The 57,671-nt window shown below is 42.4% G+C and carries 56 protein-coding genes, 1 tRNA gene and 1 riboswitch (1 of these 58 running past the window's edge); of the genes, 22 read left to right on the top strand and 35 right to left on the bottom strand.

Features of this window, described 5'->3' with window-relative positions; all coding sequences use genetic code 11:
- The 4 genes from GBN19_RS04060 to GBN19_RS04045 form a co-directional block, all read right to left on the bottom strand.
- On the bottom strand, positions 1 to 783 hold the 5' portion of the coding sequence (locus tag GBN19_RS04060; protein WP_045794425.1) for a branched-chain amino acid transaminase. The gene continues 144 nt to the left of window position 1, outside the view; only the first 783 of its 927 coding nucleotides appear in the window; the start codon lies at positions 781 to 783; the stop codon falls past the left edge of the window.
- 26 nt (positions 784 to 809) lie between these two features.
- Complete coding sequence (gene glnE, locus GBN19_RS04055) at positions 810 to 3,554, bottom strand: bifunctional [glutamate--ammonia ligase]-adenylyl-L-tyrosine phosphorylase/[glutamate--ammonia-ligase] adenylyltransferase (protein ID WP_151777265.1); 2,745 nt, start codon at positions 3,552 to 3,554, stop codon at positions 810 to 812.
- A gap of 75 nt (positions 3,555 to 3,629) precedes the next feature.
- Positions 3,630 to 4,901: a sensor histidine kinase gene (locus tag GBN19_RS04050; RefSeq protein ID WP_151777264.1), complete on the bottom strand. Its 1,272-nt coding sequence runs from the start codon at positions 4,899 to 4,901 to the stop codon at positions 3,630 to 3,632.
- Between the two features lie 259 nt (positions 4,902 to 5,160).
- Positions 5,161 to 6,078: a LysR family transcriptional regulator gene (locus tag GBN19_RS04045; RefSeq protein ID WP_228271208.1), complete on the bottom strand. Its 918-nt coding sequence runs from the start codon at positions 6,076 to 6,078 to the stop codon at positions 5,161 to 5,163.
- 116 nt (positions 6,079 to 6,194) lie between these two features.
- On the opposite strand from GBN19_RS04045, the gene GBN19_RS04040 reads away from it, so the two are divergent.
- Complete coding sequence (locus GBN19_RS04040; RefSeq protein ID WP_151777263.1) at positions 6,195 to 7,475, top strand: gallate dioxygenase; 1,281 nt, start codon at positions 6,195 to 6,197, stop codon at positions 7,473 to 7,475.
- Positions 7,476 to 7,629: 154 nt separating this feature from the next.
- Here the strand turns inward: GBN19_RS04040 and GBN19_RS04035 are convergent.
- Positions 7,630 to 7,716, bottom strand: a tRNA-Leu gene (locus tag GBN19_RS04035).
- Between the two features lie 182 nt (positions 7,717 to 7,898).
- On the opposite strand from GBN19_RS04035, the gene queA reads away from it, so the two are divergent.
- From queA to secF, 7 genes are all read left to right on the top strand, one after another.
- On the top strand, positions 7,899 to 8,930 hold the full coding sequence (queA, locus tag GBN19_RS04030) for a tRNA preQ1(34) S-adenosylmethionine ribosyltransferase-isomerase QueA (protein ID WP_151777262.1): 1,032 nt from the start codon (positions 7,899 to 7,901) through the stop codon (positions 8,928 to 8,930).
- A gap of 101 nt (positions 8,931 to 9,031) precedes the next feature.
- On the top strand, positions 9,032 to 10,057 hold the full coding sequence (locus GBN19_RS04025; protein ID WP_151777261.1) for a hypothetical protein: 1,026 nt from the start codon (positions 9,032 to 9,034) through the stop codon (positions 10,055 to 10,057).
- A gap of 20 nt (positions 10,058 to 10,077) precedes the next feature.
- Complete coding sequence (locus tag GBN19_RS04020; RefSeq protein ID WP_151777260.1) at positions 10,078 to 10,647, top strand: LemA family protein; 570 nt, start codon at positions 10,078 to 10,080, stop codon at positions 10,645 to 10,647.
- Between the two features lie 168 nt (positions 10,648 to 10,815).
- Positions 10,816 to 11,946, top strand: a complete 1,131-nt coding sequence (gene tgt / locus GBN19_RS04015) for a tRNA guanosine(34) transglycosylase Tgt (RefSeq protein ID WP_151777259.1) — start codon at positions 10,816 to 10,818, stop codon at positions 11,944 to 11,946.
- Between the two features lie 82 nt (positions 11,947 to 12,028).
- The gene (gene yajC / locus GBN19_RS04010; RefSeq protein ID WP_151708565.1) at positions 12,029 to 12,358 is read left to right on the top strand and encodes a preprotein translocase subunit YajC; all 330 of its coding nucleotides are present in this window, start codon (positions 12,029 to 12,031) and stop codon (positions 12,356 to 12,358) included.
- 54 nt (positions 12,359 to 12,412) lie between these two features.
- Positions 12,413 to 14,314, top strand: a complete 1,902-nt coding sequence (gene secD, locus GBN19_RS04005; RefSeq protein ID WP_151777258.1) for a protein translocase subunit SecD — start codon at positions 12,413 to 12,415, stop codon at positions 14,312 to 14,314.
- An 8-nt stretch (positions 14,315 to 14,322) separates the two neighbouring features.
- Complete coding sequence (gene secF / locus GBN19_RS04000) at positions 14,323 to 15,288, top strand: protein translocase subunit SecF (protein ID WP_151708563.1); 966 nt, start codon at positions 14,323 to 14,325, stop codon at positions 15,286 to 15,288.
- A 51-nt stretch (positions 15,289 to 15,339) separates the two neighbouring features.
- Here the strand turns inward: secF and GBN19_RS03995 are convergent, their stop codons facing one another.
- The 13 genes from GBN19_RS03995 to GBN19_RS03935 all read right to left on the bottom strand — a co-directional run bounded on the left by GBN19_RS03995 (position 15,340) and on the right by GBN19_RS03935 (position 27,587).
- Positions 15,340 to 15,972 (bottom strand): 4'-phosphopantetheinyl transferase family protein, encoded by a 633-nt coding sequence (locus GBN19_RS03995; protein WP_151777257.1) that lies wholly within the window; start codon positions 15,970 to 15,972, stop codon positions 15,340 to 15,342.
- Positions 15,973 to 16,201: 229 nt separating this feature from the next.
- Positions 16,202 to 17,611 (bottom strand): ribosome biogenesis GTPase Der, encoded by a 1,410-nt coding sequence (gene der / locus GBN19_RS03990; RefSeq protein ID WP_151708561.1) that lies wholly within the window; start codon positions 17,609 to 17,611, stop codon positions 16,202 to 16,204.
- 3 nt (positions 17,612 to 17,614) lie between these two features.
- Positions 17,615 to 18,766, bottom strand: a complete 1,152-nt coding sequence (gene bamB, locus GBN19_RS03985) for an outer membrane protein assembly factor BamB (RefSeq protein WP_151708560.1) — start codon at positions 18,764 to 18,766, stop codon at positions 17,615 to 17,617.
- Positions 18,767 to 19,468 (bottom strand): YfgM family protein, encoded by a 702-nt coding sequence (locus GBN19_RS03980; RefSeq protein ID WP_151708559.1) that lies wholly within the window; start codon positions 19,466 to 19,468, stop codon positions 18,767 to 18,769. It abuts the gene before it with no gap.
- A 30-nt stretch (positions 19,469 to 19,498) separates the two neighbouring features.
- Positions 19,499 to 20,791 carry a histidine--tRNA ligase gene (hisS, locus tag GBN19_RS03975; protein ID WP_151777256.1) on the bottom strand — a complete coding sequence of 431 codons (1,293 nt, stop codon included), beginning with the start codon at positions 20,789 to 20,791 and terminating at the stop codon, positions 19,499 to 19,501.
- Entirely contained in the window at positions 20,788 to 21,903 is a 1,116-nt protein-coding gene (ispG, locus tag GBN19_RS03970) for a flavodoxin-dependent (E)-4-hydroxy-3-methylbut-2-enyl-diphosphate synthase (protein WP_151708557.1), read from the bottom strand. Before ispG ends, hisS begins: the two co-directional genes overlap by 4 nt.
- Before the next feature lie 21 nt (positions 21,904 to 21,924).
- A complete protein-coding gene (locus GBN19_RS03965; RefSeq protein WP_151708556.1) occupies positions 21,925 to 22,710 on the bottom strand; it encodes a helix-turn-helix domain-containing protein in 786 nt (261 codons plus the stop codon).
- The gene (pilW, locus tag GBN19_RS03960) at positions 22,701 to 23,564 is read right to left on the bottom strand and encodes a type IV pilus biogenesis/stability protein PilW (RefSeq protein ID WP_375707849.1); all 864 of its coding nucleotides are present in this window, start codon (positions 23,562 to 23,564) and stop codon (positions 22,701 to 22,703) included. Before pilW ends, GBN19_RS03965 begins: the two co-directional genes overlap by 10 nt.
- 21 nt (positions 23,565 to 23,585) lie before the next feature.
- On the bottom strand, positions 23,586 to 24,821 hold the full coding sequence (gene rlmN, locus GBN19_RS03955) for a 23S rRNA (adenine(2503)-C(2))-methyltransferase RlmN (RefSeq protein ID WP_151777255.1): 1,236 nt from the start codon (positions 24,819 to 24,821) through the stop codon (positions 23,586 to 23,588).
- Between the two features lie 120 nt (positions 24,822 to 24,941).
- Positions 24,942 to 25,373: a nucleoside-diphosphate kinase gene (gene ndk, locus GBN19_RS03950; protein WP_004902254.1), complete on the bottom strand. Its 432-nt coding sequence runs from the start codon at positions 25,371 to 25,373 to the stop codon at positions 24,942 to 24,944.
- A 108-nt stretch (positions 25,374 to 25,481) separates the two neighbouring features.
- On the bottom strand, positions 25,482 to 25,682 hold the full coding sequence (gene iscX, locus GBN19_RS03945) for a Fe-S cluster assembly protein IscX (RefSeq protein WP_111895116.1): 201 nt from the start codon (positions 25,680 to 25,682) through the stop codon (positions 25,482 to 25,484).
- Between the two features lie 54 nt (positions 25,683 to 25,736).
- The gene (locus GBN19_RS03940) at positions 25,737 to 26,291 is read right to left on the bottom strand and encodes a phosphatase PAP2 family protein (protein WP_151708554.1); all 555 of its coding nucleotides are present in this window, start codon (positions 26,289 to 26,291) and stop codon (positions 25,737 to 25,739) included.
- Positions 26,292 to 26,327: 36 nt separating this feature from the next.
- Complete coding sequence (locus tag GBN19_RS03935) at positions 26,328 to 27,587, bottom strand: glycosyltransferase family 4 protein (RefSeq protein WP_375707848.1); 1,260 nt, start codon at positions 27,585 to 27,587, stop codon at positions 26,328 to 26,330.
- A gap of 420 nt (positions 27,588 to 28,007) precedes the next feature.
- Here GBN19_RS03935 and GBN19_RS03930 point away from each other — a divergent pair, with 420 nt between their 5' ends.
- On the top strand, positions 28,008 to 28,901 hold the full coding sequence (locus tag GBN19_RS03930) for an amino acid ABC transporter substrate-binding protein (protein ID WP_151777253.1): 894 nt from the start codon (positions 28,008 to 28,010) through the stop codon (positions 28,899 to 28,901).
- Positions 28,902 to 29,169: 268 nt separating this feature from the next.
- Here GBN19_RS03930 and ilvC read toward each other — a convergent pair whose 3' ends face one another.
- Genes ilvC through GBN19_RS03915 form a run of 3 tightly spaced genes read right to left on the bottom strand, consistent with a single transcriptional unit; the run spans position 29,170 to position 32,425 of the window.
- Positions 29,170 to 30,186 carry a ketol-acid reductoisomerase gene (gene ilvC, locus GBN19_RS03925; RefSeq protein WP_151708551.1) on the bottom strand — a complete coding sequence of 339 codons (1,017 nt, stop codon included), beginning with the start codon at positions 30,184 to 30,186 and terminating at the stop codon, positions 29,170 to 29,172.
- A 23-nt stretch (positions 30,187 to 30,209) separates the two neighbouring features.
- Entirely contained in the window at positions 30,210 to 30,701 is a 492-nt protein-coding gene (gene ilvN / locus GBN19_RS03920; protein WP_111895108.1) for an acetolactate synthase small subunit, read from the bottom strand.
- Positions 30,698 to 32,425 carry an acetolactate synthase 3 large subunit gene (locus GBN19_RS03915; RefSeq protein ID WP_151708549.1) on the bottom strand — a complete coding sequence of 576 codons (1,728 nt, stop codon included), beginning with the start codon at positions 32,423 to 32,425 and terminating at the stop codon, positions 30,698 to 30,700. The genes ilvN and GBN19_RS03915 overlap by 4 nt, the downstream gene beginning before the upstream one ends.
- Positions 32,426 to 32,903: 478 nt before the next feature.
- On the opposite strand from GBN19_RS03915, the gene GBN19_RS15730 reads away from it, so the two are divergent.
- The 4 genes from GBN19_RS15730 to holA all read left to right on the top strand — a co-directional run bounded on the left by GBN19_RS15730 (position 32,904) and on the right by holA (position 37,637).
- Positions 32,904 to 33,278, top strand: a complete 375-nt coding sequence (locus tag GBN19_RS15730; RefSeq protein ID WP_171494432.1) for a DUF4124 domain-containing protein — start codon at positions 32,904 to 32,906, stop codon at positions 33,276 to 33,278.
- 142 nt (positions 33,279 to 33,420) lie between these two features.
- Positions 33,421 to 36,045, top strand: a complete 2,625-nt coding sequence (gene leuS / locus GBN19_RS03905; protein WP_151777252.1) for a leucine--tRNA ligase — start codon at positions 33,421 to 33,423, stop codon at positions 36,043 to 36,045.
- A 17-nt stretch (positions 36,046 to 36,062) separates the two neighbouring features.
- Positions 36,063 to 36,638: an LPS-assembly lipoprotein LptE gene (locus GBN19_RS03900; protein ID WP_151777251.1), complete on the top strand. Its 576-nt coding sequence runs from the start codon at positions 36,063 to 36,065 to the stop codon at positions 36,636 to 36,638.
- Between the two features lie 12 nt (positions 36,639 to 36,650).
- Positions 36,651 to 37,637: a DNA polymerase III subunit delta gene (gene holA / locus GBN19_RS03895; RefSeq protein ID WP_151777250.1), complete on the top strand. Its 987-nt coding sequence runs from the start codon at positions 36,651 to 36,653 to the stop codon at positions 37,635 to 37,637.
- A gap of 67 nt (positions 37,638 to 37,704) precedes the next feature.
- Here holA and GBN19_RS03890 read toward each other — a convergent pair whose 3' ends face one another.
- The 4 genes from GBN19_RS03890 to orn form a co-directional block, all read right to left on the bottom strand.
- Positions 37,705 to 38,505, bottom strand: a complete 801-nt coding sequence (locus tag GBN19_RS03890; protein ID WP_111895104.1) for an enoyl-ACP reductase FabI — start codon at positions 38,503 to 38,505, stop codon at positions 37,705 to 37,707.
- Between the two features lie 144 nt (positions 38,506 to 38,649).
- Positions 38,650 to 39,378, bottom strand: coding sequence for a Bax inhibitor-1/YccA family protein (locus GBN19_RS03885; RefSeq protein ID WP_151777249.1), 729 nt, complete (start codon positions 39,376 to 39,378; stop codon positions 38,650 to 38,652).
- 217 nt (positions 39,379 to 39,595) lie between these two features.
- Positions 39,596 to 41,011: an NAD(P)/FAD-dependent oxidoreductase gene (locus GBN19_RS03880; protein WP_151708543.1), complete on the bottom strand. Its 1,416-nt coding sequence runs from the start codon at positions 41,009 to 41,011 to the stop codon at positions 39,596 to 39,598.
- 405 nt (positions 41,012 to 41,416) lie between these two features.
- Positions 41,417 to 41,971, bottom strand: coding sequence for an oligoribonuclease (orn, locus tag GBN19_RS03875; RefSeq protein ID WP_151708542.1), 555 nt, complete (start codon positions 41,969 to 41,971; stop codon positions 41,417 to 41,419).
- Positions 41,972 to 42,091: 120 nt separating this feature from the next.
- Between orn and rsgA the strand changes: the two genes are divergently transcribed.
- The 7 genes from rsgA (at position 42,092) to GBN19_RS03840 (ending at position 47,898) form a co-directional block, all read left to right on the top strand.
- A complete protein-coding gene (gene rsgA / locus GBN19_RS03870) occupies positions 42,092 to 43,150 on the top strand; it encodes a ribosome small subunit-dependent GTPase A (protein WP_151777248.1) in 1,059 nt (352 codons plus the stop codon).
- 92 nt (positions 43,151 to 43,242) lie between these two features.
- The gene (locus GBN19_RS03865) at positions 43,243 to 43,653 is read left to right on the top strand and encodes a rhodanese-like domain-containing protein (RefSeq protein ID WP_151708540.1); all 411 of its coding nucleotides are present in this window, start codon (positions 43,243 to 43,245) and stop codon (positions 43,651 to 43,653) included.
- Between the two features lie 13 nt (positions 43,654 to 43,666).
- Complete coding sequence (gene grxC / locus GBN19_RS03860) at positions 43,667 to 43,924, top strand: glutaredoxin 3 (RefSeq protein ID WP_151708539.1); 258 nt, start codon at positions 43,667 to 43,669, stop codon at positions 43,922 to 43,924.
- 29 nt (positions 43,925 to 43,953) lie between these two features.
- Entirely contained in the window at positions 43,954 to 44,406 is a 453-nt protein-coding gene (gene secB, locus GBN19_RS03855) for a protein-export chaperone SecB (protein WP_151777247.1), read from the top strand.
- Positions 44,407 to 44,636: 230 nt separating this feature from the next.
- The gene (locus GBN19_RS03850) at positions 44,637 to 46,010 is read left to right on the top strand and encodes a sensor domain-containing diguanylate cyclase (RefSeq protein ID WP_151777246.1); all 1,374 of its coding nucleotides are present in this window, start codon (positions 44,637 to 44,639) and stop codon (positions 46,008 to 46,010) included.
- Between the two features lie 79 nt (positions 46,011 to 46,089).
- Positions 46,090 to 47,427: an ABC1 kinase family protein gene (locus tag GBN19_RS03845; RefSeq protein WP_151777245.1), complete on the top strand. Its 1,338-nt coding sequence runs from the start codon at positions 46,090 to 46,092 to the stop codon at positions 47,425 to 47,427.
- Between the two features lie 138 nt (positions 47,428 to 47,565).
- The gene (locus GBN19_RS03840) at positions 47,566 to 47,898 is read left to right on the top strand and encodes a HopJ type III effector protein (protein WP_151708535.1); all 333 of its coding nucleotides are present in this window, start codon (positions 47,566 to 47,568) and stop codon (positions 47,896 to 47,898) included.
- A gap of 45 nt (positions 47,899 to 47,943) precedes the next feature.
- Here the strand turns inward: GBN19_RS03840 and GBN19_RS03835 are convergent, their stop codons facing one another.
- The 5 genes from GBN19_RS03835 to GBN19_RS03815 form a co-directional block, all read right to left on the bottom strand.
- Positions 47,944 to 48,264: a DUF190 domain-containing protein gene (locus tag GBN19_RS03835; protein WP_151777244.1), complete on the bottom strand. Its 321-nt coding sequence runs from the start codon at positions 48,262 to 48,264 to the stop codon at positions 47,944 to 47,946.
- A gap of 13 nt (positions 48,265 to 48,277) precedes the next feature.
- The gene (gene crcB / locus GBN19_RS03830) at positions 48,278 to 48,661 is read right to left on the bottom strand and encodes a fluoride efflux transporter CrcB (protein WP_151777243.1); all 384 of its coding nucleotides are present in this window, start codon (positions 48,659 to 48,661) and stop codon (positions 48,278 to 48,280) included.
- A 118-nt stretch (positions 48,662 to 48,779) separates the two neighbouring features.
- Positions 48,780 to 48,846: riboswitch (Fluoride riboswitch) on the bottom strand.
- Positions 48,847 to 48,896: 50 nt separating this feature from the next.
- Positions 48,897 to 49,304 carry a GFA family protein gene (locus tag GBN19_RS03825; protein ID WP_151777242.1) on the bottom strand — a complete coding sequence of 136 codons (408 nt, stop codon included), beginning with the start codon at positions 49,302 to 49,304 and terminating at the stop codon, positions 48,897 to 48,899.
- 57 nt (positions 49,305 to 49,361) lie between these two features.
- Entirely contained in the window at positions 49,362 to 50,558 is a 1,197-nt protein-coding gene (locus GBN19_RS03820; RefSeq protein ID WP_151777241.1) for a TIGR03862 family flavoprotein, read from the bottom strand.
- Positions 50,548 to 51,186, bottom strand: a complete 639-nt coding sequence (locus GBN19_RS03815) for a DUF938 domain-containing protein (protein WP_171492542.1) — start codon at positions 51,184 to 51,186, stop codon at positions 50,548 to 50,550. Before GBN19_RS03815 ends, GBN19_RS03820 begins: the two co-directional genes overlap by 11 nt.
- An 82-nt stretch (positions 51,187 to 51,268) precedes the next feature.
- Between GBN19_RS03815 and GBN19_RS03810 the strand changes: the two genes are divergently transcribed.
- Positions 51,269 to 51,454: a DNA gyrase inhibitor YacG gene (locus tag GBN19_RS03810; RefSeq protein WP_151708529.1), complete on the top strand. Its 186-nt coding sequence runs from the start codon at positions 51,269 to 51,271 to the stop codon at positions 51,452 to 51,454.
- Positions 51,455 to 51,460: 6 nt separating this feature from the next.
- Here GBN19_RS03810 and GBN19_RS03805 read toward each other — a convergent pair whose 3' ends face one another.
- The 5 genes from GBN19_RS03805 to GBN19_RS03785 form a co-directional block, all read right to left on the bottom strand.
- Positions 51,461 to 52,105 carry an MBL fold metallo-hydrolase gene (locus tag GBN19_RS03805; RefSeq protein WP_151708528.1) on the bottom strand — a complete coding sequence of 215 codons (645 nt, stop codon included), beginning with the start codon at positions 52,103 to 52,105 and terminating at the stop codon, positions 51,461 to 51,463.
- Positions 52,106 to 52,117: 12 nt separating this feature from the next.
- On the bottom strand, positions 52,118 to 53,131 hold the full coding sequence (gene hemH, locus GBN19_RS03800) for a ferrochelatase (RefSeq protein ID WP_151777240.1): 1,014 nt from the start codon (positions 53,129 to 53,131) through the stop codon (positions 52,118 to 52,120).
- A gap of 41 nt (positions 53,132 to 53,172) precedes the next feature.
- A complete protein-coding gene (locus GBN19_RS03795) occupies positions 53,173 to 54,177 on the bottom strand; it encodes a DUF4062 domain-containing protein (protein WP_151777239.1) in 1,005 nt (334 codons plus the stop codon).
- Between the two features lie 81 nt (positions 54,178 to 54,258).
- The gene (murI, locus tag GBN19_RS03790; RefSeq protein WP_151777238.1) at positions 54,259 to 55,125 is read right to left on the bottom strand and encodes a glutamate racemase; all 867 of its coding nucleotides are present in this window, start codon (positions 55,123 to 55,125) and stop codon (positions 54,259 to 54,261) included.
- A gap of 46 nt (positions 55,126 to 55,171) precedes the next feature.
- The gene (locus tag GBN19_RS03785) at positions 55,172 to 55,783 is read right to left on the bottom strand and encodes a DUF1285 domain-containing protein (protein ID WP_151777237.1); all 612 of its coding nucleotides are present in this window, start codon (positions 55,781 to 55,783) and stop codon (positions 55,172 to 55,174) included.
- A gap of 167 nt (positions 55,784 to 55,950) precedes the next feature.
- On the opposite strand from GBN19_RS03785, the gene GBN19_RS03780 reads away from it, so the two are divergent.
- A complete protein-coding gene (locus tag GBN19_RS03780) occupies positions 55,951 to 57,663 on the top strand; it encodes an electron transfer flavoprotein-ubiquinone oxidoreductase (protein WP_151777236.1) in 1,713 nt (570 codons plus the stop codon).
- The last annotated feature ends 8 nt before the right edge of the window (positions 57,664 to 57,671 follow it).

Here is a 57,671-nt window from a genome sequence, read left to right as displayed (position 1 = left end):
TTCCGCAGCAGTACCTGTAAAGAATGCTTCATCAGCGATGTAGAATTCGTCACGCGTAATACGGCGTTCAATCACCTCAATGCCCAAATCTTTAGCAATAGTAATAATGGTTTGACGGGTAATACCATCAAGCGCACCACCAGCGATATCAGGTGTATGCAATTGACCATCTTTCACCAAGAACACGTTTTCGCCAGAACCTTGGCAAACGTAACCTTGAGGATCCATCAACATGGCTTCGTCGTAGCCTGAATGTGCCACTTCCTGATGCGCAAGAATCGATAACGTATAGTTACCCGATGCCTTTGCTTTACACATGGTCACGTTTGGATGGTGGTGTGTAAATGAAGAAGTCTTCACGCGAATACCTTTCGCCATTGCTTCTTCACCCAAATATGCACCCCAGCCCCATGCTGCAACTGCGGCATGAATGGTATTGTCAGTTGCTGCAATACCGAGTTTTTCTGAACCAATCCAAATAAGCGGACGTAAATAGCAAGAAGCCAGTTTATTTTCACGTACCACGTCGATTTGTGCTTGCTCTAACGTTGCTTGATCAAATGGGACTTTCATTTGATAAATTTTTGCAGAGTTAAGCAAACGTTTGGTGTGTTCTTTTAAACGGAAAATCGCAGTTCCTTTTGGTGTTTCATAGGCACGGACACCTTCAAACACGCCCATACTGTAGTGTAATGTATGGGTTAAGACGTGAATTTTTGCATCACGCCAATCTACTAATTTTCCATCTTGCCAAATAAAACCATCACGATCAGCCAAATTCACGGCACACACTCCAAATTTTCACATCATTATTCACTGTCCAAGGCTTGTGCGCTTGGATCAATTAATCTCTGCCATAACTTGCAAACGATCTCGCGGGTGTCGCGCCATTGTGCAGCTTGAACTTGCATGTTTTTGTTTGCAAGTGCTAGACGGTGGCTCTCGGCTCGTTCACTGAGATAAGCTTGAATCAAAGCCTGCGCATCTTGGCTGGGTAAGCAATCTAATCGCGCAGCATCTTCAAGGATTCGAACATTGTCAGAGAAATGGGCGAGATCGGGCTTCGTCCCACTCCATGCCAACACCATATACTGTGCCATAAATTCAATGTCAACGATACCACCTGCATCCTGTTTTAAATGAAAAATCCCATCTTTTTTTTGCTCTTTACTTGAGCCGAGATGGTCTTTCATTTTTTGACGCATTTTCAATACTTCAGCCTGTACGTCACTTTCATTGCGCTTTTGCGTGAGAATTTGGCAGCGGATTTGCTCAAATTGCTGTCTTAAGCTCAAATCTCCCGCAATTGAGCGCGCACGAACCAGTGCCTGATGCTCCCAAAGCCATGCACTTTTCATTTGATATTGCTCATAAGCTTTCAGGCTGGTGACCAGCACCCCCGCCTCACCCGAAGGGCGCAATCGGGTATCAATTTCATAGGCACGACCATCGAGGGTTTGTGTGGTCATCAGTGACATAAATTTCTGCGCAACCCTTAAAGCAAACTCAAAACCACTAATCGATTTACGCCCATCGGTATCAGCTTGCTCATCGAGGTAATGAATAAACACGAGATCCAGATCTGAGCCATAGCCCAACTCGATCCCACCGAGCTTGCCATAACCAATCACAATAAAACCTTTCTGATCGATGGAGCAACGCTGCCCTTCTTGAGTCACAGGATAACCATGCTTTTGTGCCACCATTTCATAAGCCAAATGCAAAGTTGCTTCCACACAAACTTCTGCGATATCGGTCAACGCATCAGAGACTTTCATTAATGGACTTTCAGCTAAAACATCACTGGCTGCAACCGCAAGCACATGGCTTTTCTTGAACAGGCGCAAAACACGCATCAAGTCCTCGACCTGATCCAGCTCAATGCGTAATAACTGATAACGCATGGAAGCTTCTAGGTCGGCACGGCGTGGCAACTCAAAGTCCATCGACAGAAATTCATCGAGCAGTACAGGATAATGTGTCAGTTCTTCACAAATCCACGGACTGACCTCGGCCATTTTCACCAAGCGCTGTAATGCGCCTTTATTTTCGATCAGCATCACCAAATACACGGTACGGCGCATCACCGATTCAATCAGTGGCATCAGACGCAGCAATGCCACTTGTGGCTGCTCAGCTTGTAAAATCGCTGCAATCAGCGGTGGCCAAAAGGCTTTTAAACGTTCAAGGGCTTTGGCTGGAATTTTTTTAATCGCATGCCCATGCCAAAATTCATGAATCAGTTTTTGCGCATCATCATCTAGTACAGCAAATAACTGCTGTTCAAGCTGAGCACTGTCATTGTCTTGCTGATCAAACTCATTTTCCTGAATGACATTTTTAAACTGCAAACTGACCTTGTCACGCTTCTGATCCAGTACCGTTAAAAACTCATCCCATGAGCTAAAACCTAAAGTTTCCACCATACGCTGACGCAGTGCAGGTTCAACGGGCAATGCTTGGGTTTGCTGATCATTCAAGGCCTGAATCGCATGCTCAACACGACGCAAGAACAGATAAGCATCTTCCAGATCGTGCACAGCCTGTGGTTCAAGCAAACCCGCTACGCCAATATGCGCGAGACTGGTCAAACAGGTTCGATCTTGCAACTCCAGTTTTGAACCACCGTGAATGAGCTGAAAGACCTGTACGATAAATTCAATTTCCCGAATACCGCCTGCACCAAGCTTAATGTCATCGTGAATATTTCGACGTGCAACTTCACGCTCAATCATCTGCTTCATTTCGCGCATGGCTTCAAAGGCGCTATAGTCCACATAACGACGGAATACAAATGGACGGGTCATCGCCATCAGGCTATCGCCTTTTTCTCCCGTAATCACTCGCGCCTTAATCCACGCATAGCGTTCCCACTCCCGCCCGTGCTGAATCAGGTATTTTTCTAAGGCGACATGACTAATCGCGAGTGCCGAACCATCTCCCCACGGACGCAGACGCATATCAACTCGGAACACAAAACCTTCTGCAGTCATGTGATCTAGCAAATAAATCAGCTTTTGCCCCCATAAAATACAGAACTGCTGTACTTCGATACACTTGCGACCATTGGTTTCACCCTGTTCATCAAAGGCAAAAATCAGATCAATATCGCTCGATAGATTAAGTTCTTGTGCACCGAGTTTCCCCATGCCAATTACAATCAGGTCTTGTAACTGACCATCGTAACCGATTGGCTCCCCATATTTGGCCAACAATGCAGGCAGAGCAAAGGCTTTGGCAGCACAAATACAGGCATCAGCAAAATCGGAAAGTTCACGAGTGAGTTGTGGTACGGTGGTCTGTTGGTTAGCGTCCTGCCAAATCCAGCGAAACATCAGGCGGGCACGTAAAATTCTTAACTGACGCATCCACTGAATTTCATCCTCGATACCTGCAAGCGTTTGCTCAACATAAGCAAAAATTTCTGCAGTCGATAGAGTCTGATGAAAAGGATGATGTTGATCATCTTGCTGTAATTGGTCAGCATACTGCGCCAAAACTTGTTCTGCGTATTGACTAGCGTGAAGTGTTTTTTGTAATTGATCGTGATTCATGATCAGCTTGTTTCCCGTATAGCTAAGCGTAGTTATAGCAGGAGAAACAAGCTTTTGGAAAATAAAAGTTGGCTTTTAATGAGCAGCAAGCTGATCTTGCAATTGAGGTAAAGCGCTATGCTCATCTTGGGCTTTTGGTAAAGTCACTGTGAAGGTTGTACCCTGACCTTCCTTAGACCTTACCCGAATTTCACCGTGATTCATATCGACGAAGCGCTTGCAAAGTACCAAACCAAGTCCTGTGCCGCGCTCACCCGCGGTGCCTTTCAACGATGTTTTAATACGTGGCTCAAACACATGATGCACTTGCTGTTCAGTCATGCCTAAACCTGTATCGGTCACGGAGAGTTCAACATGTTGCTCGTAGACTTGTGCACTCATGATCACTTGCCCTGTACCATCTACAGGGGTGAATTTGAGTGCATTTGAAGTCAGGTTTTGTAGCACCGAAGTCAACATATTAATATCAGCAAAAATACGAATATCTTCAGTAACTTGATCAATCAACTCAATATTTTTTTTGAGTGCCAAACTCCGCAAAACATCCATTACAATACGTGTAGATTGTTTTAAATTATAATTAATGGGGTGATAAACAAAACGTCCACCTTCTGCCATCGCCCAATCCAACAAATTTTCTAATAAATTATAAGTCGACTTGGCGGTATCGTTGAGATAACTGGCAATATTTTGAATACTGGCATGATCAAGCGTGTCCAACTCTTCTGCCAAAACATCGGTAAAACCCAATAGACCATGAAATGGTGCGCGCAAATCATGGGCGATAATCTGAAAAAATTTGGTACGGCTAAAATTCAAAGCAACTAACTGCTCATAAGCATCTTTTAACTCTGTGTGCTCAAATTGCAGCTCGATATAACCCAACATCCCGTCCAACAACACCTCAATTTGGGCAATGTCATCAGGGTCAAACTCGCGCACGTGCTGATCAAAAAATATCAACTGACCAATACTTTTTTCATTAACCACTAAATTAAGCGCCAACAAGCGTTTATGATCAAAAGAATGACTATGTAAGTACCCTGAAAATAACGGATAGTTCGGATGACTTGGAGAAATGGCGCAACGTTCAGGCGTATAACAGCTCTGCAACTTGACTGCCAAATGATGATTGGCAGGATAAGCCTGAAATCCTTGCGGAGTCACAAACCAAACATAAGGTTCATGATGAAAAGCCCATACTGCACTCTCGACATTCAGGATTCGACGTACCATTTTCAGAAAAATATCAATCTGATTGCGTGGGCTAGACACCCCAAGCAATAGCGATAGCCTACAATCACTCATTTGATCGACTTGATTGAGTTCTAACAATTCTGACTGCATGCTTTCCCCATAAATTAGCGCTGTATTGGCATTGTTTTCATGTATTGATCTGACTGAAAACCGCGTACAACAAGTTAACAAAATAGCACACTAATGCTAAATTTTTTAAACAAAGTTAAAATCATCTAATTTTTTTTGTAACTGAGAAACCTTAGATATAAGCCAATAAATCAAAACAATTTTTTTAGAAATTTTTAAAAATTATTAGTACAAATATTCAGCATTTTAACCTCATCGAACAGCCGAAAACAAACCCATTTTAAGCTTGATACACCAATGTGTAATCACGACAAATATGACTTAAAAAATCTAAAAAAACCCGAACCCGAGGCGAAAGTAAACGTCGACTTGGATAAACCGCTGTCAGTTGTGAACTGGCCAATTCCAATCGAATATGAGGAAAAACCTGTTGTAAAAGTCCTTCAGATAAAGGCTTAACACAATAATGTTGTGGAAGCATCGAGATTCCCCCACCCGACAATACAACATGACGAACCACGAGAGGATTATTCACCTGAATCACACCTTGGCTTAAATCCAAAGTATCTAACTGCTCACCTATACAGATCGGTAAACGGCGCTGAGCATAACGTGTTTCACAGATTCGAATAGACTGACGCAAGTCATGCACACTACTCCCTAAAGTATGCTCAGCCAACCATTCAGGGCTGGCTACCCAGATCAATTGCCCACGTATCAAAGGTAAAGACACTAACTCACTATCTTCTAACTCACCCACCAACACAGCAATATCGACCTGATCCCGAATCAGTGCCGCACCCTGACTGGTCACTACAATTTCTAAATCAATCTCAGGATGCTGCTGCTGAAAACTCAATAGCGACGGTGCAACAAATTCTTGGCTAAAAGCAGGCGGCAGTGCCACTCGCAAACGTCCTTTTGCTACTGAACCCAAATCAGCCATAACACTATCGGTAGCCAAAGCCTGCTCCATAATACGCTGAGCCTGCTGATAAAAAACTTCACCTTCCGCAGTAATCCGCAGACTCCGCGATGACCGATCTATTAAACGCAAGCCTAAGTGCTGTTCTAAACGAGTCAACGTGGTGCTGACCGTTGATTTAGGCATTCCTAAAGTGTGTGCTGCCGCTGAAATACCACCACGCTCAACGATTGCCAAAAATACAGGAAGATCATCTAAATTCCATTTCATCATTTGATTGTTCATTTTTTTGAACGATGAATTTGATTTTAGCCAATTGTTCGCTCAGCAACAATCATTAGAATGGTGAAAAATAGGATCAGAAACAACTCGCTGAAAAGGAATACTTCATGGCACGTATTATTGGTGGCATTGGCGCTTCGCATTCTCCAACCATTGGTTTTGCCAAGGACACAGGCAAACATCAAGATCCTGCATGGAAGCCTATCTTTGAAGGTTTTGATCAAATTCGTCACTGGGTTAAAGAAAAGAAAATTGACGTGTTATTTACGATCTATAACGATCATGTCACTTCGTTCTTTTTTGACCATTATTCATCCTTTACCCTAGGAATTGACGATATCTATGTGGCAGCCGATGAAGGCGGTGGCCCTCGTGACGTTGCGCCTGCACATGGACATCTGGGTTTATCTCAGCACATTGCCAAAGCCTTTGTTGCAGATGAGTTCGATCTATCATTCTTCCAAGGCAAACCTGTCGATCATGGTTTCTTATCACCACTTTCTATGCTCGGTGATGAAGATGGCCCTTGGGCGGGTCAAGTTGTTCCATTACAAGTCGGTGTTTTACAGTTCCCAATTCCAAGTGCTAAACGCATGTGGAAAATGGGGAAAACCTTACGTAAAGCCATTGAAAGCTACCCTGAAGATTTGAATGTTGCGATTATGGCAACAGGTGGACTTTCACATCAGGTACATGGTGAACGTGCGGGTTTCCTGAACGAAGAATGGGATGCAGAATTCCTTGAGTTACTCGAAAAACAGCCTGAAACTTTAGCCAATATGCGTATTGCAGAATTTGCTGAAAAAGGCGGTTTTGAAGGCGCTGAGGTGGTGATGTGGCTGATTATGCGGGGTGCATTATCAGATCAGGTTAAACTGATTCACAAACAAAACTATGCGCCGTCAGTCACCAATATTGCCACACTGGTCTTTGAAGATCTTGGCGATGCACCAAATCCTGAAGACATTGAAGCGTATCGTGAGCATTTGGATTATGAACTCCAAGGTGTTGAGAAACTTGAGGGCACTTACCCATTCACCCATGCAGTCAGCCATGCCAATTTCCGTATTAACTCATTCCTGCGTGATTTAGTTATTCCACAGCACCGTATGCGTTTTGTGAAAGACTTTGAAGCACTTGCCAATGAGCGTGGTCTGACTGAAGAAGAGAAAAACCTGATTCGTGAACGTAAATGGATTGAGATGGTTCGTCGAGGCGTGAGTTTCTTCGTACTGGAGAAAATGGCTGCTGTATTAGGTGTACCAAACCCACAAGTCTATGCAGCATTCCGTGGTGAAACTCTTGAGCAATTCTTGGCAACCCGTAAAGTGCCAATTACGTACTCAGTTGCAGGGGGGAATCAAGCAAAGTCGATGGATAAAACCTAAATTACAACACTTAAAAAAATAAGCTTATTTGCAGTTGATCAGCCTTCATGCGACCGTCCAGCCATGAAGGCTGTTTTTATGAGTCAAAAAAACTTAGGCAATAAAAAACCGAAGCATTTGGCTTCGGTTTTTTAAAATCTTGGTACCAGATTTATGGTCCCGAGGGTCGGACTCGAACCGACACGTTCTCTCGAACAGTGGATTTTGAATCCACCGCGTCTACCAATTTCACCACCTCGGGATTAAGTATGGCTGGTTTGTGCTGTGTATATTATCGTATTTTAAAAATGTGTCAACGCCCTTTTAACACTATCGCTCACTTTTAAAGCAACAAATTGATATTTTGTTGTTTTTTTCAGCAAAACTCACTAAAAAAAAGGAAAAAGTCTATAATATTGCCAATATATTTTGCAGATTTTAACTATGCAACTCTCTGACTTTAACTTTGAACTCCCAGATCATTTGATCGCACGCTACCCTCTTCAATCACGTAGCTCATCACGCTTATTGCATTTAAATGCCGATGGACAATATCAGGATCATGTGTTTACCGATATTTTAGAATTGTTCAATTCAGGCGATTTAATGATTTTAAATGACACCAAAGTCATGAAAGCTCGCTTAAAAGGCAAACGTGCCACAGGCGGTGCGGTTGAAGTACTGGTTGAGCGTATGCAGGATCAATTTATTGCTCACTGCCATATTAAAGCCAGCAACTCACCTAAAGCAGGTGCTGAACTGTTTATTGGGGCGGATGAGGTCAAAGTGACTGTTCAAGGACGTCACGAAAATTTATTTATTGTGGAATTTTCTCAACCAATCTTAACGGTACTGGATCGCTATGGTCAGCTTCCAATTCCGCCGTACTTTAACCGTGAAGCTGAAGCGATTGACACCGAACGCTATCAAACTGTGTTTCATGATCCTGAAAAACTGGCGAGCGTGGCTGCACCAACGGCAAGCCTGCACTTTGACCAACAGCTTTTGGCTGAGCTTGAAAAAAAAGGCATTCAAAAAAGCTTTGTGACTTTACATGTCGGCGCAGGCACGTTCTTACCTGTGCGTACCGATGATATTGAAAATCACATCATGCACAGTGAATGGTGTGATGTTCCACAGCATACAGTTGATCTGATTCGTGAAACACAAGCACGTGGCAATAAAGTCATCGCCGTTGGGACAACAGCGACTCGCGCACTGGAAAGCGCAGCTCAAGCCAATGGTGGAAAAATTGGGGCATGGACAGGTGATACACAAATCTTTATTTACCCAGGTTATGAGTTCTGCGTGGTGGATCGTTTAATTACCAATTTCCATTTACCTGAATCGACCTTGTTGATGCTGGTTTCGGCTTTATCGAACCGTGACAATATTTTAAATGCCTACAATCATGCGGTAAAACAGCAGTACCGTTTCTTTAGTTATGGCGATGCGATGCTGATTGACCGAGCATAAAAAATAAAAAATCGGAAGGCTACCTCGAGTAGCCTTTTTTATAGATTACAAAAACATAAATAGTGGTTAAAATGGTCAAACTGGATTAGAGCTTAACCACAATGCCGACCGATACCCTACAGCAAATTTTGCACATTCAGCGCAAGAAAAATCAGCAAGTCATGCGCAATGTAGCACGGCTATGGGATATTGGACGTCAGGCTCAAAGCGCAGATGAACTACTTGATGCACTACACCCTTGGGGAAAAGACCGCGATTTACGCTTTTATAATGTTCTGCCCAAGTTTTTAATCATCATCGGCGTTGCGACTTTAGTCATTGGTGGCTTGCTACATCAGTATTTTCCATTTTTCTTTACACTGATGATCAGTGCAGCCATCGTTTTTTGGGCATATCTCATTTATGAAAGCCAAGACCCGATTGATGAAGTGATTCAATATCTTCGAGAACGTATGCTGACCCTGCGCTATGATCTGAATTTTCAAAAACTTCCTGCCAGCTTCCCTGACCCAACTCGAACATTTTCCGTCATATCACAGCTTAAAATTTTGTTCCCTTTATTTTACAAAGGAACCAAAGAAAACCGCATTGATTATTTTGCATCGACCTTATGGCAACATGAGGGAAAAAGCTACCCTGTGATCATTTTTCAATATGATTATGTGATTGAAATTGCAACCAGCAATCAAAGAGAAACGCGTAATGTGATTCGTAAAATCAATAAACAGCTTTGGGGGGCTTTTATTTTCGATGCGGTTGCAACAGGCTTGGCGATCAGTAACACAGGCAATGACTTTTTCCCGCCTTATGTCCAAAAATGGGAAACCAGTGATATTCAAACCAATCAGCAGTTAGATATTTATGGTTGTGACGCACACGAAATTGTTAAACACGTTACGCCAAGTTTTACCCTCAAATTGTCCCATTTTTTTGAGAAATTCAAAGGCGATCTGATCTTTCATCCACATGAAAATATTGTATGTTATTTAGGTGAACATGATCTGTTTCGTTTGCAAAGTAAGCATACGGATATTCAGGAAATTTCTCATTTACGCGGGCATTTAAGAACGCTGAATATGTTGGAATATGATTTATTTAAAGAACGTATCTCACCGTTATTATCATAATTTTTTATAGGATATTGACTATGTCTGGCTTTATTATTTTTTTTGGGTTGTTTTTTATTTTAATCATTTGGGGCATCCTGATTCGTAACAATATCGTACGCTATCTGAATGCAACTCAACGTGCATGGGCTGAAGTTGCCAACTTTGAACTACAAAAAGTGAAAACGCTAGACCATCTAGAACAAACCTTAGCGCAATATACTGAGTTTGAAAAAGGAACTTTAGAAAAAGTCACAGAACTACGTCAACAGATTATGAATCTTAATCTGCATCAGACAGACACTTCACATTTACAGCATATTGAGCAACTCAATCAGGAACTCATGCGCAATTTAAATATCGTGGTAGAAAATTATCCTGAGCTAAAAGCAGATACGCTATATAGCCAAATGATGCAGGAAATTCAGGAGCAAAATGAAAATATCAGCGCCGCAATCAGCATTTTTAACCGCAATGTTGAAGCCTTCAATAATCAGATTGAAGTTTTTCCGAACAATATGATCAATACCATTACTTTAGCGAAAAAGCCAATTCGCCCATTCCGCGACCCCATCATGAGTCAAAATTATCGCTATCGTCCTAACTTTTAACGGACATCGTTTTGTCATCAATCGCTGATATTTTCTGAGAAATTGAATACTTACAAAACAACGCAATAAACAGTAGCACAGAAACACAGAATCAAGGAAAATATCGCTCTTTTACACCGAGCTTTAAAATATCAGCGAACTGTTTTTTCGCCTTGATTTGGATGTCGTATGAAGTTTGAAAAATTAGCCCAGTCGGGGCGTGCCCGTCGTGGTCGTTTAACCTTAGAGCACGGGGTTGTTGAAACACCTGTGTTTATGCCTGTCGGAACGTATGGCACGGTCAAAGGCATGTTGCCACGAGACATTGAAGAAATTCAAGCCCAAATCATTTTAGGCAATACCTTCCATTTATATTTGCGCCCAGGTTTAGATGTCATTAAAGCACATGGTGGCTTGCACGACTTTATAAAATGGAATAAACCGATTCTGACCGATTCAGGCGGTTTTCAGGTCTTTAGTCTAGGCGCTATGCGTAAGATTAAGGAAGAAGGTGTCACCTTCCGCTCTCCAATCGACGGTTCAAAAGTATTTCTGTCGCCTGAAATTTCGATGGAAATTCAGCACACCTTGAACTCAGATATTGTGATGATTTTTGACGAATGTACGCCTTATCCTGCAACACATGATGAGGCTCAAAAATCACTCCAATTATCATTGCGCTGGGCAAAACGTTGTAAAACCCATCACCATGATGAACTCAAAAATAAAAATGCCTTGTTTGGTATTATTCAGGGCGGCATGTACGAAGACCTGCGTGATGAGTCTTTAAATGGTTTGCTCGAAGTGGGTTTTGATGGCTATGCGATTGGTGGCTTGTCTGTGGGTGAACCAAAAGAAGAAATGATCAAGGTGCTAGATTATCTGCCCAACAAAATGCCAGCAGATAAACCACGTTACTTAATGGGTGTCGGTAAACCTGAAGATATCGTTGAAGCGGTGCGCCGTGGTGTCGATATGTTCGACTGCGTCATGCCAACCCGCAATGCACGTAATGGACATTATTTTGTCACCGATGGCTTGGTGCGTATTCGTAACAGTAAATACCGTCATGACCAAAGTCCGCTTGACCCGCATTGTGACTGTTACACCTGTAAAAACTTTACCCGTGCATACCTGTTCCATCTAGAAAAATGCGGAGAAATGCTTGCCTCAATGTTAGGCACGATTCATAACCTCCGTTATTACCAACGCCTGACTCAAGCCATGCGTGATGCGCTTGATGCAGGTACTTTTGATGCCTTTGTCGAAGACTTCTATCAGCGTCGTGGTTTAGAGGTTCCAACTTGCCCTGCCGACTGATTCGCAATATTTGCGCTAGAGGGCAAGACAAGGTAAATTGCTCAATTAAGTCAGTAAATATCATTGTTATTAGGAAACACAAATGAGCCTATTTATTTCTACAGCTTATGCCGCAGACGGTGCAGCACAACAACCAAGTATGATTGCCAATGTCGGTATGATTGTCGTATTTATTGCGATTTTCTACTTCTTGATCTGGCGTCCTCAATCTAAACGTGCCAAAGAACACCGTACTTTGATTGAAAGCCTAGGCGTAGGTAGTGAGGTTGTGTTTGCTGGCGGTTTAATGGGACGTATCACCAAGATGGAAGGTGATTATGCAGTCATTGAACTAAGCCGTGGCAATGAAGTCAAAATTCAACGTGCAAGTGTAATCTCGGTACTACCAGAAGGCACTTTAAATAGTCTTTAATTTCCTCCTTAAGTCGTGCACACGCACGACTTTCTCATTTTAAGAAGATAGCAAATGCGTTACCCTGCATGGAAATATTTGCTGATAATCGTGGTTTTAATTATCAGTACATTATACGCACTGCCAAGCTTATACCCAGATGAACCAGCGGTTCAGATTTCAGGGGCGAAGGCTGGTACCAATATCGACCAGTCGATTTTGCAAAAAGCAGAGCAAATTTTACAAAGCCAACATATTGCCACTCATGACAACAGCTTTACCAATAATGCTGCCTTGCTTCGTGTTGCCAATTCTGATGCTCAATTAAAAGCCAAAGATGCCTTACGTCAGGCTTTGGGCGATCAATATGTTGTTGCTCTGAACCTTGCACCTACCACCCCTGAATGGCTACAAAAAATTGGTGCAAAACCAATGAAGCTGGGTCTAGACTTGCGTGGCGGTGTTCACTTCTTGCTTGAAGTGGATATGGACAAAGCTTTGTCACAACGTATGGAAACCTCAGCGACTGACTTACGTCGTCAACTACGTGATAACAAATTGAATTTTAACAATCTCGCTGTCAATAACAACGTGATTACCATTCAGTTTGCCAATAACGATGACCGTGATGCAGCAATGGGCTTCTTACGTCGTAGCAATACTGACTATACTCAGCAAGCGCTTGCGACGACATCAGGTCCAACCCTGAATCTGACCTATAGCGATGCGAAAAAGCAAGAAATTCAGTCTTATGCCATCAACCAAAACTTAACGACATTACGTAATCGTATCAATGAGTTGGGTGTGGCTGAAGCCGTCGTACAAAGCCAAGGTAGCAACCGTATTGTGGTTGAATTGCCAGGTGTACAAGATACTGCCGAAGCAAAACGTGTTTTGGGTCGTACTGCTAACTTAGAATTCCGTTTGGTCTCTGACCAAAATGATCAATATATTGACCCATATACAGGTAAATATAATGGTCAACCATTGCCTGCGGGTACAGAGCTATTTGCTTATGAGTCTCTAGACAGTGGTCGCCAATTATTACTTGATCGTAATCGCATCCTGACAGGTGAGCGTGTTCAAAATGCATCTTCAGGTTTAAGCCAAGATTCTGGCGGTGCTGAGGTGAACATTACCCTCGACAGCGCAGGTGGTAAATTAATGTCGGATGCAACCCGCAGTGCTGTGGGTAAACGTATGGCGGTATTGTTTATTGAAAATAAACAAAAAATCACTTACGTTAAAGATCCGAAAACAGGTGCGCAAACGGAAGTTCGTACCCCTTATACTGAATCTGTCGTCATCAATGCGGCAACCATTCAACAGGTATTGGGTTCACAATTCCGTATTACAGGTTTAAGTTCACCTCAAGAAGCCTCTGAGCTTGCCTTGATGCTGCGTGCAGGTGCTTTGGCAGCACCAATGTACTTTGTTGAAGAGCGTGTGGTTGGGCCAAGCCTTGGTCAAGAAAATATTGATAAAGGTATTTTGTCGACTGAAGTGGGCTTCATTTTGGTGGCGATCTGGATGGTGGTGTTCTTCCGTGTCTTTGGTGTGATTGCCAATTTTGCACTTGTAGTCAACATCGCCATGATTTTAACCGTGATGTCATGGATTGGCGCATCGCTATCGCTTCCGGGTATTGCGGGGATCATCATTACCATTGGTATGGCAGTCGATGCCAACGTGCTGATCTGCGAGCGGATTCGAGAAGAAATCAAGTGGGGCGCTTCGCCCAAACAAGCGATTGTGGCGGGGTATGAACGTGCCTATAACACCATTTTTGACTCAAACTTGACCACGTTTATTGTGGCATTCATTTTGTTTGCGATTGGTTCTGGCCCGATCAAGAGCTTTGCGGTCACACATATGATCGGTATTGTCTGCTCAATGTTTACTTCGATCACTGTAACGCGTGCGATTGTTCAGTTGATTTATGGCAAAAGCCGTAACTTGAAAAAGTTGAGCATTTAAGGAGATCAATGATGACCAATATGACTCAACCTCAATCAAAACAATACGGTCGCCCTGACAATGAACGTATTATTGGCTTTATGAAGATCAGCAAACCTGCTGCCTTTGCGTCAATTTTCATTACCATTGCCAGTATCTTCTTTATTGCCTACCACGGTCTTAACTTAGGCTTAGACTTCACAGGCGGTATTTCTGCGGAAGTGACCTATAAAAAAGCGGTTGACCAAGATCAAGTAGTGAAATCTCTTGAGTCTGCTGGCTTTGAACATGCTGTAGTACAAACACTGGGCAGTAATACGGATCTGTTGATTCGGATGCCTGTGCAAAAAGTCAAAGTCGATGACTTAAGCAACACTTTGTCAAAAGCAGTCCAAGTTCCAAATAACACTGCCACGCTGCATAAAGTCGATTCGGTCGGTGGTCAAGTCGGTAGCGAGTTATATGTACGCTCTGCGGGTGCGGTAGCACTGGCATTGGTACTGATGCTGATTTATGTCACCATCCGTTTTGAGTTTAAATTGGCTGTCGGTGCAATTCTTTCCTTATTTCACGATATTTTGGTGATTTTAGGGGTATTTGCTTTGATGCAATGGCCGTTTGACCTCACCACTTTAGCAGCAGTTTTAGCGGTAATCGGTTTCTCACTCAACGATAACATCGTGGTATCTGACCGTATCCGTGAAAACTTCCGTAAGATTCGTGGTGCCTCACCCCGTGAGGTGGTCGATATTGCCTTAACGGAAACTCTACGCCGTACCGTACATACTTCTGCAACCTTACTTTTGGTTGTGGTTGCCATGCTGATCATGGGCGGTGAAGGTCTACGTTGGTTCTCTGTTGCGATGTTTATTGGTGTGTTTGCAGGAACATATTCTTCGATTTATATCGCGACTGCCTATGCCTTGTGGCGTGGTTTAAACCGTCAGGACTTTATTGTTCAAGTCAAACCTGAATTTGAAGATGAACATAAATAATCATCTTTAGTTTAGGCTAGACATCAAAACAGCATCCTCGGATGCTGTTTTTTATGGCTCAATATACAGAATTTCAGGTGTCACACTTTCTACATCTCGCCAAGCCACGGTACATAAAGCATCTTTCCAAAGCATATACTGATAACGAAATTTCCCTAATTCAGGATGCTGACAAAAGCCCAACTGCTGCCCTGCTACCGCTTGAGTATTGAGCGTATTGAGGCTCAAACGGATTCCTAAACCACAGGCTTTAAGAATCGCTTCTTTAGCTGTCCAGACCTGAAACCAGTATTTAGGACTTTGTCCTGTGGCTTGCCAATGCTGATATTCCTCAGGGTGAAATGCATGTTCAGCCAATGCCTGAAAACGCACCTTGCGCTGCAAAGATTCGATATCCACCCCGACATCCTGCACCTGCTGACTCAGTGCCAGTGCATAATGCTCACGACCATGACTGTGGTTAAATGCCAGTTCAGGATAATTGCCTAAAAAAGGTTTACCGTGTCCTGTTTTTTCAAACTGTAAATTTTGCGCTGACACACCCAATTGTGCTGCTAGCCTCTCTGCCCGATAGGCATAAATCAGTTGTTGCTGATACTGTTTAAAGTCAGCCCGATGTGCAAAAGCATCAAGTTGTTTCGGTACCAGTTGGGACAGTAACTGCAAATAAATTTCAATTTTCATGGAACTGCCCCTTTAGCTGAAGTGATTCAATATCATAACGTGAGAGAAATATTTCTCAAAAATCAGAGAGGTAAAATGTCATCTGCAACTGTTCGAGCCAAAAAATTATTCGCAATATACTGGTTTTGCGATATTTTTGATAAAAGATACGCTAAAAGTATAAAGACTCTATGTCTTCTCAATATTTACACACCATAAAAAAAGCCATCCGAAGATGGCTTGATGTCGATTAGCGTTTAAATTTCTTTTCCGCTTTCTTAAATTTCTGAATATAACGACGACGACGTGCAGCAACACGCTCATCCACCTGAGTTTTACGCCCTTCAAACGGATTTTCCGAGGTTTTAAAGTCAATACGAACAGGCGTTCCTTCAAGTTTATAGACTTTACGGAATACATTTTCCAAGTAACGACGATAATCCGCAGGCGTTTTATCCACTTTGTTACCGTGAATCACGATGGTCGGTGGATTTTGTCCGCCCATATGCGCATAACGCATTTTAATACGGCGACCGCTGATCATTGGAGGTTGGTGCGCTTCTGTCGCATCATTCAAGATCTGAGTCAATTTCGCAGGAGAAACTTTCAGATTTGCCGATTCATAAGCACGGTGAATCGATGGATACAACTCACCCACACCTGTGCCATGCAATGCTGAAATTAGGTGAATACGTGCCCAAGGAATAAAGTCAAAACGACGTTCAACATCGAGTTTACATTGCTTGCGGTCATACTCGGTCATGTTGTCCCATTTGTTAATGGCGATCACCATGGCACGACCTGCCTCAAGCGCATAGCCAATGAGGTGCAAGTCCTGCTCAACCACGCCTTCACGTGCATCGAGAACCACAACCACAACATGGGCATCTTTCATCGCTTGTAAAGTTTTCACGACTGAGAATTTCTCAATCATTTCATCGACTTTACCTTTACGACGCACACCTGCTGTATCAATCAAGGTGTACTGACGACCATCACGTTCAAATGGTATATAGACTGAATCTCGGGTTGTGCCTGGTTGATCAAATGCCACCACACGGTCTTCACCCAATAAACGGTTGACCAAAGTCGATTTACCCACATTCGGACGACCAATAATCGCCAAACGTAGACCTGTCGCCTTGTCATGTTCCTCAGGATTTTCATCTTCAGGAACATCTTCCAACACATCTTCAAGCATTTGCGCTACGCCACGACCGTGACTTGCAGCTACATGCAGTGGCTCACCAAAACCAAGTTTAAAAAACTCAGCAACAGCCGCTTCAGCGTGTACACCATCCACTTTGTTGGCAACCAAGTGGACTTTTTTGCCTAAAGTACGTAGTTCACGAGCAATTTGCTCATCAGATGCCAATAATCCCGCACGCGCATCCACCACGAAGATAATCATGTCAGCTTCGTGAATGGCTGTTTTGGACTGTTCTGCCATATAGGCATCAATGCCCTGTTCACTCTCGCCGATACCCCCAGTATCAACCACAATGAACGATTTGTTTTGGAAAACTGCATCACCATATTTGCGGTCACGAGTCAGACCAGCAAAGTCGGCAACCAGTGCGTCACGACTTTTGGTTATCTGGTTAAATAACGTTGATTTTCCGACATTCGGACGCCCAATCAGCGCAATAACGGGTTTCATAAATTAACGATTCTGCCAAACGCTTAACGCGCCCTTTTGAGTTGAAACATAAAGTTGGTTGTCAATTACCTTTAAGGACGTTACTTGCCCTTTGGTTTCTGAACGACCAATCAAATTACCTGTATTTGGGTCGAGTAAGCTCAAAGCACCTTCATAATCCCCAACCACAAGGTCAGAACCCAACATGACAGGGTTACTTAAATTACGATGCAAAAGCTGTGTATTTTCCCAAAGTTTTTGACCGCTCATCAAATCATAAGCAATCACTTTGCCATCGGTCGTGCTGACAAAGACTTTATTCTGTGTGACTTCTGGACGTTGATCGCTACTCGCATCTTCACTCCACACCACTTGCTGTTGTGATAGATCCGTTACTGTAACTTGCCCTTGGTAACTGGTGGTGACCATATACTGACCCATCATGACGGGATCACCACTAATATCATTTAAACGTTGCACATCAGAGCGACCTTCCGCAACCGAAACACGGCGCTGTAAACGAGGGACACCACTAATCACATCAATGATATAAACATATGAATTTGATGTCGCAATCAAAACATTGTTAGGATCGAGCATGACAGGCGCTGCACGTCCACGCAAGCTAAAAGGGACATTCGGTAAACGGTACGTCCACAGTTGCTGACCTGTGCTGACATCATGCGCATAGACATTGCCATCATTGCTCACAGTAATCACACGCCCAGCCTGAATATGTGATGGTGCGATAATCGAACCTGACAATTGTGCTGCCCATTTGATTTGACCTGAGGTCTGATCAAGTGCAAACAATTCACCTTTTTCATTACCAACAACAGCAATTCCCTCACCCACTTCAACACCTGCACTTAAGCCGTGTTTTTTGGTGATTTTGGTTGACCATAGACGTTGCTTACCCTTGTAAGCTTCGACATAACCTTTTGGATCGACCAAGAAAATCACGCCATTGTCTGCAGCCATTTGCAAGCGTAGCGGATCATTTTTATTGGTGGCAGTCACATGTTCAGAAAATACAGGAACGAGTGTTTTTGCTTGCACAATTTTTGGAAGTTTATTGGGTTTAATTTCTTCCACTTTGGTTTTATTGCTAGAGCAGCCAACCAAAGCAACTGCTGCAAGTGTTAGCGCAAACGGTATGGTAAATTTCTTATTCATTTAAGACTCATCCACTTGTGTTTTCAAAATTGGGCGTTCGATATCAGGATCATCAACTAAAACGCCAACACTTTCGAGTTTAATTTGTAAAATTTGTCGTTCTTGTTTACGCGCAACAATCGCATCCCATGCACTTTGATACGCCTTACGTGCTTGAGCTACATCATTTTTTGCAACATAAATATCGCCACGTGCTTCATCTGCTGAAGCCTTGAAAGCAGGGACTTTGACAAGATCCAGTGTTTTCAAAGCGTCATCATATTTTTTCTGTGCAGCCTGTGTATACGCCAAATGCAGGTTGACCAACTGAAGTAAACCTTCATCATCAACCTTCACATTTTGTACTTTTTTCAACTCACGTTCGGCAGCAACATAGTTGCCTTGGTCAAATGCGACTTTTGCCATGACCAATTCAGCTTGAATGGCTTGTACAGAGTCCAGATTTTTTTTCAAAATCGTGTCTGCTGTGGGTGCAAGTTTGTTATACGCACTTTGATCACCCGCCAAACTCTGTGCTTGATCAATTAATTGCTGAACACGAGCCGTTTCATTTTGCGACCCGTGTAGCTGCTTTTTCTGCCAGTAATTCCAGCCAAAAAATGCAATCAAAGCAACTAGAACACCACTAATCGCAGCAGAACCATATTTCTTGCTCATTGATTTTAGATTATCGAGTTGCTGTTCTTGTGTTAGTGCACTCATGTGACTGTCCTTCTGGCGTTCCTATGCAGCTTATTCAGCAAATTTTTTAATTAAAAATGGCACAATATCACTGATCTTCAGTTCAACTTGTTCAGCAGTTGCTAAAGTTTTCAGACTCACTTGCTGATTTTCCCACTCACGCTCACCCAAGATCATAGCAAAGATTGCTCCTGACTGATCAGCCTTTTTCATTTGGCTTTTCATGCTGCCCTGAGAACCTGTTTTCACACGAATTTTGCTATTTGCTGCCTCAAGCTGATTGCGAAGTTGCTCTGCCAACACCAATCCTTTACCTTGGCAAGCAGGATCAGCCAACAAGAAAACTTCACAATCACGAACGGTTTGTTCTTGCTCAACTTGTTCAAGCAACAACAATAAACGCTCCATCCCCATGGCAAAACCAACCGCAGGAACAGACTGATCAGGCTTGCCTTTCAACTGACCAACCAAACCATCATAGCGCCCACCTGCACAGACTGTGCCTTGTGAACCTAAGTGTGTGGTTGTCCATTCAAATACAGTTTTGTTGTAATAATCTAAACCACGAACCAGTTTTTGATTAATCACAAACTTCACCCCAGCATCAGTCAAATATTGCTGTAACTGAGCAAAATGCTGCATGGTGTCTTCTTTGAGAAAGTCATGCAATTTCGGTGCATTTTCAAGAATTTGTTGAGTACGTTCGTTTTTCGAATCCAAAATACGCAGTGGGTTCGTGCCTAAACGACGCTGAGAATCTTCATCCAATTCATCTTTTTGCGCAGTCAAGAACTCAACCAACGCATTACGGTATTCGTTACGCTCATCCATTTCGCCCAAAGTATTGAGTTCAAGCTGAACTTTATCCGCCACACCCATACGCTGCCATAAACGTGCGGTCATCAAAATAAGTTCAGCATCAATATCTGGCGTTGCAACACCAAAGGTTTCCACACCAAACTGATGGAACTGGCGATAACGACCTTTTTGTGGTTTTTCATAACGGAACATTGGCCCGATATACCACACACGAGGTGTCGCACCGCGTAGCAAATTGTGCTCAAGCATGGCACGCACACAACCTGCTGTGCCTTCAGGACGTAAAGTCAAAGACTCAGGTGGATTACCTTTGTCGAAAAAGGTATACATTTCTTTTTCAACGATATCGGTGGCATCACCAATTGCACGCTTAAACAAGCCCGTATGTTCAACCATCGGCAAACGGATTTGTTGATAGCCATAGGCATCCATTAACGATGCAAGATGCTGCTCTAGACGTCTCCATGCTGGTGTTTGCGAAGGAAGAACGTCATTAAAACCTTTAATTGCGACAATTGAACTCATGATGAACTACGAATAATCTCTTTAGCTTTAGCTTCTTCAAGCTCTTGAACACGTTGACGAACCATCGTTTCGATTTCATCAACTAACTGATCGGTATCGATAAGGTGACTTTTCTCACCATTTCGATAAACCAGTGAACGAGGGCTTGCCCCTACTACACCAATATCGGCTTCTTTGGCTTCGCCTGGGCCATTGACTTTACAGCCAATTACCGAAACATCCATTGGTGTACGAATACCTTCTAGACGTTGCTCCAAGGTCTGCATCACTTTAATCACATTAAATTCTTGACGCGAACAGCTTGGGCACGCAATAAAATTGATGCCGTTGGAACGAAGTCCTAGTGATTTTAAAATATCAAAACCAATTTTGACTTCATCTTCAGGTTCAGCAGCCAAGGAAATACGCATGGTATCGCCAATGCCTTCCATCAACAGACCCCCTAAGGCAATCGCTGACTTGACTGTCCCTGTGCGGTAAATTCCCGCTTCGGTCACACCCAAATGTAACGGATTATCAATTTGTTGAGATAATAAACGATAAGCATCCAAAGTTAAAAATACATTTGATGCTTTTACGCTGACTTTAAATTCTTGAAAGTCTAAACGATCTAAAATATCAATATGACGTAACGCAGATTCAAGGAGTGCCTGACCTGTCGGTTCGCCATATTTTTTTTGCAAATCTTTTTCGAGTGACCCAGCATTAACACCAATGCGAATGGAAATACCATGATGTTTCGCTGCTGCAACGACTTCACGTACTTTCTGATCTGAACCGATATTACCTGGATTAATCCGCAAACAGTCAGCACCATAATCTGCTACAGCCAGTGCAATCTTGTGATCAAAATGAATATCCGCAACCAAAGGCACTTGCACACGGCGACGGATTGCTCCGAAGGCTTCTGCGGCTTCCATCGAAGGTACAGAAACCCGCATGATATCTGCACCAGCCTGAACACAACGTTCAATTTGCGCCACGGTTGCATCAACATCACATGTTTCAGTATTGGTCATACTTTGCACCGAAATTGGCGCATCCCCACCCACATACACAGAACCAACACGAATTTTACGTGTTGGACGGCGTTTAATTGGATTTTCGATCATGACTTGGTCAACTCTGCTGCATTAAGGTGATAAACGGAAGTCCGCCTTACCATTGACTGTATAAGGTGCCAAAGAAATTGCTTCATTATTCAAACTTAAAGTCACTGCACTGGCATCATCTAGGCGAACCTGAAAAGGTGAAATACCTTTCAAACTCAAATCTGCTGCCTGACGACCTGTTGCCAACACTTTACCTGTTGAATCTACAATATTGACAGAGGTTGGTTGTGAAAATTTTAAATCCAATTGATCACCCGTGCTGGCGGTATTGGAATCCACAGAAACAACTTGCATCGTGGTTTGTGGATTGGCAGCTGCCGCAGGTTGTTTTTTGGCAGACCATTTCTGTAGGCTTAACACCAGCATACTCACCACAAAAATAACCACAATTGCAATTAAAATGCGTTTCAGCCATTTTTTATTGCGGTCACTATTTGAACCTGGCAACTTGCCCATGATTTTAATCGGTGAATCTTTTAAAGCGTGATTCGGTAATAAACCCGTATCATTGGCATAAATTTCATCAAAACGCTGAATAATTGCTGAAGCATCGACATTGAGAAACTTCGCATATGCGCGATAGTAACCTTTAATAAACGTTGCTTCAGGCAATGATTTATATTCATCACGCTCTAAAGCCTCGAGTGTTTTCACTGGCATATTCAAAGCTTTTGACACATCAGCCAATTCACGCTTTTGAGCAAGGCGGATATGACGTAAATATTCACCTGGACGCTGAACGTTGCCTAAAGTATTAGGGGTTGCTGATGTACCCGTCGATTGCTGTGAATTTGGATTTACTTCCATACCGCCTCAGTACTGTACTGTAATTGCAAATAACGTTGATATTCTTGGCTATTCGGGAATAAAGCCCGCAATTGATTCACCAAAACCTGCTTGCTCATGTTGTCACCATTGGCACGAGCAACACGAATACCCACCCATAAACCTCGCGCATCTTGGTTATTATCACCAACCACACGCGCATAATTACCGTACATCTCATTTGCTTGAGCAAATTGTTGACGCAGGTAAAAAATTTCTGCCAACTCTAACATCGAAACTGCAGAATTTCGATTTACTTGCAGGGCTTGTCTGAATGTTTTTTCAGCATTTGGCACATCACCAAGCTTGATATAGGTTAAACCTAGATTTTCGAGTGCTAAGCCACGTTGATCATAGCCTAATTTTGCACCTGCAACTTGTAGTTGAGAAAGCGCATCATTATAACGCCCTAACTGAAACAGATAACGCCCATAATTGTTACGTGTTTGTGCATCATCAGGATCTAATGAAATCGCACGTTTAAAATATTCATCAGCCTTAGCAACATTTTCAGGACTACCTTCTTGCTGTAGCAATACTGCCATCAGCATATTGGCGCGAGCATTACGTGTCGTTTCTTTAAATACTTCATCTAATGCTCGTTTTGCTGCATCAACATCACCTGTCCTTAAATATTCAGCGGCAATTTGCACCCTAATCTCAGCAGATTTCTTTTTATCAGGCTTGAATGCACCATCAGAACGGGTATTTTGCGCCGCTTGTGTATTGCTTTTTTTATTATTCATGAGACCAAAAGAAGCTTGGCACCCCTGTAAACTGACGACCAAGAGACCTAAACCGAAAAATGTCACACAATGTTGTACCGTTTTTTTCACGCCAAACACCTCAGTTGGTTATTATCCTTTTGAGCGTATAATCTCATTTTTTTCGGCGATTTTCTTTTGCCACTGCGCTGCACGACGAGTACGGTCAGCCACTTGACCAACCAGTTGACCACAGGCAGCATCGATATCATCGCCACGTGTCTGACGAATAGTACAGACAAAGCCAGCATCTGACAAAGTTTTTTGGAATGCAATAATACGGTTACGACTTGAGCGACCATAAGGTGCGTGCGGGAACGGGTTAAAAGGAATCAGGTTAATTTTACTTGGTAAATTCTTTAATAATTTCAATAACTGCTGTGCATGTTCTGGCTGGTCATTGACCCCATCTAACATGACATATTCAATGGTGACATGCTTACGCGCACTTTCATTACCATCTTTGCCAATATAACGCTGACAAGCTGTAATCAGTTGTTCTAGCGGATATTTTTTATTGATCGGTACAAGTTCATTACGCAGCTCATCATTGGGTGCATGTAAAGAAATTGCCAAAGCCACATCAATATCTTGCGCTAACTGATCAATTTTTGGCACAACACCCGAGGTAGATAAAGTCACACGACGCTTGGACATACCATAAGCAAAGTCATCCAGCATAATGCGCATTGAACTTAATACGGCATCATAGTTGAGCAACGGCTCACCCATACCCATCATCACCACATTGGTCACTGAGCGTTCGCGCTCTGCAACAGGCACATCTTCCATATAAGAGAAGTTTGCCATCCACAGCTGACCAATAATTTCGGCTGGGGTTAAATCGCGCTGAAAACCTTGTTTGCCTGTTGAACAGAATGAACAATCCAGTGCACAGCCCACTTGTGATGAAATACACAAGGTCTTACGTGAACCTGTTTTGTCTTCTGCAGGAATCAATACGGTTTCAACCAGAGAACCTTCACCTTCACCCACGCGAAACACCCATTTACGTGTGCCGTCTTTAGAGTAATTACGGTGAACCACTTCAGGCGCTTTAATTTCACAAAGCTGCTCAAGTTTCTCTCGAAGCTTGCCTGAAATATTGGTCATTTCAGCAAAATCAGTCACAAAGAACTGATGAATCCATTTCATGACCTGACCTGCGCGAAACTTTTTTTCACCCAAATCTTCAAAGAATTTTTCGAGTTCTGCCCGTGACATGCCAAGTAAATTAACTTTTTGCACTGAATTCGCAGGCTGATGCAATGTGGCGGTGTTGTCTTGTCCATCTACAACCAAAGATGAACCAACTGCTTCAAGAGCCATGTGTATTACCTAAACAATGTCAAAGAAAAAACAAGAACGGCTGTATTTTAGCCAAGAGATTTTCAAGAATAAAAAAACCAGATAAGCAGTATAACACTTATCTGGTTTGAAGTATCTCGATTAACGAGTGCGTGGGCAAACTTCAGTTTGAGCGAAGAAATAAGAAACTTCGCGAGCAGCAGATGCTACTGAGTCAGAACCGTGAGCAGCGTTTTCATCGATGCTTACAGCGAAATCTGCACGGATCGTACCAGGAGCAGCTTCTTTAGGGTTTGTAGCGCCCAAGATTTCACGGTGAGCAAGAACTGCGTTTTCACCTTCAAGAACAGAAACAACCACTGGACCAGAAGTCATGAACGCAACGAGGTCAGCAAAGAAACCACGTTCTTTGTGCTCAGCGTAGAAACCTTCAGCTTCAGCTTGAGAAAGGTGTTTCATTTTAGTTGCAACGATTTTTAAGCCAGCTTTTTCAAAACGAGCAAAAATGTCACCGATGTGGTTTTTAGCAACAGCATCTGGTTTTACGATAGATAAAGTACGTTCAATTGCCATGTCTGGCTCCTTAACTCAAAAAATCAGGATAAATTTTTGCCGCATTATACCGATGTCACTCAGAATAATCAGCTAAGAAAGTGTAAAAGTTTGGGTTTTTAACTCTTTTTAGTTACTTTCATCAATCCAAGCCATCTGAATCGCTTCAAGCAAACCTTCTGTTGACTTATTTGGGTCATCACTAAAATCAGGCAATGCACAAATCCATGCGTGTAAATCGGTGAAGCGAACCCACTGTGGATCTACATCTGGATGCGCTTCCAAAAGTTCAATTGCGATATCGATTGTATCAGTCCAACGTAAGCCCATCATCTATCCTAGTCTGTGTATAGCTGTGGCTACTTTAAAATCTCAACCTCGCTTTTACAACACCAGATTTAAAATAGGTGCACAAGAAATCACAGCCCATGCCACCAATCCACCCAAAATAGCACCGATCATCACATCGGTCGGATAGTGCAAACCCAGCACCATCCGAGACAGTGCAACCAAGAGTGTAAATGGCAACATGCAAATCAGTAGAATCGGCTGAATGTATCCAAGGACTGTGGTTGCTAACACCGCATGTAAGGTATGTCCAGATGGAAAACTAAAATGATCCAGCGGGCGCTCACCCAAAATAATCACCTGATGCACCTGATAAGGTCGTGGTCGAACTGTTTTGTGTTTAAGTAACTTATATAACAATGTTCCAATCGAGCCTGCGACAATTAAATATGCGATTTGTAGCAAATAACTCAGTCCTTGATTGATCCATACAATTGCTAGCATGGCATACCAAAACCAGCCATCCCCTAAACGACTGATCACTTTAAAAAACTGACTGACACTTTCAGAATGGGAAAAGTGATTTAGATATAAACACCCTTTTAAATCAAATGCCAAAATAAGAGATTTGGCACGCTGCAAATGGCTCATCTTCTTTCCTCCTCACCTTTCAATCTAGGCTTGAGCTTATGAATGACCTTGTATAACCAACTGATATAAAGCCTGTTCAAATTGTTGTACAGGGCGTTGCCATCCAGCATCTTTAACCTGCTCTCTGGCACATTGCCCCATTTGACGCAATTCAGATAAATTGGGTAAATTCTGCATCTGTGCAATAAATTCCTGTAGATTCTTCACGTCAACCAGCCACCCTGAGTGAGAATTGACATAAACATGCGCACAGGCATAGTCGTAAGCCAACACAGGCAAACCACTCGCCATCGCTTCTAGTACCACATTGCCAAACGTTTCTACTCGGCTTGCAAACACAAAGACATCACTACTGGCATAAGCCTCTGCCAAACGTTGCCCTGTCAGATTGCCCATAAAAACCACCTGCCGATCTTGATCCATTCTCTGTAAGCGCTCTTTGTCAGGGCCATCACCCACGATGACCAACTGAACATTTTGCTGCTTTTCACGCGCTTGGAGATAACCATCAATTAACACATCAATTTCTTTTTCAGGCGATAATCGCCCGACATACAGCAATACTTTGGTTTGAGCAGTTGCTCCCCAATGCTGCCGCATTTCTTCACAGCGATGTGTTGGAGAAAACAACTGATGATCGACACCACGACTAATGACCTGAATTGGGCAATTCACACCGTGCTGGCGCAATGCTCGCTCTGTATCCTGACTTGGCACACAGGTTAAATGGGTATTGTTATGAAACCAGCGTAAATAATGCTGAATCGGTTTCACCAAAAATGCCAAATCAAAGAATCGACTAAATTCCTGAAAGGGTGAATGAAAACCACTCGAAATCGCAATATTTTTCATTTTAGCAACTTGCAATGCTAACAATCCTAAAGGCCCTTCTGTGACAACATGTACAACATCAGGCTGAAATTGCTCAATTGCATGGGTCACTTTAAGCCATTGTGGACGCCCAAACTGTAAGCTCGGATATTTCGGAATTTTATGCGCAATCACCAAACACTCCTGTTCAGGTTCAAAACGCATATCACTACGACTTTGTTCAGGGCGAATGAGTAAAATTTTATGTCCTTGTTGTTGTAAGCCACGGCATAAGTGCAACAGCGACAAAGCAACGCCATTAATTTCAGGCGGCCAAGTTTCTGTAACAATCGCAATTTTAAGTTTAGGACGAATGAGTTGTTCTACTGCACTTTCCTGTGCAGACTGCCGACCTGAGCGTTTAAAATTAAATTTAAACGGCATGTCAAACTGGCGTTTCAATGCAGCAGTCGATGGCATGAGCATAGTTCCACCATAATTTTGTTGTTATAGGCATAATCTAAGTCATCTTTCTTGCAGTTTAATGATTAAGACATGACGTTTTTTTGACAATTCTGAAGCTTAAAAATACCTACAAATTATTGATTCAAGATTAACAAAATGCACCATTAATAAGTACACCTAAACAACAATCGCACCACGATGTTGCGGCTACTTTTTAACCCCATTTTAAATGTTCAATTCTTGTGCGCAATTTTGCATTTTTTAGTATTTTAATCACATAATTCACAAGATAAATAGTAAAATAAAATCAAATTTTTAAGCTCTAAAAAAACCCAAAAAATCAAAATATTAAATCGCAAAATATGGCATTTGTTTTGCTTATAAATTACACTGGGTTTAGCCTATTTTTAGAACAAATCATCAAATCATATAAGGGACACCATGAAACTATTTTCAAGATCAGTAATTGCTTCATCTTTGTTCGCATGTCTCTCCCTCGGAGCAAGCCAAGTTTACGCTGTTGATACGCTTGCTAAGATCAAAAATTCAGGCAAATTAGTCATTGGTTTCAATGATGCATCTATGCCAATTTCGTATGTTGTGAATGGTACAGCTTCAGGCTATGTCATCGATATTTGTCGTAATGTTGCCAGTGATATAAAAAAAGAACTCAACATGCCAAATCTAAAAGTTGAGTTTCTTGCGTTAACTCCAAGCCAACGCATCGAAAGCATTCAATCAGGTCGTATTGATATGGAGTGTGGCTCAACCACCAACTCTTATAAACGTCAGCAATTGGTTTCTTTCTCAACCAACTTCTACTATACCGAAGTGCGCATGGCTGTGAAAAAGAGTTCAAATATTCACAACTTGGTTGATTTAGACAATAAAGCTGTTGTTACAACTGCTGGCACAACATCTGACCAGTACATCAAACGTAATGAGCGTGGTAAAAATATTAACGTCATTAACGTTTATGGTCGTGATTTTGATGATTCATTTGCCATCTTAGCCAATGGCAAAGCTGAAGCCTTTGTCATGGATGACAACATTCTTGCAGGTCTGATTGCTAGAAGTTCTAGCCCAAGTTCTTATGAAATTACAGGGCCAGTTCTCTCTTCTGAACCTTATGCCATCATGTTGCCAAAAGGCGATGAGAAATTTAAGGCATTGGTTGATGGTACGGTAAACAACCTATGGAAATCTGGACAAATGGGCAAGCTTTACCACAAATGGTTCCAATCTCCTATTCAACCAAAAAACATCAATTTAAATATGGCACCTAGCCGCTCATACTTAAACTTACAACGTCGCCCTACAGATGCAGGTATCTAACATCTCAAAACATGCTGTATGAAGTTTTTCATACAGCATGAGAGATTGGGAAATGAGCAATAAAAAACCCTAACATGATGTTAGGGTTTTTTATTCAGAAGAAACTAAAACTTAGTTTTTCTCTGTATCCACGATTTTGTTGGCTTAAATCCAAGGCATGAAAAAAATGAAAGCAGTGCTTTCATTTTTTTGAGGTACGTCACCATAAACATAAAAAACCCACTCAAATCGAGTGGGTCTTCGCATTCAAATTAATTGATTCGAGAAATTAGTTCTTCTCTTTATCAACGATTTTGTTCGCTTGAATCCAAGGCATCATCGCACGTAGTTTCGCACCAGTCACTTCAATACCGTGTGCCGCATTTTGACGACGACGTGCAGTCATTGATGGATAGTTCAACGCACCTTCTTGGATGAACATTTTCGCATATTCACCAGATTGAATACGTTTAAGTGCATTACGCATTGCTTCACGAGACTGATCGTTGATGACTTCAACGCCAGTTACGTATTCACCATATTCAGCATTGTTAGATACTGAGTAGTTCATGTCCGCAATACCGCCTTCGAACATCAAGTCAACGATCAATTTAAGTTCGTGCAAGCATTCGAAGTAAGCCATTTCTGGTGCATAACCCGCTTCAACCAAAGTTTCGAAGCCCATTTTCACCAATTCAACCGCACCACCACAAAGAACTGCTTGCTCACCGAACAAATCAGTTTCAGTTTCTTCACGGAATGAAGTTTCGATGATACCTGTACGACCACCACCTACGCCAGAAGCATAAGAAAGTGCAACGTTACGCGCATTACCAGAAGCATCTTGGTGAACAGCGATTAGATCTGGTACACCTGAACCACGTTGGTATTCAGAACGTACTGTGTGACCAGGCGCTTTCGGAGCAACCATGATTACGTCTAAGTCTTTACGTGGAACAACTTGGTTGTAAAGGATAGAGAAGCCGTGAGCAAATGCTAAAGTTGCGCCTTCTTTGATGTTTGGCTCAATCACGTCACGATAAAGTTGAGATTGGAACTCATCTGGAGTCAAAATCATCACCAAGTCAGCTTGAGCAACAGCAGCTGGAACTTCAGAAACTTTAAGACCCGCATTTTCAGCTTTTTTCCAAGATGCTGAACCAGCACGTAAACCTACAGTTACGTCTACGCCAGAATCTTTCAAGTTAAGTGCGTGAGCATGACCTTGTGAACCATAACCAATAATCGCTACTTTTTTGCCTTGGATGATAGATAAGTCACAGTCTTTATCGTAAAAAATTTGCATTTGTGTTCTCCAGTAAAATCTTTTTAAACCGTTAATACTTTTTCGCCGCGTGCAATACCTGACACGCCTGAACGCACCACTTCCAAAATGGTATTTTCAGCTAAAGCATCAATAAATCCGTCGAGTTTTTCAGTCGCACCAACAATCTGAATGGTATAAGTCGTTGGTGTAACGTCAACAATTGAAGCACGGAAAATATCCGTTGTGCGTTTGATTTCATCACGTGCTGCACCCAATGCCTTCACTTTGATCAGCATCAGCTCACGCTCAATGTGCGCACCTTCACTCAAATCAACCACTTTTACAACTTCAATGAGTTTATTGAGTTGTTTGGTGATTTGCTCAATTTTGTGGTCATCGCCATAGGTCGTTAAGGTTAGGCGAGACAAAGTTGGGTCTTCCGTCGGCGCAACATTAAGAGTTTCAATGTTGTAACCACGTTGACTAAACAAGCCCACTAAACGGGAAAGCGCACCTGATTCATTTTCAATCAGTACCGAGATAATATGTCTCATTGTGTCCGCTCCCCTTTACTTAACCACATATCTTTCATGGACTGACCCGCGATTAACATTGGATAAACATGCTCAGAACGGTCAACCATCACGTTAATAAACACACATTTATCGTTAATTGCCATCGCTTCTTCAAGTTTGGCTTCAAGCTCATCTGCGTGGTCAATTTGAATACCCACGTGTCCATAAGCTTCCATTAACTTGCTAAAGTCTGGTAATGATTCAACATATGAGCTTGAGTGACGACCTTCATAGTTCATGTCTTGCCATTGTTTAACCATACCCAAGGCACGGTTATTCAAGCATAGAATCTTGACGTTTAAGCCATATTGCTTACAGGTTGAAAGCTCTTGAATACACATCTGAATCGATGCTTCACCCGTAATACACACCACTTGTTGTTCAGGTTTTGCGAGCTTGGCTGCCATTGCATACGGCAAACCAACACCCATCGTCCCCAAACCACCAGAATTCACCCATTGACGTGGTTGATCATACTTATAATACAAAGCAGCAAACATTTGGTGCTGACCTACGTCAGAGGTGATGATCGCTTCACCATTGGTCACTTTATATAAAGTTTCAACCACTTGCTGCGGCTTCATACCACCATCAACCGCAGGCTGATATTTCAAGCCATGAACTTGACGCCATTCGTTGATCTGCTTCCACCAATCTGCTAATGCTTCAGGGTTTGGCTTAGACACATTCAACTGTTTCAACTGGCTCAACATTTCCTGAAGGACTGGTTCAACAGCACCCACGATTGGAATATGCGCAGAAATGGTCTTAGAAATTGTTGCTGGGTCAATATCAATATGAATGACTTTGGCATTTGGACAGAATTTTGCAGGGTTGTTGGTGACACGGTCATCAAAACGTGCGCCCACTGCAAAAATCACATCAGCATTGTGCATTACCATATTGGCTTCATAGCAACCATGCATCCCCAACATGCCCACAAACTGTGGATCTGTACCAGGGAAGCCACCAAGACCCATCAAGGTATTGGTTACAGGGTAATTCAATAAATGTGCAAGCTCGGTCAACAATGCTGCTGCATTACCTTGTACGACACCACCACCACTGTAGATCACAGGGCGTTTAGCAGAAATCAGTTCTTCAACTGCTTTACGAATTTGACCCGAATGACCACGATAAGGTGGTTGATAAGAACGCATCTTCACTTTTTCGGGGTATTCGTAAGCAAACTTTTCTGCTGGATTGGTCGCATCTTTAGGAATATCGACCACAACTGGGCCAGGACGACCACTCGCAGCGATATAGAATGCTTTTTTGATGATGGCAGGAATTTCACTGGCATGACGAACTTGGAAGCTGTGCTTCACGATTGGACGTGACACACCGACCATATCTGTTTCTTGGAAAGCGTCTTCACCAATTAAATGTGAAGCGACCTGACCAGACAGAATCACCATCGGAATGGAGTCCATGTATGCTGTTGCGATTGGTGTAACGGTATTGGTTGCGCCAGGACCTGAAGTGACCAGTACTACGCCAGTTTTACCTGTGACACGCGAATATGCATCCGCCATATGTCCAGCCGCTTGTTCATGGCGTACTAGATAGTGCTCAATTTTGTCTTGTTTAAATAATGCATCATAGATGTGCAAAACTGCGCCACCAGGATATCCAAAAACGTGTTCAACACCTTCGTCCGCAAGAGCGCGAACGAGCATTTCACCACCAGATAGAAGTTCCAACGTGATTCACCCTAAATATCTTTTTTCTACGTAATGGGAGACATTACATAGTGTTTAATTCATACAAACTGTACTCTTATAGCACAAATTTTACGCCTAGGCGCTGCAATAGGATAAAAATCAGATGCAACAGAGATATAACCTGTAAATACTGCATCTTTAACGTAAAAAAAACATGCTGGGATAAACATATTTTTAATTCAACATATAGCTCGGCTAGAGGATATATGCCTATTGCACAATTCGTTTAATTATCCGAAGGGTGATCAGATAAATAAGTGTAGCATTTTTGTGGTTTAATCCAAGATTGTCAAGGCTTCTATGATTTTTTTCATCAATAACATCAATTGATGCGATTTACCTTTTGCATTTTTGGCATTTAAAATAATTTACTCTCGATAAAAATTCATCTTTACCACAAAAAAACACGTTAAAATTTAATCAGCTTTTTCAACTAAAAATGACTTAAGGTTTCCTTATGAAAACAGCACAACACAGCATCATCGCCAGTCTTATCGGATTAAGTTTTTTAGGATTTACAACGACCAGTTTTGCACAGCAAGATTATTATAAATGGGTAGATTCACATGGCTCAACGCATTACACCACAACACCGCCACCAAAAGTTAAAGGCGTTAAAACCCGTGGTAAAATAAAAACTTACGGTTGGAGCAATCCAGCACCTGTGACACAAAGCAACGAAACTGCGACAACAAATACAACCCGAGCACCAAGCACCAATACGCAACAAAAAGCCCCTGTTCAAACCACACCACCTGCAAGCCAAGCACCATCCCCTATACCACCAGCACCACAAAATGCACCTCAAGTCAAAGAAGCTCCTGCTCAGTAAAGGGTAAAACCCGTCTGCTTTTTTGCTGTTTGTGAAAATTTGCGGATAAACAGAGGATATTTTCTTGCGCAAAATTCACTTTTAGGTGCATTTTGCGCTATGCTTTGCCACAAACTATTTTCACATTGTTCTTATTACGTTTATGACTACACCTCATATTGACCCTGAATATCAAGCCAGTGCGATTGAACCGCAAGTCCAACAAGACTGGGAAAATCGCAAAGTCTTTAAAGTTGCTGACACGGTAGAAGGTAAACATCGTTATATTCTGTCGATGTTCCCTTATCCAAGTGGCAAACTGCATATGGGTCATGTGCGTAACTATACTATTGGGGATGTCATCAGCCGTTTCCACCGTTTAAAAGGCGAACAAGTCCTCCAGCCAATGGGTTGGGATGCTTTCGGTTTGCCTGCGGAAAATGCTGCGATTGCACACAAAGTTGCACCTGCAAAATGGACATTTGAAAATATCGATTACATGCGTAATCAATTAAAAAGCTTAGGTCTTGCAATTGACTGGGATCGTGAAATTGCGACCTGCACACCAGAATACTATCGCTGGGAACAGTGGCTATTTGTTCAGTTGTATAAAAAAGGCTTAATTTACCGTAAATCTTCAACAGTCAACTGGGATCCAGTCGATCAAACCGTCCTTGCCAATGAACAGGTGGTTGATGGTCGCGGCTGGCGTTCAGGTGCATTGGTTGAAAAACGTGATATTCCAATGTACTACTTCCGCATTACTGACTATGCGCAAGAATTACTCGATGATTTAGAACAATTAAAAGCAGGTTGGCCACAACAAGTTGTGACCATGCAACGTAACTGGATCGGTCGTTCAGAAGGCATGGAAATCATTTTCCCTTCTGCCGATGAAAGCATTTATGCAGACAGCTTGATAGTCTACACCACACGTCCAGATACGTTAATGGGTGTGACGTATGTTGCTGTTGCAGCCGACCATCCTTTAGCGAAAAAAGCGGCTGAGCTTCGCCCTGAACTCAACGAGTTTATTGAAGAATGTCGTCATGGTTCAGTTGCTGAAGCCGATCTTGCGACGGCTGAGAAAAAAGGTCGTGCGACTGGTTTATTCGTAAAACACCCTTTAACAGGTGAAAATGTTGAAGTTTGGATCGCAAACTACGTTCTGATGACTTACGGTTCTGGTGCAGTAATGGCGGTTCCTGCGCATGACGAACGTGATTTTGAATTTGCAAATAAGTTCAACTTACCAATCAAGCAAGTGATTGATGCTCAAGGTAAAGATGACTCAGCGTTCAATGCAACCGAATGGCAAGAATGGTACGGTTCTAAAGAAGGTAAACTGGTAAATTCAGGTGAATTTGACGGTTTAGGTTTCCAAGCAGCATTCGATGCTTTCCTTGCAAAACTAGAACCACAAACTTTAGCCAACAAAAAAGTTCAGTTCCGTTTACGTGACTGGGGTGTTTCTCGTCAGCGTTACTGGGGTTGCCCTATCCCAATGATCAACTGTGATGACTGTGGTCAAGTGCCTGTTCCTGAAGAACAACTTCCAGTGATCTTGCCAACTGACGTTGTTCCAGACGGTTCTGGTAACCCATTGGCAAAAATGCCTGAATTCTACGAAACAACTTGTCCATGTTGCGGAAAAGCCGCAAAACGTGAAACCGACACCCTAGATACTTTTGTTGAGTCTTCTTGGTATTACGCACGTTATGCTTCACCAGATTACACCGATGGCATGATCAAACCTGAAGCTGCGCAAACTTGGTTACCTGTGAACCAATATATTGGCGGTGTAGAACATGCAATCTTGCACTTACTTTATGCACGTTTCTTCCACAAATTGATGCGTGATGAAGGTGTGGTACAAGGCAATGAACCATTTGCCAACTTGCTGACTCAAGGCATGGTGTTGGCTGACACTTTCTACCGTGAAGATGAGTCTGGCAAGAAAACATGGTTTAACCCTGCTGATGTTGAACTTGAGCGTGATGAAAAAGGTCGTATCCTGTCTGCGAGATACACAACAGATGGTCAGCCTGTAATCATTGGCGGTCAGGAAAAAATGTCAAAATCGAAAAATAACGGTGTTGACCCACAAGCGATTATTGACCAGTACGGCGCAGATACCGCACGTGTCTTCATGATGTTTGCTGCTCCACCCGATCAATCTCTTGAATGGTCAGATGCAGGTGTTGAAGGTGCAAACCGTTTCTTAAAACGTGTATGGCGTTTAAGCAGTAACTTCTTTGAGCAAGGTTATGCAACTGTTGCGTTGGATAAAGCGAACTTATCTAAAGAAGCACAAGACTTGCGTCGTAAAGTACATGAAACCATTGCAAAAGTGGGTGATGACATTGAGCGTCGTTATGCATTTAACACGGCGATTGCCGCTCAAATGGAATTGCTTAACGCCATCACTAAGTTTGAAGTAAAATCAGACAACGATGCAGCGGTTGCACGTGAAGCCGTGATTACCTTACTGACTTTACTTGCACCATTTGCACCGCACTTAAGCCAAACCGTTTTGGCTCAGTTTGGTATCGACTTAACCACAACAGCATTCCCAAGTGTTGACGAGTCAGCATTGACCCGTAATACACAAACGATTGTGGTACAAGTCAATGGTAAACTTCGTGGTAAATTAGAAGTAAGTGTTGATATTTCTAAAGAAGATTTATTGGCACAAGCCAAAGCTTTACCTGAAGTTCAACAATTCTTAACGGGTGAAACCAAAAAAGAAATTGTTGTACCAAACAAATTGGTGAACTTAGTCGTTTAATTAGTTGAGGAATACGCATGCACTTAGTCCCACGTTTAGCATCTGTCGTTTTAACTCTTGGTCTAAGTGCAAGCTTAGTCGGCTGTGGCTTTCATTTAAAAGGTCTCAGCCCGACCTCAATGCCTGTGGCATACCCACACATGAAGTTGAACTTACCAAGTGAAGCGCTTCATGTCACCGACAGCAATAATAATTTGATTCCTCAAGGGAACACCTTACAAACCAAGTTAAAAACCTATTTATCGGGTTATGGCATTCAGTTTGATGATGCTAAAGAAGCCTATACCTTACACGTCCTAGACTACAACTATCGTCGTCAAAAACTCAGCGGTCGTGTTGCCGAAGTGATTTTACATTTAAATGTCACCTTCCAAATTGAGGATGCACAAGGCAATCCTGTCACTGCTCCACGTACCATCAACGGTGTAAAAAGCTATCAGTACAATGTTGCTACAGTCAACGTTGATGATAATGAACAAGATTCTGTAATTAGCAATTTGATTGACGATGTGGCTCAACAAATGGCGCGTCAAATTTCGACCAATCGCCTTCCTCAGATTCAGCCTGCTCACCCTGCGTCAACAGCGCCTTAATTTGCTGTTGTTATGAAGCTCGACTATTTACAGGCACTCAAGCGTGTTCATGAAGCACGCGGTGCTTGGGTCATGCAAGGTCAAGAGCCATTGCTTGAACAGAACCTGCTCGATGCCCTGCGTCGCCATTGGCAAAGTCAGGAAATTGAACGACAACGCTATGAAATTCAAAGTGTTCAGGACTGGAAAAATGTCTTTAATGCGCTAAACAGCCTGTCGCTCTTTTCTCAGCAACTGGCAATTGAAGCACATGGCAACATCAAGCCCGATGCTGCGGGACTCAAGCTACTCAAAGAATATCTGCAATACAATGAGCAAAATTTGCTTGTCGTGGTGATGCCCAAGCAAGATACACAAAGCTTGAAATCCAGTTTCTTTCAGACCATTGAAGCCAATGGTGTGTTGGTTTCACTGCAAGCCAATTATCCACAAGATCGTCAACGCATTTTGGCGACAGAAGCCGACAAACTCGGCATTACATTAAATCAAGATGCTTGGCAATGGTTGCTTGAACATCATGAGCATAACTTGCTGGCGGCTAAAAACAGCTTAATTCGCGTGAGTGATACGTTTCCAGACTTACAACAGATTGAGATTGAGCAACTTTATCAATGTCTACAAGACCAATCACGCTATAGCACTTATGATCTAAATGACAGCATGCTACAAGGTGACTTTGCTCAGTCTGTGAAAATTTATCAGTACTTACTCGCTACTGGTGAAGCCATGAGTCTGATTTTATGGTCAATCAGTAAAGAAATGCGATTGTTAATGCAACTCTATGAGCAACCGCAAAATGCACTACAGCTTGGCATCTGGAAAACCCGTGTTTCTTTATATCAACAAGCCCTACGTCGACTCTCGGCACAACGTTTTTTAGCTTGGTCAGGCTTATTACTTCGAATTGATGCTGCAATTAAAGGTGCTTCTGAAGAAAATCCCGAAGATTTGTGTTTACAAGCCGTTGCCGAACTTTGTGGCAGACCTTTGTTTAATTAAATTTCAAGACATAAAAAAAATCAGCTCAAAAGAGCTGATTTTTTTATGGACGAAATAATTTAAAAAATTATTCGTCATCCATCATTGATTGGCTCATACCAACCGTATTGAAACCTGCATCAACATACATAATTTCACCTGTAATCCCTGAAGCCCAAGGTGAGCATAGGAACAACGCAGCATTACCCACTTCTTCAATAGTGACGTTGCGTTTAAGTGGAGAAATTTTTTCGTTGGCATCTAACATTTTACGGAAAGATTTAATACCAGAAGCTGCTAAAGTACGGATTGGACCAGCAGAGATCGCATTCACACGAATACCGTCAACGCCCATGCTTGATGCCAAGTAACGTACACCCGCTTCTAAAGATGCTTTCGCAAGACCCATCACGTTGTAGTTCGGCATTACACGCTCAGAACCTTGGTAAGTCAATGTCAATAAACAACCTTGACGTGCTTGTAACAATGGCTTAGCAGCACGCGCCATCGCGATGAAGCTGTACGCACTAATGTCATGTGCAACGCGGAAACCTTCACGGTCAGTCACGTCAGTAAAGTCACCATCGAGTGTATGCGCTGGCGCAAAACCGATTGAGTGAACCACACCGTCTAAACCATCCCAGTGTTGTGCAAGATCAGCAAATGCTTGATCAATCTCTGCATCTACAGCGACATCACAAGGAAACACCAATTTTGAACCAAATTGCTCAGCAAATTCATCCACACGTTTTTTTAGTTTTTCATTTGGGTAAGTAAATGCCAATTCAGCACCTTCACGGTGTAGAGCTTGTGCAATACCAAATGCGATAGATAGTTTGCTTGCAACACCAGCAATTAAAAAGCGTTTTCCTGCCAATAATCCTGCCATGAATTTTCTCTCATCAAGATGTTTTATATCTGCATAATGCCAAGTCTTCAGACTTTTAGAAATTGCATAATGCGCCTATTTTCAAGATTTCCAATAAAAAACGCACCTGATTTTAGGTGCGTTTTCGCTTAACACTACATGAGATTAATCACGTGACATGCCAATTAGACGTAAAAATGAAATATACATCCAGACCAAAGTTGCCAATAATGCAATTGCACAGGTCCATTCAAATGCTTGTGGTGCACGCTGTGCTGCTGCATTTTCAATTAAATCGAAATCTAGAATCAGATTTAAAGAAGCAATAATGGCAACAAATGCAGCAAAGCCAATACCTAAAGCATTGCTTTCAAATACAAAAGGAATACTTGAGCTAAAAATAAGGCGCATCAGCATTTGTACCACAAACACAATACAGATCGCTAAAGTGGCTGAAAGCACAATGGCTTTGAATTTTTCAGTCGCACGGATAATCTTCATTTTGTACAAACCAAACAAAACAAAGGTCGTGACGAAAGTTGCCAATAATGCTTGAAGCGGTGCACCTGGATATTTCGCTTGGAACACAAAAGAAATACCACCAAGGAATGCACCCTCAAACAAGGCATACGGAATCGCCAGTGTACGCGCAGTGTTTGGTTTAAAGGTGGTGATGAGTGCCAAAATAAAGCTACCAATTGCACCCACCATTGCACCTGTCATGGCTAAACCGAAGTTCATACTCATGGCACAGTAGAAAAAGAACACCAAACCTAAACCTGCGGCAATACTGGTGAGTAAGACTGACTTGTTGACTGCACCCTGAATGGTCATTGGGTGCTGATAATCGCTGTAGGTTTCTACACGCGTTAAAATAGGATTATTACTTTGCATCGTTTCACTCATTGTTATATTTAACTAGATACTTTCTAATTTTAATCGTTAAAGCGTGTTGAGAATAGATTTTACGCTGTATTTTTGTAACGATATTTTGAGTTATATCTTTAAAAATTAAAAATATAAGATTAATTACAGAATTCTGAATTTCATTATTTTAATGCAATAAAAAACCGCCATTCACGGCGGTTTTTTAAATTTCCGACTAACTGAACTAGAAAGAAATCAGTTTGGCTGGGTTAAAAAAAGCATTGATTTCATAGGCACCTTTTGCCAAAGGAATCGCAAAAGGAGCAAGTTCCCGACCAAATAAAATGTCTTTATGTGGAATTTTGGTCAGCATTTCATAATCATGTGACACGCCAATAAAATCATGCGCAATAGCTTTACCAATTCGCACGGTTTGCGCCACACCATGTCCGCTCCAGCCATGTACCGCATAAATTGGGTAACGCTCGCCAAACTTACGACAATCGGTTGCACCATTATAGGTAAGATCGGTTTCCCCGCTCCAAACGAAGTCGAGTTCAACCGATTTGAGTTGTGGAAAAACGTGATGAATCCGTCTTTGTAAATACTGATAGGCACGATGTGGATTCCAGCAGGTTCCTGTACCCTCCCCACCAAACAACAACCGATTTTTTGACACCCCTCGATAAAAATCCAGTGCAAATTGAGTATCGTAAACTGCATAGTCAGAAGGAATGATGTCCTTTAAATCCATCTCTAAAGGTGCTGTGGTACACACATAAGTAAATAATGGAATCGTGGTTTGATTATGCGACTCTAGCAATTTAAACGAGGCATGATGAACTGCCAGTACCACACTTTTACGTGCCTTAATCACGCCATGTGTCGTATGAACATAAACACCATCAGCCTGCGTTTTTAATTCTATAACTTCTGTCTGCTCAAAAACCTGACCACCATTTTTAGAGAAGCCATAAATTAAACCACGAGTTAGTGCCAACGGGTGAATTTGTCCACCTAAACTATCGACTAGCCCACCATGATACGCTTCGCTGTTTACATAGTTATGTACTTCATGTTTGCCTATGATTTTTGTGTGATCTTCGCCAAGGAATTTTCGAGCATCTGCACCTTGCGTTAGTGCAATCAAATGCCCTTCATGTACTGCGGTTGTGATATGCCCCTGCTTACGGTCTAGGGACAAATCATATTGATCAATAATGTCATCAATGAGTTGCATGGCTTCATCGGCAGTAAAACGCCAAAGTTTTTTGGCATCTTCTACGCTCATGTGCTCAAGCATTTCCGAAGCTTCCCAACGTGCCAAGCCTGGGGTGAGTTGCCCACCATTGCGCCCTGAAGCGGCACTGCCAATACGGTTTTTTTCTACCAGAATGGTATCTATGCCCATTTCAGATAAATGCAATGCTGTTGATGAGCCAAGTAATCCACCACCAATCACCACAACATCACATTCTTGATCGCTACTCAGCGTGTCGAAACACTGCCAGTGCGCCAGAGAACTTTCATAATAATTGGCAGGCTGATCAATATCGGCACAGTCGGGGTTCAACCAACTCCATTCCTTATCGAGTTGGTTGTGAATACTTCGCTTATATTCTACATCCTCTAAAATAAGAGGTTTATCTATCTTTCGCATAATCGGACTCCAAATCTTGAATTTGATTATTTTGATTGAGCGTTTTCTTTAAGAGGGTTCAATAGTGAGAAAACCAAAGAAACTATAGATAATGAAAAAACGGTTTATATCGCGCTAAAAAATAAATCTAGAAAAATACTCAAACTTGCCGTGTTCGCCTCCATGACAACAACACTGTATTCAATATTTTATGGGTCGATGATATCCTTTGAACTTGAGTGTCTATTTAAAATTGAGCAATTAATGTGCCATTTTCGGCAGTCGTGTATTGTGAAATTGTTGCTCAACAACAACTCAAAGCTTCGACCTTTTCAATATATTGGCGTATTTTCAAATGCTTTTCTAGAGAGCAAATCTGTTTCTTTCAGTCATAAAAAACCTGCCGCTTGGGCAGGTTTCTAAAGATTATTTATTCATGATGAAAAAATATTCACGGTAATATTTCAACTCACGAATTGAGTCACGAATGTCATCTAAAGCCAAATGTGAGGCTTCTTTTTTCAAGCCTGACATAATCTCTGGACGCCAGCGTTTCGCCAACTCTTTGACAGAAGACACATCCAAATTACGATAGTGGAAGTATTGTTCTAGCTCAGGCATCAGACGATGCAAAAAACGGCGATCTTGGCAAATTGAGTTACCACACATTGGCGATGCTTTCGGGTTGACCCACTTTTTCAAAAATTCAATGGTCTGAACTTCAGCATCACGCGCTGTCAGTTGACTACGGCGTACACGGTTAATCAAACCTGATTGACCATGTTGGCGGGTATTCCACTCATCCATTGCATTAATAATTGGGTCTGATTGATGCACGGCAAGCACAGGACCTTCAGCTAGCACGTTTAAATGATCATCTGTAATAATTGTTGCAATTTCAATAATTTGATCATTATCTGTATCCAGACCTGTCATTTCGAGGTCAATCCAAATCAAACGTGTATCTGGGGTGCTGCTCATGTAATCAATTCTTATCTATCTGAAAACCCCAATATTAGCAAATTTCTTGCAACTTCGCTGTAATTCATCGGGGCTTCATGCTATTTTTGCCATTCTCTTCAGTTGGTCTTTAGGATATGCATGGCTCTCATCCGTAAACGTCGCTTAACTGAACAACAACAGCGACGGATTCAAAAACAGCATCAATCACGCCAAGAAGATCTTGATACATCCAATGATCTTGAAGGTTTGGTGGTGCAACATTATGGACGCCAGCTCGAAGTTAAAGCACTCTCTACCCCTGAGCTACATCCTGAAAAACCTGTTGTTGCTGAAGGCGAACCAGAACCATTTTGGAAACCGATTGAAGTGGGCAGCGTGTGGCGCTGTCATACCCGTACCAATCTAGAACTGTTAGTGACGGGCGATCGGGTCAAATGGCAAGCCGACCCCAATACAGGTTTAGGCATTATCACTGCGATTCATCCGCGCCAGTCTTTACTGACCCGCCCTGACCGTTATCACAAGGTTAAACCTGTGGCAGCCAACGTCAGCCTTATTGTGATTGTCTTTTCACCTCTGCCTGAAGTTGCACCCATGTTGATCGACCGTTATTTGGTGGCGTGTCAAAATGCAGAAATTCCTGCGTTATTGGTGCTCAATAAAACCGACTTGTTACAAGACAATGATCCTATTTTAGATCTTGTCGCCGAATATCAGGCTTTAGGATATGAAATCCTACACACCTGTTCTACGGGTGATATTTCAGCGCTAGCACAGCGTTTAGACAATGAAACCGTGGCTTTTGTCGGTCAATCAGGTGTAGGTAAAAGCTCACTGATTAATGCAATTGCCCCTGAAGCGGCACAAAAAACCAATATTATTTCCGAAAACTCAGCTCTGGGTCAGCACACCACAACTTCAACCCGTTTGATTAGTTTTGGTGAAACAGGTGCTTTAATTGACTCTCCGGGCATCCGTGAATTTGGGCTTTGGCATTTAACTCTCGATGCCGTTGAGCATGGTTTTCCTGAGATTTTCAACTTGTTAGGCACCTGTCAGTTCCGTAACTGTACCCATAAGCATGAGAAAAATTGCTCCTTGCAAAAAGCGGCTTCCGCAGGTGAAATCCTCCCCCGCCGCCTAGAAAGTTTTTTACGTTTGTGTGATGAGATTCAAGAAGCTCAACAAAAAAATTAAGTTTGTTGAGTTTTACCCTTGAAGCGAGGTTTTTGATCACTATTAATATAAGCTATACTCTAGCTCAATTTTTGATGGTCATAAGGTGAATTGTGGAACGTTGGTTTGAATTCATGGGGAATCACCCCTTCTTATTTGGTATTCTTGCCGTTCTTATCGTGCTGTTCTTTGTATTTGAAGGACGCCGTAGTGGTCGAAAAATCTCCCCACAATCCCTTGGTATTTTAGTCAAAGTTAAAAATGCCATTCTCATCGATTTACGTGATGCTAAAGATTTCCGTGAAGGTCATATCAGTGGTAGCCGTAACATTCCTTACAGTCAAATTGCAAGCCATCTTGAAGAGCTGAAAAGCTCAGATCGTCCATTGGTGTTTATTTGTAATTTGGGTCAGGTTGCAGGCAGTGCTTTACAACAAGTTGGGCATGCTGACAGCTATCGTTTAGATGGTGGCGTTGCAAACTGGAAAGCACAAGGCTTACCGCTTGTTAAAGCGAAAAAATAATTCAGAGGAGAATATGATGGCTGAAGTCGTAATCTATTCAACAAGCGTTTGCCCATACTGTATTCGTGCAAAACAGTTACTTGAGCGCAAAGGCGTTGCTTTTAAAGAAATCAATCTTTCAAATGAAGCACCTGAAGTCCGTATTGAATTGATGCAACGCACCAATCACCGTACTGTGCCACAGATTTTCATTAATGATCAATTTATTGGCGGGTTTGATCAGCTCTATGCTTTAGAGCGTGATGGCAAACTTGACCCATTACTTGCATAATTTTTACCCAACGAAGGATTTAACTTAAAATGAGTGAAGAACAACAAGCTCAATTAGCTCTAGAGCGTATTTATACTAAAGATGTTTCTTTTGAAGTTCCTGGTGCACAAGTCTTTACTCAAGAATGGCAACCCGAACTCAATATCAATCTATCTTCTGCTGCTGAAAAGATTGATCCAACGCACTACGAAGTTTCATTAAAAGTGGTTGTTGAAGCAAAAAATGCCAATGAAACTGCATTTTTAGTTGATGTTACTCAATCAGGTATCTTCCTCATTAGTGGTGTAGAAGATGAACGTCTACCTTACATTTTAGGTGCATACTGTCCAAATATTTTGTTCCCATTCCTACGTGAAGCGGTGAATGACCTTGTGACTAAAGGTAGCTTCCCTCAATTGCTATTGACTCCGATCAACTTTGACGCAGAGTTTGAAGCCAACATGCAACGTGCTGAAATGGCAGCTGCAGAAGGTCAAGCTTAAGTCGCGTGATCGATGAAAAAGTCACACGATTGTGTGGCTTTTTTAATTTAGATCGGGTTAAGATAAAACAGTTAGATGAAGCGTGATGACATTCACACTATCCCATATTTTTATGAACAATTATTATTCATTATTACAAGTATATCCATTACAATTGAAAGCATAGAGAAATAGATCCATGGATGCGTGGCTATAACAGATCTCCTCCCCTCAGGTCAGAATAAATTAAAATGCGTGCCCCGATATGTGCTACTGATTCCATACAGCTTTTATCTTTGGTGAGCCAATTAACCGATGCGATTCAGCAAAGCATCACACCATTGAGCTTATTGCAGCACTGCGCGGATGCCCTGCACGCTACAGATGCATGGTTATGTGAGCAATATCATTCTTGGGATGAATCACATTTCTTTTTTGCTTCTGACAGCCTATTTTCAGAACAACAAAGCCAACACTATATCAGTCAGCAACATTTTCATTCACATCATTCATCTATTACCAGTAATCTACCAACCAACCCAACGCCGTCAGCCCATGTATCGAAGGTAACATTTCAGCTAACAACCCGTGACAATCTAGCCAGTATTTATTTATATTTTCAGTTTGCGACACCGCAAGCACAAGATTCATTGCTCGGGACTGAATTTACCTTACTACTCAATATTATTCGTTTATATTTTTCAGAACGGGCTAGCTTAAAAAATAACTTTTTCAAATCTTTAAATATTCGTGAGTTTTATCAAGATATTGTCGATGATGCACCCATCATGATTTATGCACTTGATGAACAAGAAAAAATCGTGATGTGGAATAAACAGTGCGAACACGTATTTGGTTGGTCTAAAGCCGAATTACAACAATTTCAACAACCGCTTAAATTGTTTTATCCTGACAAAAAATATCGTGATCAAGTCCTACAACAAGCGGCTCAACACGTTGGCTCAAAAAAACTCAGTGAGTGGAATCCCCTACGCCGTGATGGTAGTATCCTGACCACTTTATGGGCACAGTTACTTTTGCCTGATCAAACTACACTGAATTTTGGCATTGATATTACCGAGCAGCGCAAAGCTGAAAAAATCCTCAAAACCCGTGCCAGTATTGATGGCTTAACCCAATGCTTTAATCGTGATGAAATTTTGCATCAGCTTGAGCAACTGCTCAAGGCTGAACCTGAACAACAGCAAGCACAACTGCCTTTTTGTGTGTTTATGCTCGATCTTGATCATTTTAAAAGCATCAATGATACATGGGGACATCTGGCAGGCGATGACAGCTTAATTCACTTTAGCCGCCTACTCCGCTCCCAGCAACAACAAACGCTCACGGTTGGACGTTTTGGTGGAGAAGAATTTTTATTGATCATGCGGGCAACCAGTTTGGATGAAGCGCTAGCTTTTGATCAAAAATTAAGGATTATTTTAAATAAGAATCCATTGAGTTATCAGCGCCAACCAATTGAACTCAATTATAGTGCGGGTGTCGTCCTTGTTGAAAAAGCACAGTGCAATTTAACTCACCTACTGGCAACGGTTGATCAGGCACTCTATCGTGCTAAAAAAACAGGACGTGGACGAACTGTACAAGCAGATCAACAATTTTAGCTTAACAATTTTCTATCACACTTCAGCCTAAAGCGCTCTATCATAAATCCAATACAACAACGATAAGGATACTGCCCGTATGGCAAATTCAGCAAATTCCCCGACACGGCGTTTTCTAAAACTTGCAGGGATGACAGCGAGTATTGCCACGAAAACTGTTTCTAACACAATTAAAAGCCTGAGTGCCGATGAAGAACAAAAACATGCAGCAAAGTCCAAGCTGTTTCAGGAGATTGGTGTACAAATTGCAGATACGCTTGGGCAAATGAAAGGCGCTGCCATGAAAGTGGGGCAAATTGCCTCTCAATATAAAGATGTTTTCCCTCCTGAAGTCGCCAATGCGATCAGTAAACTACAACGCCAAGCCCCTGCTGTTGCCTTTAGTGAAATTCGCGCGCAGGTTGAAAATGAACTTGGACAAACTTTAGAGCAAGTTTTTAACGAATTTAGCGAAACACCTTTTGCCGCAGCATCGATTGGGCAGGTACACCGTGCCATTCTTAAAAATGGGCAGGAGGTTATTGTTAAGGTTCAGTATCCAGGGGTTGATGTTGCCTGTGAAAGTGACTTAAAGCAAATCCGCTTGGCTCTACGTATGATGGGCATGCTCAAAATTGATAAAGAACTGCAAGATCAATTATTTAAGGAAATTCAAGAGAGTCTGTCGAACGAGTTAAATTATGAACTTGAAGCCCAAAATCTTGAAATTGCTCGGGCATTTCATCAAAATTTAGATCAGAAAATTATCATTCCTCAGGTATTTAAAGAGTATTCCACCCGACATATTTTGACCCTGAGTTTTGAAGCAGGTGACAGTATTGAACAGGCCAGTACATGGTCACAAGAATTACGAAATGAATTGGGCAAACGTTTGTTTACTGCAATGGGACAGGAAATTTTTTATCTCAAACGTTTTCACTGTGACCCACACCCAGGCAATTTGGCTTTTCGCCCTGATGGTAGCGTGATTATTTATGACTATGGCGGTGTGAAACAACTCGATCAGCTACAGGTAGAGGCTTTCCAAAAGCTGATCTATGCTGCGCGACATGGCAATATCCGCTTACTTGAAGATATCTTAGCCGAGTTGAATGTCTTGACTGAAAAGCAATGTTTTCCGCCTGAGCTTTATTTGGAATGGCTTGAAGTATTATTACGTCCTTTAACCCATCATTATGATTTTGCTAAAAATAGTGCGCATCATGATGGAATGCTGCTCATGAAACCGTCTTTAAAGTATTGGCATATTTTTAAGCCATCGCCAAATACTTTGATGCTGAATCGAACTTTTACGGGGCATTATTGGAATTTGGTACATTTAAAAGTCAATGACAATTTAAACAGCCTATTTAATCAACTGGTTCCTGACGCTCAACAACAAATTTCAATACCATCGGATACATCTCTTAAACACTGATTAATCCCGCTTTAAGTTAACAGGAATATGCTGATTTAACTTAGAAGCCTAAAAACATATCCTCCTTTTAGGCTTCTTTTTTTATGTCTGTAAACAATGCTATGCTGCGCTGCATTTTAAATATTTTTCGAGGTTATTATGGCTCAGGTTCTTCTAGAGCAACTCAAAAACGGTCAAGCAAAATTTGCAGATGTGATTGCATTCATTGAACAACACTACACGCATACACCAACTGCATTTCAAAACGGTGCTCAGCACAATGCCAGCACTGAAAATCAAGGCAGCGCGAAAGTGTTTTCATTTGCTCAGCTCAATGAATTGAATCCACAAGATACCTTAGCCTTGTTTGCAGAACACTATGCTTCTGTATTGGCAACACCTGAAGGCACAGATCACCAAAATATCCGTCAGTTTATGCAACATGGCTGGTCAGGAATTAAATTTGAAGGTCAGGCTTTAGCAGCAAAATAACACTGACTTTACTGTTGTAAAAAGCAAGCTTCTCGCTTGCTTTTTTTATGACAACTGCCCCAATGAACCAAATTCCACTGGGATTTTGACATAAAACAAAGACAGCTCTTGCTGCTGCACATAATCCAACAATTGTTCGGCTTGCTGTGCGGTGACAATCAATTCCACCTGTATCGGTTGATCCGTAAGCTCAAAGAAATGGCTCGAATGAATTTCACCTTGTCGCCCCATACTTTCAAGTGCGCTCAATACGGTTGCACCCTGAATATTAAATTGTTGAGCAACGCTGAGTAACCATTTTGAGAGTGGTTTGCCACGATACTGTACTCTTTGTTCAGTATAAAAACGCAGTAAATAACCTTGCATAGCGATCTCCAACTTAAGCCTGTGCGGTTAAATAATGATGTGCTGCCATTCCCAAAAATGTACACAACAATGAACCAATTAAATGAAGCGAGATTGCTAAACATGCCAAACTGAATTTGCCATTTTGCAATAAACTGATAATTTCAGCCGAGAATGTTGAAAATGTGGTTAAAGCACCACAGAAGCCTGTCACCACAAATAATTTATAGTTTGGACTTAAGCTGCTGTGTGCAAAAAATGAAATAGCAAAGCCAATAATAAAGCCTCCCACCAAATTAACTACAACGGTTCCAAGTGGAATATCAGGATAAATTGAGTTGAGTTTTAAGCCCACAAACCAACGTGTCCATGCGCCAAATACTGAACCAAGCGCAATCGAAATCAGCGAATAATACATAGATTTGACTCTCCTTTAGCACAAATCTAAAAGAGTAGATGATGAGAATAAAAAGAACATTAAAGTACTCCTAAACAGAGTACGCACACGAAACCTACGTACCCTGTCATTGATGAAGGGTGGCGTAGGCATCATTAGCCGATACGGCGGTTTGTGACAGGAGGAATGCCATCTCCCGATGGACTTATCTTAGACGATCTTTCAATCACATGAAAAATTGTTTTTCCCGATCTTTTTAAGGGCGTTCTGCATACTGTGGCAATTCATCACAAATTTCATCCCACTCTGCTTTTGAGGCAGCAAAAATATGCATGGTTGGTTTTTGCGTGAGTGGTGTGTCGAGTGTACCAATGCGTAAACGATACAGGTCTGGTGTTTCTTCTTTTACGCTGATAATCGGTGAACCACATTCGCTACAGAAACAGCGCTGTGTCGTTGCAGTGGATTGATATTTTTTTAGTAAGTGCTCACCTTTTACAATCTTAAAGTCTGCAACACGAATCGGGGCATTGGCAGCATAAGCACTGCCATTGGCTTTGCGGCAACGTTGACAATGACATTCGACAATATCACCAATTGCACCATGCACTTCGTATTGAATGCCTTGGCATAAACAACTGCCACGATAGATCGTTTCAGACATTTTTCTTCCTTCATGTTGTATTGATCGTGGCGTCAGCATAACAAAAATAGATAGGATTTAGCTTAAAAACTGCGCCACACCTTGTGCTGCTGCACGTCCTGTCGCGAAACATGCCGTGAGTAAGTAGCCACCCGTTGGGGCATCCCAATCCAGCATTTCACCACAACAGAAAATACCTGCATGCTGCTTGAGCTGTAAGGCATCACTGAGAACGTCTTGCTTGACGCCACCCGCACAACTAATCGCTTCCTCAATCGGACGAAAACCTGTTAGCGCAATCGGAAGCTGCTTAATCTGAGCCGCCAATGCTTCAGGTTGCTGCCAAAGTGTCTTCGGCACAAGCTCGCGGACTAAATTGGCTTTTGCAGCGTCTAAACCTGCTTTACGCCAAATATTTGCCATCGACTGTTTTTTATGAGGTTGTAATTTATGAGTCAATTCTGCTTGGGTCAGTTCAGGCAACACATCCAAGTAAAGCTGCATGGAAGATTGCTGTCGCAGGGCACGATTCAACTTATAAATCAGTCCACTTTCTAGACCATATTGGGTAATCACAATATCGCCCATACTTGCCTGTTCCGCTTGATCGACCCAAGCTTTCACCCGCTTTAAAGGCTGACCAAACACAGGCTGCATATAGCTTGACCATGTTCGTTCCACACCAGCATTGCTCGCCTGAAAAGTTTGAATTTCTTCAGGTTTCAGCCATGCTTGCCATGCGCCATCACTGCCCAAGCGTGACCAAGACACAGCCCCACAGGCTAAAATAATCGCGGAAAATTTCTGTTGAATGATAGGTGCATCGGGCATTTGCGTATGCTGAAAACACAACACTTGCTCAGGCTGAATGTCGACACAGCGATGCCGATAATGAAACACCACACCCGACTCAGTTAAGCGTTTCAGCCAAGCACGTAATAACGGTGCCGCTTTCATCTCGACAGGGAAAATTCGCCCTGATGTACCAACATAGGATTCAATGCCTAAGTCACCCATCCATTGGCGAATCCATGTAGCATCCCACTGCTCTAACCATGGTTTCAACCAATCGGCATGGTCATAACGCTGGATAAACTCAGGCAAAGCTTCGGCATGGGAAATATTGAGTCCTGTTTTACCTGCCATCAGGAATTTACGGGCTGCCGAAGGCATCTGTTCAAAGACTTCAACGGCATAACCTGACTGGCTCAACACTTCGGCAGCCATTAGGCCCGCAGGTCCTGCCCCGACAATCGCCACCGATTTAGCCTGCATGGTTTTGTCCCAAGAGCGGCATAAAGTCGTCAAAACGGGTGGTGTAATCCGCAGGTTTACGGATGATGAGTTGCTGACACAATTCACCACGTTCCAAATATTTCACTTCAAAATGTGTGCGGGCTGAATCCGATGCAATCACCTGTTTTTCATAGGGTAATTTCCAGATGTCTTTGAGTTGCTGTTCGGCTTCCTCAATATATTCAGGAATATTGCTAGCAAGGGTAATCTGCCCCCCGAACTGCAAACGCGACAAAATGAACTCGAAAAATGGCATATTCACCCAACGCTGCGCAGGGTTATGCGGTTCAGGATTGGGATACAAAATAAAAAACTGTTCAACCTGTGCAGGATAAAGCGCATGGGTAATCCACGGCAACGCATCAGCATGAACAGGACACAAATTGTTTAAATTAGCCAATTGATGCTGTTTTTGCATCGCTTCAAATTTTTCGCGCGTCCGCTCAATTGCATACAGCGTCGACTGAGGCTGTTGCTGGCTAAACAAAACAGCATGTTTACCTTTGCCTGCACCGATTTCCACACAAACAGGTAGATTTTCAATGGTCTGAAAGTCACGCGGGGCTTGCATACGCTGGGCTTGAAATTGACGAAGATGCATAATCAGATCAAACTATTCACAAATTGGCACAAGTCTAACAAGTGCTTGACCAAATGCCTACCCGAAAACGCTTTTGTAGGAGTTACTTATGCCTCGCACTTTCCCTTGCCCACGCTGCGGTGAACCGAGCCACTGGGAAGATAATGCTTATCGTCCATTTTGTTCGGAGCGTTGCAAACTGATTGATCTCGGTGCATGGGCAAACGAAGATTATCGTCTACCCACTCAAGACTCACCGCAATCAGATATTTCTCGCCAAGAAGATGAGTTTTAGCAGGTCTTAACCTGCTTTGCTGGCAACAAAGGGATTGAACTGTTTTTCATGTCCGATGGTGCTGATTGGCCCATGTCCTGAAATAAACTGGGTGTCATCGGGCAAGCTAAAACATTCCCGTTGAATCGAATCCAGTAATTGCTGATGATTGCCTCGTGGAAAATCCGTGCGCCCAATCGAACCTTTAAACAGCACATCACCCGTCCACAGCAAACCATATTCGGCACTGTAGAACATCACATGTCCAGGTGTGTGTCCTGGTGCATAGCGCACTTCAAACTGATGCTCACCCAAAGTTAAAGTTTCCCCACCTTCAAGCCACTGTGTCACTTCTACAGGTTCAGGAATTGGAAAGCCATAACGCGCTGAAACGTCTTGCAGTGCATCGAGCCAAAACTGATCTTCCTTTTGTGGGCCAATCACGGGCACTTGCCACACACGTGCTAATTCCCCGACTGCCCCGACATGATCCAAATGCCCATGCGTGACCCAAAGTGCTTGTACGGTTAAACCGAGTGCTTCGACTTCTTGTTGCAATTTTTTCGCATCACCACCTGCATCAATCAATACAGCCTGTTTAGTATCCGCATCCCAAAGGATTGAACAATTTTGCGCAAATGCCGTGACAGGGACAATTTTAACTTGAAGCATAATTTCTTAATCTCAGTAACTTGCAAAGGTCTGTTGTAAAGCGGTCAGATGCGCTGACAACAATTGTTCAAACAACTGCAAATGCAGTGGCTGAGTATTTAAAGCAGGAATATAAGTATACGACTGTCCACCTTGGCTTTGGAACAGTTCTGCATTTTGAATGGCGAGTTCTTCTAATGTTTCAAGACAGTCTGCCGAAAATGCAGGACTCAAGACTTGGACTGATTTCACGCCTTGTTGTGCCCATTCGGTTAGCAACGCATCGGTATACGGTTTGACCCACTCTTGTTTACCAAAACGGGACTGGAAGCTGATCGCCCAATCTCCATCCATCAAGCCCAAAGCCTGTGCGACTTTATTGGCAGTGACATGACAGCGCTCGGGATACGGGTCGCCCTTGTCTGCATAGGGCTGTGGAATGCCATGAAATGACATCAACAATTTTTCAGCACGACCATGCTCAGCCCAATACTGCTGCACGCTCTCAGCCAGTGCCTGAATATACAGTGGATGCTGATAATAATCCCGAATAATGGTTAAACCCGGCAAATTACGTTGCTGCATCACCCATTCTGCTAACTGATCGTACTGCGGTGCGGTTGAAGTCGCTGAGTACTGCGGAAATAGGGGTAAAACCAAAAGATGTTCTTGTGGTGGCAGTTCTTTTAGAAGTGCTTTTAATCCCGGATTGCCATAACTCATGGCAGGCACAATATTCAGCTCAAATTCGGGATAAGCGGCTTCAAGGCGCGGTTTCAACCACTCCACTTGCTGAAACATGATTTCGCGCATTGGAGAGTCTTCACCCCAAACCGAAGCATAAGCATGAGCCACCCGTTTTGGACGAAATGGTAAAATGAAAGCTCTTAGAATGATTTGCCAAAGCAGTTTTGGGATTTCGATAACACGGGAATCTGATAAAAACTCTTTGAGAAATGCACGTACTGCAGGAACAGTCGCGGCATCGGGCGTGCCTAAGTTGGCTAAAATAACAGTGATCTTGGGTTTCACAGTGAACCTATTCATTCATTGCGCAAAGGAATGCAGCCTAACATATCATAAGCCTTTCAGGCATTTTTACTGGCGGTCATTTTTTTCAGTAAATTCTTGCCCTTTTCGGTAAATTGCCACATCACACGTTGACGGTCATCCCGTCCAACAGGCGTAATCCAGTCGCTTTGTTTGAGTTGATGTTTGATGTTGTGCAAAGCACGGAAATTGATTTGTGAACGTGCAACTGCATGTGCTCTTGGCATTTGAACTTGAGCATCTTTTAAACCTGTTTCATTCAGATAATCATTGATCCGAATGGAAAAATATTCTTCTGGGGTTTGATTTTTAAAGACCTTAAACAGAAGTTGTAAAATCTCCAACCATGTCATTTGGCGATTGATTTTTAACTCTTTAAAATTACCATCCTGATAAGCATGCAGTTGATATTCAAAATCAAAGGTATCCTGACTGGTCACTTTACGCACATTCAAAAAGGGATCAGGTGTTTTTTGTTCCAACTCACCTTCTAAACCTTTTATTTTTTCTTTCAATGCCGCAATTTCATCATTAAGTTCTTGTGTATTTTGTGGGCGTACCCAACCGAGTGCAGGATAACGAATTAACATATTGGACATATTCATTCTCACCGTTAATTCAAGTTCACGGACATTGCGAAAATAAAAAATATGCTCGACTTCTTGTTGTAGAATTTGGCGAAACGCCTGAAATTTTTCCTGCACAATCTCGGGTTCTTTCGGCAAAATATCGCGCCGTGACTCAAGATCTGAATGAATAAAGGCAATAATCGGTTTGTCTTTACTTATCGCATAAATATATTCGAGCTGCATATAACTCACGCCAGACATGGATTGTTCACCATAATGATTGCCTAGCAGCATAATCACATAGTCACAATCATCAATTTGCCGACGCGCCAAACTTGTGCTTAATGGCGTTCTTTGTTCAAGCCCCCAAGCAAAAAATCCCATCCCGACTAAGGTCTGACACAACACACTCCGCTCTGGTAGCATTTCCTGCCCTGAGGTAGAAATAAACACTTGGTATCGTTTATCGACCATAATTATACTCTTGAGTGTACTATGAGAACTGAGCCAAATTTGATTTATAAATCAAACAAAAAACAGCGATTTTAGTATAAATCACAGTATAAGATTTGCAATCTCCCATTGTAAATGTAACGGCATTAAATGCTGAATGACTGTGTTTAATTGTTGTGTCTTTCCGCCACTGGCATAGCAAATAATCTGTTTCCCCAAAATCGGCTGATCATTGAGCAAGCCATGTTTAATCAGCATACGCGATGTTTGGCGTGCCACAGCCAGACCCGAATCGACAAGCTTAAACTGATCTCCAAACACATGCTGTATGGCATCGGTCAAAAACGGATAATGGGTGCATCCCAATACCAAATAATCTGCACCTTGCTCGGCGGCTGGGCTTAAACATTGTTTTAAGAGTTCCAAACAGCGTGGACTCATTTCCTGTCCCGCTTCAATCAATGGAACAAGTTCTAAACAAGTCACTGTAATGACACTCACACCTGCTGGTTCGGCAAAATGTTGCATCACATCTTTGATTAACTGCCCACGAAAGGTTGCAGGCGTTGCTAAAACAGCCACAACTTTACTTTTCGTTTGTAGAACCGCAGGTTTAAGTGCAGGAACTAAACCAATAATCGGAAAATTTTCCCCATAGTGCTCACGCAAATAGTCTAGACTAAAAGCTGATGCCGTATTGCACGCGACCACTACAGCTTTACAGCCTTGACGATACAGCCACTCAATCGCATGGGCGGTCAGCTCCTGAATATCTTGTCCAGAACGCGAGCCATAAGGCACATGGGCTGTATCCGCAAAATAAAGAATGCGCTCATTCGGTAAATACTGGGCAATTTCTTTGACAACCGATAAGCCGCCAATTCCTGAATCAAAAATTCCAATCGGGGCATGCGCATCGGCTTGAGGCATGGGCTGAGAAATAAGTGGTCTGGGTTGTATTGCGGTCATGGTCAGACTTTAAATGGCAATCAAATTCATGTGTAAAGCTTAAACCTCAACTGTGTAATTGCAAGAGCAAATCACCACTTTGTAAAGACAAAATGCTCTCGCCGTGTTCGGTTTCACTGAGTGTTCCATAGTCGATCAGATGATAAAAACACTGACGTTGAATCAGGGCATTTAAACCAAAACGGACATGCACATAAGCACGCCATTCGCCTGCATACTGCTGCATAAAAATCGGGTGTTCAGCATCAACAATCACGACATCACCATGGGTCGTGGTCAACTGCAAATGGCTTTTCCCATTGAGTTCGACTTGATCCACCTGATTGATTTGCAGCGGTGCATCTTCAACTTCAATCTCAATTTGTTCGACAGGCGTCTTTAAATAAAATGTATCTTTATCTTTCCAAAGCACACTAGAAAACAGGTCAATCAGGCTTTTTCGCGTGATCAATTGACCTTCGTGCCACCATTCTCCGTTGGATTTTATGACTAAATTCATTTTGCCACAATGTGTTGGATGCCACTGGTCAAGAGGGGGAATTGACCTTTTGTGACTTTGCTGTCCATCTTTTAAGTATTGAGTAATCTGCATAAAATTTTTATTATCACTACTTGACGTTTTTTTGTTCATATCGGGTGAAATCTTTTGATTTGCCATCGCTTTTATGCCCTATTTGACAGAAAATACAGCCCTCTCAGTCAATGGACTGAACACGGTTCAAATCTATACTAACTGAAAATATTTGAATCTACCCCAAAGAACACTCATGGCAGCACCAGTTTTCGCTTTTGGTTGCCACCTTTAAGCAATATGAGGAGTCCTACATGGAGCACATCGAACGTGAATCGATGGAGTTTGATGTCGTGATCGTTGGCGCAGGGCCATCTGGTCTTTCTGCCGCAATCAAAATCCGTCAACTCGCAATTGAAAACAATTTACCCGATCTTTCTGTGTGTGTCGTGGAAAAAGGCTCCGAAGTTGGCGCGCATATTCTTTCTGGTGCTGTTCTTGAACCTCGTGCGCTCAATGAGCTGTTTCCTAATTGGAAAGAAGAAGGCGCACCGCTGAATGTTCCTGTGACACAGGACAAAACCTATTTCTTGCTGTCTGACAGTACCCATAAAGAAGCCCCTCACTGGATGGTGCCAAAAACCATGCATAACAATGGCAACTATGTGGTGTCTTTAGGCAATGTGGTTCGTTGGCTTGGTCAGAAAGCTGAAGAACTGGAAGTATCAGTATTCCCGGGCTTTGCAGCATCTGAAATTTTGTTCCATGAAGATGGTTCTGTGAAAGGCATTCAAACAGGTGACATGGGCATTGGTAAAGATGGTCAACCGACCCACAACTTTGCGCCTGGTTATGAACTGCATGCAAAATACACTTTATTTGCAGAAGGCTGCCGTGGTCATTTAGGCAAACGTCTGATTGCTCAATATAACCTCGATAAAGATGCTGATCCACAGCATTACGGTATCGGCATTAAAGAACTTTGGGAAATTGACCCAGCCAAACACCAAGAAGGTTTGGTGATGCATGGTACAGGCTGGCCGTTTGCCGAAACAGGCACTGCTGGTGGCTGGTGGTTGTATCATGGTGAAAACAACCAAGTATCTTTGGGTGTGATTGCTGACTTGTCTTATGACAATCCGCATGTTTATCCATTTATGGAAATGCAGCGCTGGAAAACTCATCCGCTGATTAAACAGTTCCTAGAAGGTGGGAAACGTATTTCTTACGGTGCGCGTGCCGTGGTGAAAGGTGGCTTTAACTCGCTACCAAAACTGACTTTCCCAGGTGGCTGCCTGATTGGTGATGATGCAGGCTTCCTGAACTTTGCCAAAATCAAAGGCTCACATACTGCCATGAAATCAGGCATGCTCTGTGGCGAGGCGATCTTTGAAGCGATTGCCGCAGGCGTAGCTCAAGGTGGTGAAGTTGGTTTTGCCCGTGTCACTGAAGGTGATGATGTCTTCATCAAAGAAGTCACTGCGTACACTCAAAAATATGAAAATAGCTGGCTCAAAGAAGAGTTATATAACTCGCGCAACTTTGGCCCAGCCATGCATAAGTTTGGCACGTACATTGGCGGTGGGTTTAACTTTATCGACCAAAACGTATTCCGTATTCCTTTTACCCTGCATGATCTTGTGCCTGACTTTAAAGCTTTAAAAACTGTTGATGCAGTCAACTTTAAGCCAAATTATCCAAAACCAGATGGCAAGCTGACTTTTGACCGTTTATCGTCAGTCTTTATTTCTAATACTGTACATGAAGAAAATCAGCCATCGCATTTGAAACTGGCGGATGCTTCGATTCCTGTGAATGTCAATCTGCCGAAATGGGATGAACCTGCACAACGTTACTGTCCTGCTGGTGTATATGAAATTGTCGAGGAAAATGACGGTTCAAAACGCTTTCAGATTAACGCAGCCAACTGTGTCCACTGTAAAACCTGTGATATTAAAGACCCGTCACAGAACATTACTTGGGTTGCACCTGAAGGCGGCGGTGGACCAAATTATCCAAATGTGTAATACATTTT

Origin of the sequence: Acinetobacter brisouii, from assembly GCF_008993995.1 — a bacterium.
Classification (GTDB): Bacteria; Pseudomonadota; Gammaproteobacteria; order Pseudomonadales; family Moraxellaceae; genus Acinetobacter; species Acinetobacter brisouii_A.
This window is presented reverse-complemented; position numbering and strand designations above follow the sequence as displayed.

Coding starts and splice junctions, on each gene's coding strand:
- glnE (WP_151777265.1), bottom strand. CDS start 3,554: ATGAATCACGATCAATTACAAAAAACACTTCACGCTAGTCAATACGCA.
- GBN19_RS04050 (WP_151777264.1), bottom strand. CDS start 4,901: ATGCAGTCAGAATTGTTAGAACTCAATCAAGTCGATCAAATGAGTGAT.
- GBN19_RS04045 (WP_228271208.1), bottom strand. CDS start 6,078: ATGATGAAATGGAATTTAGATGATCTTCCTGTATTTTTGGCAATCGTT.
- GBN19_RS04040 (WP_151777263.1), top strand. CDS start 6,195: ATGGCACGTATTATTGGTGGCATTGGCGCTTCGCATTCTCCAACCATT.
- queA (WP_151777262.1), top strand. CDS start 7,899: ATGCAACTCTCTGACTTTAACTTTGAACTCCCAGATCATTTGATCGCA.
- GBN19_RS04025 (WP_151777261.1), top strand. CDS start 9,032: ATGCCGACCGATACCCTACAGCAAATTTTGCACATTCAGCGCAAGAAA.
- GBN19_RS04020 (WP_151777260.1), top strand. CDS start 10,078: ATGTCTGGCTTTATTATTTTTTTTGGGTTGTTTTTTATTTTAATCATT.
- tgt (WP_151777259.1), top strand. CDS start 10,816: ATGAAGTTTGAAAAATTAGCCCAGTCGGGGCGTGCCCGTCGTGGTCGT.
- yajC (WP_151708565.1), top strand. CDS start 12,029: ATGAGCCTATTTATTTCTACAGCTTATGCCGCAGACGGTGCAGCACAA.
- secD (WP_151777258.1), top strand. CDS start 12,413: ATGCGTTACCCTGCATGGAAATATTTGCTGATAATCGTGGTTTTAATT.
- secF (WP_151708563.1), top strand. CDS start 14,323: ATGATGACCAATATGACTCAACCTCAATCAAAACAATACGGTCGCCCT.
- GBN19_RS03995 (WP_151777257.1), bottom strand. CDS start 15,972: ATGAAAATTGAAATTTATTTGCAGTTACTGTCCCAACTGGTACCGAAA.
- der (WP_151708561.1), bottom strand. CDS start 17,611: ATGAAACCCGTTATTGCGCTGATTGGGCGTCCGAATGTCGGAAAATCA.
- bamB (WP_151708560.1), bottom strand. CDS start 18,766: ATGAATAAGAAATTTACCATACCGTTTGCGCTAACACTTGCAGCAGTT.
- GBN19_RS03980 (WP_151708559.1), bottom strand. CDS start 19,468: ATGAGTGCACTAACACAAGAACAGCAACTCGATAATCTAAAATCAATG.
- hisS (WP_151777256.1), bottom strand. CDS start 20,791: ATGAGTTCAATTGTCGCAATTAAAGGTTTTAATGACGTTCTTCCTTCG.
- ispG (WP_151708557.1), bottom strand. CDS start 21,903: ATGATCGAAAATCCAATTAAACGCCGTCCAACACGTAAAATTCGTGTT.
- GBN19_RS03965 (WP_151708556.1), bottom strand. CDS start 22,710: ATGGAAGTAAATCCAAATTCACAGCAATCGACGGGTACATCAGCAACC.
- rlmN (WP_151777255.1), bottom strand. CDS start 24,821: ATGGCTCTTGAAGCAGTTGGTTCATCTTTGGTTGTAGATGGACAAGAC.
- ndk (WP_004902254.1), bottom strand. CDS start 25,373: ATGGCAATTGAACGTACTTTATCTATCGTAAAACCAGATGCTGTTGCT.
- iscX (WP_111895116.1), bottom strand. CDS start 25,682: ATGGGCTTACGTTGGACTGATACAATCGATATCGCAATTGAACTTTTG.
- GBN19_RS03940 (WP_151708554.1), bottom strand. CDS start 26,291: ATGAGCCATTTGCAGCGTGCCAAATCTCTTATTTTGGCATTTGATTTA.
- GBN19_RS03935 (WP_375707848.1), bottom strand. CDS start 27,587: ATGCTCATGCCATCGACTGCTGCATTGAAACGCCAGTTTGACATGCCG.
- GBN19_RS03930 (WP_151777253.1), top strand. CDS start 28,008: ATGAAACTATTTTCAAGATCAGTAATTGCTTCATCTTTGTTCGCATGT.
- ilvC (WP_151708551.1), bottom strand. CDS start 30,186: ATGCAAATTTTTTACGATAAAGACTGTGACTTATCTATCATCCAAGGC.
- ilvN (WP_111895108.1), bottom strand. CDS start 30,701: ATGAGACATATTATCTCGGTACTGATTGAAAATGAATCAGGTGCGCTT.
- GBN19_RS15730 (WP_171494432.1), top strand. CDS start 32,904: ATGAAAACAGCACAACACAGCATCATCGCCAGTCTTATCGGATTAAGT.
- leuS (WP_151777252.1), top strand. CDS start 33,421: ATGACTACACCTCATATTGACCCTGAATATCAAGCCAGTGCGATTGAA.
- GBN19_RS03900 (WP_151777251.1), top strand. CDS start 36,063: ATGCACTTAGTCCCACGTTTAGCATCTGTCGTTTTAACTCTTGGTCTA.
- holA (WP_151777250.1), top strand. CDS start 36,651: ATGAAGCTCGACTATTTACAGGCACTCAAGCGTGTTCATGAAGCACGC.
- GBN19_RS03890 (WP_111895104.1), bottom strand. CDS start 38,505: ATGGCAGGATTATTGGCAGGAAAACGCTTTTTAATTGCTGGTGTTGCA.
- GBN19_RS03885 (WP_151777249.1), bottom strand. CDS start 39,378: ATGCAAAGTAATAATCCTATTTTAACGCGTGTAGAAACCTACAGCGAT.
- GBN19_RS03880 (WP_151708543.1), bottom strand. CDS start 41,011: ATGCGAAAGATAGATAAACCTCTTATTTTAGAGGATGTAGAATATAAG.
- orn (WP_151708542.1), bottom strand. CDS start 41,971: ATGAGCAGCACCCCAGATACACGTTTGATTTGGATTGACCTCGAAATG.
- rsgA (WP_151777248.1), top strand. CDS start 42,092: ATGGCTCTCATCCGTAAACGTCGCTTAACTGAACAACAACAGCGACGG.
- grxC (WP_151708539.1), top strand. CDS start 43,667: ATGATGGCTGAAGTCGTAATCTATTCAACAAGCGTTTGCCCATACTGT.
- secB (WP_151777247.1), top strand. CDS start 43,954: ATGAGTGAAGAACAACAAGCTCAATTAGCTCTAGAGCGTATTTATACT.
- GBN19_RS03850 (WP_151777246.1), top strand. CDS start 44,637: ATGCGTGCCCCGATATGTGCTACTGATTCCATACAGCTTTTATCTTTG.
- GBN19_RS03845 (WP_151777245.1), top strand. CDS start 46,090: ATGGCAAATTCAGCAAATTCCCCGACACGGCGTTTTCTAAAACTTGCA.
- GBN19_RS03840 (WP_151708535.1), top strand. CDS start 47,566: ATGGCTCAGGTTCTTCTAGAGCAACTCAAAAACGGTCAAGCAAAATTT.
- GBN19_RS03835 (WP_151777244.1), bottom strand. CDS start 48,264: ATGCAAGGTTATTTACTGCGTTTTTATACTGAACAAAGAGTACAGTAT.
- crcB (WP_151777243.1), bottom strand. CDS start 48,661: ATGTATTATTCGCTGATTTCGATTGCGCTTGGTTCAGTATTTGGCGCA.
- GBN19_RS03825 (WP_151777242.1), bottom strand. CDS start 49,304: ATGTCTGAAACGATCTATCGTGGCAGTTGTTTATGCCAAGGCATTCAA.
- GBN19_RS03820 (WP_151777241.1), bottom strand. CDS start 50,558: ATGCAGGCTAAATCGGTGGCGATTGTCGGGGCAGGACCTGCGGGCCTA.
- GBN19_RS03810 (WP_151708529.1), top strand. CDS start 51,269: ATGCCTCGCACTTTCCCTTGCCCACGCTGCGGTGAACCGAGCCACTGG.
- GBN19_RS03805 (WP_151708528.1), bottom strand. CDS start 52,105: ATGCTTCAAGTTAAAATTGTCCCTGTCACGGCATTTGCGCAAAATTGT.
- hemH (WP_151777240.1), bottom strand. CDS start 53,131: ATGAATAGGTTCACTGTGAAACCCAAGATCACTGTTATTTTAGCCAAC.
- GBN19_RS03795 (WP_151777239.1), bottom strand. CDS start 54,177: ATGGTCGATAAACGATACCAAGTGTTTATTTCTACCTCAGGGCAGGAA.
- murI (WP_151777238.1), bottom strand. CDS start 55,125: ATGACCGCAATACAACCCAGACCACTTATTTCTCAGCCCATGCCTCAA.
- GBN19_RS03785 (WP_151777237.1), bottom strand. CDS start 55,783: ATGGCAAATCAAAAGATTTCACCCGATATGAACAAAAAAACGTCAAGT.
- GBN19_RS03780 (WP_151777236.1), top strand. CDS start 55,951: ATGGAGCACATCGAACGTGAATCGATGGAGTTTGATGTCGTGATCGTT.